Source organism: Aromatoleum toluolicum, assembly GCF_012911005.2.
GTDB classification, from domain to species: domain Bacteria; phylum Pseudomonadota; class Gammaproteobacteria; order Burkholderiales; family Rhodocyclaceae; genus Aromatoleum; species Aromatoleum toluolicum.
Genome location: NZ_WTVS01000040.1, coordinates 1 through 55056 on the forward strand (window position 1 = coordinate 1; position 55056 = coordinate 55056).

53 protein-coding genes are annotated in these 55056 nt (G+C 64.0%); 33 read left to right on the plus strand and 20 right to left on the minus strand.

The genetic code is table 11. The features are described 5' to 3' along the window. Positions 1-203 precede the first annotated feature (203 nt). Positions 204-1115, minus strand: coding sequence for a LysR substrate-binding domain-containing protein (locus tag GPA27_RS17640; protein WP_096447412.1), 912 nt, complete (start codon positions 1113-1115; stop codon positions 204-206). A gap of 97 nt (positions 1116-1212) precedes the next feature. On the opposite strand from GPA27_RS17640, the gene GPA27_RS17645 reads away from it, so the two are divergent. The 4 genes from GPA27_RS17645 to GPA27_RS17660 all read left to right on the plus strand — a co-directional run bounded on the left by GPA27_RS17645 (position 1213) and on the right by GPA27_RS17660 (position 7043). Next, on the plus strand, positions 1213-4770 hold the full coding sequence (locus GPA27_RS17645; protein ID WP_169141808.1) for an indolepyruvate ferredoxin oxidoreductase family protein: 3558 nt from the start codon (positions 1213-1215) through the stop codon (positions 4768-4770). An 86-nt stretch (positions 4771-4856) separates the two neighbouring features. Then, on the plus strand, positions 4857-5618 hold the full coding sequence (locus tag GPA27_RS17650; RefSeq protein ID WP_169141809.1) for an electron transfer flavoprotein subunit beta/FixA family protein: 762 nt from the start codon (positions 4857-4859) through the stop codon (positions 5616-5618). Beyond that, entirely contained in the window at positions 5618-6547 is a 930-nt protein-coding gene (locus tag GPA27_RS17655; RefSeq protein WP_169141810.1) for an electron transfer flavoprotein subunit alpha/FixB family protein, read from the plus strand. The genes GPA27_RS17650 and GPA27_RS17655 overlap by 1 nt, the downstream gene beginning before the upstream one ends. 277 nt (positions 6548-6824) lie before the next feature. Next, entirely contained in the window at positions 6825-7043 is a 219-nt protein-coding gene (locus GPA27_RS17660) for a hypothetical protein (protein ID WP_169141811.1), read from the plus strand. A gap of 74 nt (positions 7044-7117) precedes the next feature. Here GPA27_RS17660 and GPA27_RS17665 read toward each other — a convergent pair whose 3' ends face one another. The 9 genes from GPA27_RS17665 to GPA27_RS17705 form a co-directional block, all read right to left on the minus strand. Then, entirely contained in the window at positions 7118-8704 is a 1587-nt protein-coding gene (locus tag GPA27_RS17665; protein ID WP_169141812.1) for an MFS transporter, read from the minus strand. Between the two features lie 19 nt (positions 8705-8723). Then, the gene (locus tag GPA27_RS17670; RefSeq protein WP_169141813.1) at positions 8724-9776 is read right to left on the minus strand and encodes a universal stress protein; all 1053 of its coding nucleotides are present in this window, start codon (positions 9774-9776) and stop codon (positions 8724-8726) included. 114 nt (positions 9777-9890) lie between these two features. Continuing rightward, entirely contained in the window at positions 9891-10832 is a 942-nt protein-coding gene (locus GPA27_RS17675) for a VOC family protein (protein WP_169141814.1), read from the minus strand. 130 nt (positions 10833-10962) lie between these two features. Continuing rightward, the gene (locus GPA27_RS17680) at positions 10963-11721 is read right to left on the minus strand and encodes an SDR family NAD(P)-dependent oxidoreductase (protein WP_121429182.1); all 759 of its coding nucleotides are present in this window, start codon (positions 11719-11721) and stop codon (positions 10963-10965) included. Positions 11722-11781: 60 nt separating this feature from the next. Next, positions 11782-12006, minus strand: a complete 225-nt coding sequence (locus tag GPA27_RS17685; RefSeq protein WP_169141815.1) for a ferredoxin — start codon at positions 12004-12006, stop codon at positions 11782-11784. 146 nt (positions 12007-12152) lie between these two features. After that, positions 12153-12941, minus strand: coding sequence for an IclR family transcriptional regulator (locus GPA27_RS17690; RefSeq protein ID WP_169141816.1), 789 nt, complete (start codon positions 12939-12941; stop codon positions 12153-12155). A 234-nt stretch (positions 12942-13175) separates the two neighbouring features. After that, the gene (locus tag GPA27_RS17695) at positions 13176-14045 is read right to left on the minus strand and encodes a cache domain-containing protein (protein ID WP_211162012.1); all 870 of its coding nucleotides are present in this window, start codon (positions 14043-14045) and stop codon (positions 13176-13178) included. 74 nt (positions 14046-14119) lie between these two features. Then, entirely contained in the window at positions 14120-15313 is a 1194-nt protein-coding gene (locus tag GPA27_RS17700) for a thiolase family protein (protein WP_210148003.1), read from the minus strand. Continuing rightward, the gene (locus GPA27_RS17705; RefSeq protein WP_211165069.1) at positions 15310-15744 is read right to left on the minus strand and encodes a Zn-ribbon domain-containing OB-fold protein; all 435 of its coding nucleotides are present in this window, start codon (positions 15742-15744) and stop codon (positions 15310-15312) included. The genes GPA27_RS17700 and GPA27_RS17705 overlap by 4 nt, the downstream gene beginning before the upstream one ends. A 114-nt stretch (positions 15745-15858) precedes the next feature. Between GPA27_RS17705 and GPA27_RS17710 the strand changes: the two genes are divergently transcribed. The 7 genes from GPA27_RS17710 (at position 15859) to GPA27_RS17740 (ending at position 22807) form a co-directional block, all read left to right on the plus strand. After that, complete coding sequence (locus tag GPA27_RS17710; RefSeq protein WP_153169519.1) at positions 15859-16560, plus strand: SDR family NAD(P)-dependent oxidoreductase; 702 nt, start codon at positions 15859-15861, stop codon at positions 16558-16560. 96 nt (positions 16561-16656) lie between these two features. Next, complete coding sequence (locus GPA27_RS17715) at positions 16657-17643, plus strand: fumarylacetoacetate hydrolase family protein (RefSeq protein WP_169141818.1); 987 nt, start codon at positions 16657-16659, stop codon at positions 17641-17643. A 172-nt stretch (positions 17644-17815) separates the two neighbouring features. After that, entirely contained in the window at positions 17816-19210 is a 1395-nt protein-coding gene (locus GPA27_RS17720) for an aromatic ring-hydroxylating dioxygenase subunit alpha (protein ID WP_153169517.1), read from the plus strand. Between the two features lie 39 nt (positions 19211-19249). Continuing rightward, entirely contained in the window at positions 19250-19813 is a 564-nt protein-coding gene (locus tag GPA27_RS17725; protein ID WP_018990615.1) for an aromatic-ring-hydroxylating dioxygenase subunit beta, read from the plus strand. A 102-nt stretch (positions 19814-19915) separates the two neighbouring features. Continuing rightward, positions 19916-21187: an MFS transporter gene (locus GPA27_RS17730; RefSeq protein WP_169141819.1), complete on the plus strand. Its 1272-nt coding sequence runs from the start codon at positions 19916-19918 to the stop codon at positions 21185-21187. A gap of 27 nt (positions 21188-21214) precedes the next feature. Further along, a complete protein-coding gene (locus GPA27_RS17735) occupies positions 21215-21535 on the plus strand; it encodes a 2Fe-2S iron-sulfur cluster-binding protein (protein WP_169141820.1) in 321 nt (106 codons plus the stop codon). A gap of 36 nt (positions 21536-21571) precedes the next feature. Then, complete coding sequence (locus GPA27_RS17740; protein WP_169141821.1) at positions 21572-22807, plus strand: NAD(P)/FAD-dependent oxidoreductase; 1236 nt, start codon at positions 21572-21574, stop codon at positions 22805-22807. 76 nt (positions 22808-22883) lie between these two features. On the opposite strand, the gene GPA27_RS17745 is transcribed toward GPA27_RS17740, so the two are convergent. Then, positions 22884-23627 (minus strand): DUF2889 domain-containing protein, encoded by a 744-nt coding sequence (locus GPA27_RS17745; protein WP_169141822.1) that lies wholly within the window; start codon positions 23625-23627, stop codon positions 22884-22886. Between the two features lie 86 nt (positions 23628-23713). Between GPA27_RS17745 and GPA27_RS17750 the strand changes: the two genes are divergently transcribed. From GPA27_RS17750 to GPA27_RS17830, 17 genes are all read left to right on the plus strand, one after another. Next, entirely contained in the window at positions 23714-24514 is an 801-nt protein-coding gene (locus tag GPA27_RS17750) for an SDR family NAD(P)-dependent oxidoreductase (RefSeq protein WP_153169511.1), read from the plus strand. Positions 24515-24575: 61 nt separating this feature from the next. After that, a complete protein-coding gene (locus GPA27_RS17755; RefSeq protein WP_169141823.1) occupies positions 24576-25277 on the plus strand; it encodes a TetR/AcrR family transcriptional regulator in 702 nt (233 codons plus the stop codon). Between the two features lie 184 nt (positions 25278-25461). Beyond that, positions 25462-26553: an amidohydrolase family protein gene (locus tag GPA27_RS17760; protein WP_050416114.1), complete on the plus strand. Its 1092-nt coding sequence runs from the start codon at positions 25462-25464 to the stop codon at positions 26551-26553. Further along, complete coding sequence (locus tag GPA27_RS17765; protein WP_169141824.1) at positions 26550-27422, plus strand: fumarylacetoacetate hydrolase family protein; 873 nt, start codon at positions 26550-26552, stop codon at positions 27420-27422. The genes GPA27_RS17760 and GPA27_RS17765 overlap by 4 nt, the downstream gene beginning before the upstream one ends. A gap of 17 nt (positions 27423-27439) precedes the next feature. Next, on the plus strand, positions 27440-28345 hold the full coding sequence (locus GPA27_RS17770; protein ID WP_169141825.1) for a 3-hydroxyacyl-CoA dehydrogenase: 906 nt from the start codon (positions 27440-27442) through the stop codon (positions 28343-28345). Then, positions 28342-29514, plus strand: coding sequence for a thiolase family protein (locus GPA27_RS17775; protein WP_169141826.1), 1173 nt, complete (start codon positions 28342-28344; stop codon positions 29512-29514). The genes GPA27_RS17770 and GPA27_RS17775 overlap by 4 nt, the downstream gene beginning before the upstream one ends. Positions 29515-29551: 37 nt before the next feature. After that, a complete protein-coding gene (locus tag GPA27_RS17780) occupies positions 29552-30403 on the plus strand; it encodes an SDR family oxidoreductase (protein WP_169141827.1) in 852 nt (283 codons plus the stop codon). A gap of 217 nt (positions 30404-30620) precedes the next feature. Then, entirely contained in the window at positions 30621-32378 is a 1758-nt protein-coding gene (locus GPA27_RS17785; RefSeq protein WP_256223019.1) for a DUF1302 domain-containing protein, read from the plus strand. A 26-nt stretch (positions 32379-32404) separates the two neighbouring features. Continuing rightward, a complete protein-coding gene (locus tag GPA27_RS17790) occupies positions 32405-33760 on the plus strand; it encodes a DUF1329 domain-containing protein (RefSeq protein ID WP_169141829.1) in 1356 nt (451 codons plus the stop codon). A gap of 133 nt (positions 33761-33893) precedes the next feature. After that, positions 33894-35021, plus strand: a complete 1128-nt coding sequence (locus tag GPA27_RS17795; protein WP_169141830.1) for a WD40/YVTN/BNR-like repeat-containing protein — start codon at positions 33894-33896, stop codon at positions 35019-35021. 36 nt (positions 35022-35057) lie between these two features. Beyond that, positions 35058-37505 carry an efflux RND transporter permease subunit gene (locus GPA27_RS17800; RefSeq protein WP_169141831.1) on the plus strand — a complete coding sequence of 816 codons (2448 nt, stop codon included), beginning with the start codon at positions 35058-35060 and terminating at the stop codon, positions 37503-37505. Positions 37506-37585: 80 nt separating this feature from the next. Then, on the plus strand, positions 37586-38551 hold the full coding sequence (locus GPA27_RS17805) for a VOC family protein (protein ID WP_169141832.1): 966 nt from the start codon (positions 37586-37588) through the stop codon (positions 38549-38551). A gap of 1 nt (position 38552) precedes the next feature. Further along, on the plus strand, positions 38553-39389 hold the full coding sequence (locus GPA27_RS17810) for an enoyl-CoA hydratase/isomerase family protein (RefSeq protein ID WP_169141833.1): 837 nt from the start codon (positions 38553-38555) through the stop codon (positions 39387-39389). Positions 39390-39429: 40 nt separating this feature from the next. Next, entirely contained in the window at positions 39430-40260 is an 831-nt protein-coding gene (locus GPA27_RS17815) for an SDR family NAD(P)-dependent oxidoreductase (protein WP_169141834.1), read from the plus strand. Between the two features lie 10 nt (positions 40261-40270). Further along, positions 40271-41197 carry a quinone oxidoreductase family protein gene (locus GPA27_RS17820; protein ID WP_169141835.1) on the plus strand — a complete coding sequence of 309 codons (927 nt, stop codon included), beginning with the start codon at positions 40271-40273 and terminating at the stop codon, positions 41195-41197. A 72-nt stretch (positions 41198-41269) separates the two neighbouring features. Continuing rightward, positions 41270-41599 carry a hypothetical protein gene (locus GPA27_RS17825; RefSeq protein WP_211165070.1) on the plus strand — a complete coding sequence of 110 codons (330 nt, stop codon included), beginning with the start codon at positions 41270-41272 and terminating at the stop codon, positions 41597-41599. Between the two features lie 48 nt (positions 41600-41647). Next, complete coding sequence (locus GPA27_RS17830; protein WP_169141836.1) at positions 41648-42802, plus strand: multidrug effflux MFS transporter; 1155 nt, start codon at positions 41648-41650, stop codon at positions 42800-42802. A gap of 65 nt (positions 42803-42867) precedes the next feature. Here the strand turns inward: GPA27_RS17830 and GPA27_RS17835 are convergent, their stop codons facing one another. From GPA27_RS17835 to GPA27_RS17855, 5 genes are all read right to left on the minus strand, one after another. Continuing rightward, a complete protein-coding gene (locus tag GPA27_RS17835) occupies positions 42868-43089 on the minus strand; it encodes a hypothetical protein (RefSeq protein WP_211165073.1) in 222 nt (73 codons plus the stop codon). Between the two features lie 72 nt (positions 43090-43161). Beyond that, positions 43162-44745, minus strand: coding sequence for a phytoene desaturase family protein (locus GPA27_RS17840; protein WP_169141838.1), 1584 nt, complete (start codon positions 44743-44745; stop codon positions 43162-43164). 114 nt (positions 44746-44859) lie between these two features. Beyond that, positions 44860-46176 carry an amidohydrolase family protein gene (locus GPA27_RS17845; protein ID WP_169141839.1) on the minus strand — a complete coding sequence of 439 codons (1317 nt, stop codon included), beginning with the start codon at positions 46174-46176 and terminating at the stop codon, positions 44860-44862. A gap of 93 nt (positions 46177-46269) precedes the next feature. Further along, positions 46270-46839, minus strand: coding sequence for an aromatic-ring-hydroxylating dioxygenase subunit beta (locus tag GPA27_RS17850; protein ID WP_169141840.1), 570 nt, complete (start codon positions 46837-46839; stop codon positions 46270-46272). A gap of 39 nt (positions 46840-46878) precedes the next feature. Then, positions 46879-48273 (minus strand): aromatic ring-hydroxylating dioxygenase subunit alpha, encoded by a 1395-nt coding sequence (locus tag GPA27_RS17855; protein ID WP_169141841.1) that lies wholly within the window; start codon positions 48271-48273, stop codon positions 46879-46881. A 259-nt stretch (positions 48274-48532) separates the two neighbouring features. On the opposite strand from GPA27_RS17855, the gene GPA27_RS17860 reads away from it, so the two are divergent. Together GPA27_RS17860 and GPA27_RS17865 are read left to right on the plus strand one after the other, a co-directional pair. After that, on the plus strand, positions 48533-49312 hold the full coding sequence (locus tag GPA27_RS17860) for an SDR family oxidoreductase (protein WP_169141842.1): 780 nt from the start codon (positions 48533-48535) through the stop codon (positions 49310-49312). Positions 49313-49393: 81 nt separating this feature from the next. Further along, the gene (locus GPA27_RS17865) at positions 49394-49792 is read left to right on the plus strand and encodes a VOC family protein (RefSeq protein WP_246261208.1); all 399 of its coding nucleotides are present in this window, start codon (positions 49394-49396) and stop codon (positions 49790-49792) included. A gap of 256 nt (positions 49793-50048) precedes the next feature. On the opposite strand, the gene GPA27_RS17870 is transcribed toward GPA27_RS17865, so the two are convergent. Beyond that, positions 50049-51788 (minus strand): alkaline phosphatase D family protein, encoded by a 1740-nt coding sequence (locus GPA27_RS17870; protein ID WP_169141844.1) that lies wholly within the window; start codon positions 51786-51788, stop codon positions 50049-50051. 181 nt (positions 51789-51969) lie between these two features. On the opposite strand from GPA27_RS17870, the gene arsC reads away from it, so the two are divergent. Further along, complete coding sequence (gene arsC, locus GPA27_RS17875; RefSeq protein ID WP_169141845.1) at positions 51970-52329, plus strand: arsenate reductase (glutaredoxin); 360 nt, start codon at positions 51970-51972, stop codon at positions 52327-52329. A 581-nt stretch (positions 52330-52910) separates the two neighbouring features. On the opposite strand, the gene GPA27_RS17880 is transcribed toward arsC, so the two are convergent. After that, positions 52911-53285 (minus strand): thermonuclease family protein, encoded by a 375-nt coding sequence (locus tag GPA27_RS17880; RefSeq protein WP_169141851.1) that lies wholly within the window; start codon positions 53283-53285, stop codon positions 52911-52913. Positions 53286-53341: 56 nt separating this feature from the next. Here GPA27_RS17880 and GPA27_RS17885 point away from each other — a divergent pair, with 56 nt between their 5' ends. Together GPA27_RS17885 and GPA27_RS17890 are read left to right on the plus strand one after the other, a co-directional pair. Further along, complete coding sequence (locus tag GPA27_RS17885) at positions 53342-53716, plus strand: recombinase family protein (protein WP_169141846.1); 375 nt, start codon at positions 53342-53344, stop codon at positions 53714-53716. Continuing rightward, the gene (locus tag GPA27_RS17890; RefSeq protein ID WP_169141847.1) at positions 53713-54012 is read left to right on the plus strand and encodes an ATP-binding cassette domain-containing protein; all 300 of its coding nucleotides are present in this window, start codon (positions 53713-53715) and stop codon (positions 54010-54012) included. The genes GPA27_RS17885 and GPA27_RS17890 overlap by 4 nt, the downstream gene beginning before the upstream one ends. Here GPA27_RS17890 and GPA27_RS17895 read toward each other — a convergent pair. Further along, positions 53997-54185, minus strand: coding sequence for a hypothetical protein (locus tag GPA27_RS17895; RefSeq protein ID WP_246261210.1), 189 nt, complete (start codon positions 54183-54185; stop codon positions 53997-53999). The two genes, GPA27_RS17890 and GPA27_RS17895, sit on opposite strands and share 16 nt — an antisense overlap. Positions 54186-54342: 157 nt before the next feature. Continuing rightward, entirely contained in the window at positions 54343-54786 is a 444-nt protein-coding gene (locus GPA27_RS17900) for an HAD domain-containing protein (RefSeq protein WP_169141848.1), read from the minus strand. Between the last annotated feature and the right edge of the window lie 270 nt (positions 54787-55056).

The window sequence follows — 55056 nt, forward strand, 5'->3', positions numbered from 1 at the left end:
CGTGCTCCTGTCGAAGACGAGGCCGATTGCCTCATCTCCAACTTGGCAGAGCACTGCCTATAAAACCCGGGACGCCATGACCGTACGGAGCGGTTCAGCATGCCCTACCGCGCGAGCGGTTTAGTCCAAGGCCGAGTACTTGTCGTCCGACCGTCGCCGCTAGACCATCCCGTCTGACGTGCCCGTAACGACCGCCGCGCCGCTCAGCTCCCGCAAGCCTGTATCAGGAACTGCCTGAACGCGTCGGCGGATCGTTCCAGCGTGCCGTCGTGCCGCCAGATCAGCCCGACTTCCATGTCGGGTACCACATCGAGAATGGGGCGGGCCTCGATCTTCTTGCCTTCCAGCGACCACGGCCGATACACCATGTCGGACAGGATGGTGACGCCGAAGCCGTGCGCGACGAGCCCGCGCAGCGCTTCGACCGAGCCGGTGCGAAACGCGATGTCGGGCTGAATGCCCTTGGCTGCCCAATAACGCTGCGTCGACAGTTCGCCTTCGTCAACGGTGACCTGGATGTAGGGATAGGCAGCGACGTCGGCGAGGGCCGCGTTGTCTTTTTGCAGGAGCGGGTGGGCGGCCGAAGTCCATAGCTGGCGGCGGGAGCGCAGCAGCACGTGGTGGCCGAAGCGTTCGCGCTCGACGACGTTGGACAGGATCACCACGCCCAACTCGATATCGCCGGCCGCGACGCCGGCTTCGATGGCTTCGCGGTTCATGTCGTGGAGGTCGAGTTCGACGTCCGGATAGTTCGCGCGAAAGCGGGCGAGCAGCGGGGGCAGGAAATAGCCGAGCACGGTGTACGAAGCACCGATGCGGATCGCGCCTTTCAGGTGGTGGGCCTGGAAGCGCGGTTCGCGCAGAGCGTCTTCGAGCGCGTCGAGGATGTCGCGCGTGCGTCGATAGAAGCTGTGCCCCTCGGCGGTGAGGCCCACGCCGTGGGGTTTGCGGTCGAACAGGCGCACCCCCAGCGATTCTTCCAGGAGCAGCACCGCATTGGTGATGGCCGATTGCGAAACGTGGGCGCGCGTGGCGGCCATCGAGAACTGGCCGGTCTCCGCGGCGGCGATGAAGTAGCGCAGCTGGCGCAGGGTGACATTGTTGTCGACCGGCATCCGTTTTCCTAATACCAGAACTCAGTATTGGTGATTTTACGATACATAGACAGATTCGTACTATGTGTCGATATAAATAGAGAGTCTGGAGGGGATGATGAACTCACCGCTGTCTGCCGAGGCGAGGGATGCACTGCTTTCGGTCACGCTGGAGGACAAGTACACCCAGGAGTCCGGACGCATCTACCTGAGCGGTACTCAGGCCTTGGCGCGCCTGCCCATGCTGCAGAAGGAGCGCGACCGGCGCGCGGGGCTGAACACCGGCGGCTACATTTCGGGCTATCGCGGCTCGCCGCTGGGCGGGCTGGACATGGCGCTGTGGAAGGCGAAAAAGCATCTTGCCTCCCACGACGTAGTCTTTCAGCCCGGCCTCAACGAAGACCTCGCTGCGACCGCCGTGTGGGGCACGCAGCAGGTGAATCTTTACCCCAACGCCCAGCGCGACGGGGTATTCGGCATGTGGTATGGCAAGGGGCCGGGCGTGGACCGCTCGGCCGACGTGCTGAAGCACGCGAACGCCGCAGGGACCTCGCCCCATGGCGGCGTGCTGATGCTCGCCGGCGACGACCATGCGGCGAAGTCGTCGTCGGTCGCGCATCAGTCGGAACACCTGCTGATCGCCTGTGGCATTCCGGTGCTGTACCCGGCGAACGTGCAGGAGTATCTCGACTTCGGCCTGCATGGCTGGGCGATGAGCCGCTACTCCGGGTTGTGGGTGTCGATGAAGTGCGTCACCGATGTCGTCGAGTCGTCCGCATCGGTCGAGATCGATCCGGACCGCCTGCAGATCGTCATTCCGGATAGCTTCGCAATGCCTGAAGGCGGGCTCAATATCCGCTGGCCGGATACGCCGCTCGCGCAGGAAGCGCGCATGCTCGATTACAAGTGGTATGCGGCGCTCGAATACGTCCGCGCGAACAAGCTCAACCGTATCGTGATCGATTCGCCCGACGCGCGCTTCGGGATCATGGCGGCAGGCAAAGCCTATCTCGACGTGCGTCAGGCGCTGACGGACCTGGGTTTGGACGACGATGCCTGTCGACGGATCGGCATCCGCCTCTTCAAGGTGGGCTGCGTGTGGCCGCTCGACGCCCACAATGCGCGCGCGTTTGCGACCGGACTGGAAGAAATCCTGGTGGTCGAGGAGAAGCGCCAGATTCTCGAGTACGCCCTCAAGGAGGAACTGTACAACTGGCGCGACGACGTCCGCCCGCGCGTCTACGGCAAATTCGACGAGCGCGACAACTCGGGGGGCGAGTGGTCGGTGCCGCGTGGGCAATGGCTGCTTCCGGCGCGCTACGAGCTGTCGCCGGCGATCATCGCGAAGGCCATCGCCGCGCGACTGGAGCGCGTGGGGCTGCCCGAAGACCTTCGCGCCCGCGTGTTCGCGCGCATCGATGTCATCGAGGCGAAGGAGCGCGAAGCGGCGCGGCCTCGCGTGACCGTCGAGCGCAAGCCCTGGTTCTGTTCGGGCTGTCCGCACAACACGTCCACCCGCGTGCCGGAAGGCTCGCGCGCGCTCGCCGGCATCGGTTGTCACTACATGGCGATGTGGATGGACCGGCGCACCGAGACTTTCACGCAGATGGGCGGGGAGGGCGTGAGCTGGCTCGGCCAGATGCACTTCTCGGGCGACAAGCACGTCTTCGTGAACCTCGGTGACGGCACCTATTTCCATTCGGGCCTGCTCGCCATCCGCGCGGCGATCGCCGCCAAGGCGACCCTCACTTACAAGATCCTCTACAACGACGCGGTCGCGATGACGGGGGGGCAGCCGGTCGACGGGGTGCTGACGGTGCCGCAGATCGCGCAGCAGGTGAGCGCCGAAGGTGCTAGCCGGGTCCTGATCGTGAGCGACGAGCCGGAGAAGTACGCGATGCGCGCCGGTCTGCCGGATGCGGTGACGGTGCACCATCGGGATGAGCTTGACGCGTTGCAGCTCGAGCTGCGCGAGAGTTCGGGGGTGTCGGTCCTGATCTACGATCAGACCTGCGCCACCGAGAAGCGCCGCCGCCGCAAGCGCGGCGATTACCCTGATCCGGCCCGCCGCGCATTCATCAACCCGGCAGTCTGCGAGGGTTGTGGCGACTGCTCCGTGGCCTCCAACTGCCTGTCGGTGGAGCCACTGGAAACGCCGCTAGGCACCAAGCGCAAGATCAATCAGAGCGGCTGCAACAAGGATTTCTCCTGCCTGAAGGGTTTTTGCCCGAGCTTCGTGACCGCCGAGGGCGCGCAATTGCGCAAGCCCGCAGCGCGCGAGTCGGCGCCGGTGACTGCCTCGGAAGCGCTGCCTGAACCCGCACTGCCCGGGCTGGACAAACCCTGCGGTATCGTCGTGACGGGGGTCGGCGGAACGGGGGTAGTGACGATCGGTGCGCTGTTGGGCATGGCGGCTCATCTGGAACAAAAGGGCGTCACCGTGCTCGACATGACCGGGCTCGCGCAGAAGGGCGGGGCGGTGTTGAGCCACGTGCAGATCGCGGCGACCCCGGCGGCCATTCACGCCACCCGGATCGCTACCGGCGAGGCCGACGTGCTGATCGGCTGCGACGAGATCGTCTCGGCTTCGGCCGAAGCGCTCTCCAAGGTTCGTCAGGGACGCACGCGAGCGGTGGTCAATAGCGCGCAGACCCCGGCGGCGGAGTTCCTGTCGAATCCCGACTGGAAGTTTCCGGGGGCGGCGGCCGAGGGCGACATCCGCGCCAGTGTGGGCGATGCCTGTGAATTCATCGACGCGAACGCGCTTGCACTGCGGCTGCTCGGCGACACGATCTACGCCAATCCGCTCGTGCTGGGGTTCGCGTGGCAGAAAGGCTGGATTCCGGTCGGCAAGGCGGCATTGCTGCGCGCGATCGAGCTGAATGGCGTCTCGGTCGAAAAGAACCAGCAGGCGTTCGAGTGGGGACGGCTTGCGGCACACGACGCGGGAAAACTGCCGGTGGCCGACGCTTCGGGGCGGGGTGAGGCGGTGGTGCTGGCTATGCCGGAGTCGCTGGACCGGCTGATCGAACGCCGCGTCAGGCTGCTCAGCGATTATCAGAATGGTGTCTATGGCGAGCGTTACCGAAAGGCCGTGGCGCGGGTGCAAGAGGCCGAGCGAGCGGTGGTTGGACAAGGCCGACTCGCCCTGACCGAGGCTGTCGCGCGCAACCTCGCGAAGCTCATGGCGTACAAGGACGAGTACGAGGTGGCGCGGTTGCACAGCGCGCCCGAATTCCTCGCCCAGTTGCGCGAACAGTTCGAGGGCGAGCCCGGCCGGGATTACCGGCTCAACTTCCACCTCGCGCCACCCCTGTTCGCGAAGCGTGGCGTTGACGGCCTGCCCCAGAAGCGCGCCTACGGTCCGTGGATGATGCGTACCTTCCGCCTGCTCTCCCGCTTCAAGGGCCTGCGTGGCACCGCCCTGGATCCCTTTGGCAGGAGCGCGGAGCGGCGCCAGGAGCGCGAACTGGTGAAGGACTATTTCGTCTTCATCGACCGCATCTGCGACGGCCTGTCGCGAGACCGGCTGGATGTCGCGATCGAGCTTGCGCGCATCCCGGAACAGATTCGTGGCTATGGCCACGTCAAGGAACGCAGCATGGCCGGCGCGACCAAGCGTCGCGAAGAGCTGCAGGCCCGGTTCGAGGCTGGCCGGTCGGAACGGGCAGCCTGAAGTGCGCCGGACAACAACATCGAGGCGCTCGCGCCCTTGATGGTCGTACGGCGCGAATCAACCAGCAATCGACAACAAGGAGACTCATGAAGATCCTGGTACCCGTCAAGCGCGTGCTTGACTACAACGTGAAGGCCCGCGTGAAAGCGGACGGTTCGGGCATGGACCTCGCCAACGTGAAGATGGCCATGAACCCCTTCGACGAGATCGCGGTGGAAGAGGCAGTGCGGCTGAAGGAAGCGGGCATCGCGACCGAAGTGATCGCCGTGAGCTGCGGCGCGGCGGTGTGTTCCGAAACCCTGCGCGCGGCGATGGCGATCGGGGCCGACCGCGGCATCCTCGTCGATTGTGGTGAACTGAGCGACGCGGAGTTGCAGCCGCTCGCCGTCGCCAAACTCCTGAAGGCCGTGTGCGACACGGAAGCCCCGGAGCTGGTGATCTGCGGCAAGCAGGCGATCGACGACGACGCGAACCAGACCGGTCAGATGCTCGCCGCCCTGATGGGCTGGCCGCAGGCCACCTTTGCGTCGAAGCTGTCATTGGACGGGAGACTTGCCACGGTCACGCGCGAGATCGATGGCGGCCTCGAAACCCTCGAGATGACGCTGCCCGCGGTGGTGACCACTGACCTGCGCCTCAACGAGCCGCGTTATGCGACGCTGCCCAACATCATGAAGGCAAAGAAGAAGCCGCTCGATAGCGTGAAGCCCGCGGAGCTAGGCGTTGATGTCGCACCGCGACTGGCGATTCTGAAAGTGGCCGAGCCGTCCAGGCGCAGTGCCGGCGTGCTGGTGCCGGACGTCGCGACGCTGGTCGATAAACTGAAGAACGAAGCAAAGGTGATCTGATGGCCGTCCTCGTCATTGCGGAACACGACAACCAGTCGATCAAGACCGCGACTCTCAACGCCGTGACCGCCGCGCAAGTGGTCGGAGCGGACATCCACGTCCTGGTCGCGGGCAACGGCTGCTACGCCGCCGCTCAAGCCGCGGCCGCCATCGGCGGCGTCGCGAAGGTGCTGGTATGCGACGCGGCCCATTACGCAACGCAGACCGCCGAGAACGTCGCCGAACTCGTGCGCGCGCTCGCCGCCGACTACGGTCACGTCTTCGCCGCGGCAACCAGCGCCGGCAAGAACATGCTGCCGCGCGTCGCCGCACAGCTCGACGTCGCGCAGATCTCCGACATCGTCGCGGTGGAGTCGGCCGACACCTTCGTGCGACCGATCTACGCCGGCAATGCGCTGGCGACCGTCAAGAGCACCGACCGCGTGAAGGTGGTGACCGTGCGCACCGCTGCGTTCGACGCCGCGCCGCTCGGCGGCTCCGCGCCGATCGAAGCTGTGCCCGCCGCGAAGGACCTGGGCCTGACCCGTGTCGTCGGCCGCGAACTCACGAAGAGCGAACGCCCCGAACTCGGTGCCGCCAAGATCATCGTCTCCGGTGGCCGGGGGCTGGGCAACGGCGAGAACTACCGTACCTTGCTCGAGCCCCTCGCGGACAAGCTCGGCGCCGCGCTCGGTGCGAGCCGCGCCGCGGTCGATGCGGGCTTCGTCCCCAACGACTATCAGGTCGGCCAGACCGGCAAGATCGTCGCGCCCCAGGTCTACATCGCGATCGGCATCTCCGGTGCGATCCAGCATCTGGCAGGCATGAAGGATTCCAGGCTGATCGTCGCGATCAACAAGGACCCGGAGGCGCCGATCTTCCACGTCGCGGACTACGGCCTTGTCGCGGATCTGTTCGCCGTGGTTCCTGAACTGACAGCGACCATTTGATCTCCAGGCCATGCCGATTGGCTGGCCGTGATGCCAACCCGTTCCCGCAGGATTCTTCGGTGGCAGCTATTCCTCTCCTGCTGCAATCCCCGCCGAAGATCCCTTCGCCCATCGGTCGCAAACCGATGGGTTTTTTTTGATTCGACCCCGCCGGGGATACGGCAAAAAATCCTTGCGCTCGTTCAGGGTATTGTCTACTCTTGAACAAAAGCGCACATAGTGTGTAAATAAAGAAACATCGCCCGATAGAGGCGCACCTTCGACAGGAGGAGACATCATGGCTCTCAGAACACTCGGCATCAGCGCCGTTGCGGCGGCGTTGCTGACCGCTACCGACGGTTCCTTCGTTTCGCTGCACCCCCCAGGTGTCGCCCAAGCGTGCGCTTCGGCTCCGTCGTGCGACGGAATGCTGGAGACTCACGCGTATGCGGTGTCGCATCTCTATGCGCACAAGACGATGAACGAGTTCGTCGGCATGGTGTTGATGCACCGCTAAGTGTCGAGGGGACGGTAAGGCGTCCCCGGCCGCGCCGGCACGCTGCGGAAGGTTCTCCCGACCGCCTTCAGGTGTCACGCTTCCGCGATAAAGCGGCGTGTGAGCGAGTTCCCGTCCGTGGTGAGTGCCTCCAGGCGGCGTTCGATGTCGCGGTCCTGCCGGGTGACACGGTCGCGTTGGCGCAGGTAGTCGAGCCACGAGTCCACCAGGAAGCGTTCTGCAAGACAATCCGTGTGTTCGAGATCCCTGTAGAGGCGCCAGGCGATCGCCCCGTTTCGTCGACGGGAGATGCCGACTTCGTGGGCAGCGCGCACGAATTCCTCGTGCCGTTCGGCCGGTACGCGGTAAGTGATTTCTACCGCAATGGGCCCCTGCTCATGGTCGGCGGGACTGGCAGCGGGGCCTGTTTCCGGCGCGTCGGCTACACTGAAATCGGACTCCGATCCAAGTTGCATGCGAGCTCTTCCAGCCAGCATCAGCCCGGCCGCAATCGATCCGGCTGCAATCCACAGGCTTGCCCCGACGCCCATGCGTTCGGCGATCGCGCCCCACAATACGCCGCCCGCTGCCATCGCCCCCATGATGACGAGCAGGTATACCGACGCAACGCGAGCACGTACCCAGGCTGCGGCGGAGGTCTGGATCACGGTCCCGGTGGTGGTATTGACAGCCATCCACGCCATTCCGCCGACGAAGAGCAGTGCACTCATGACAAAGAGATTGTGTACCACCGGAATCAGCGCTGTGACGGCCATGAACAACAGGCCGCCGCCGGTCACGATGCGGCGCACGGAGAAACGACGATACAGTCGGGTGACCTGTAATGCCGCGATGACTGCGCCCGCGCCGAGACTGCCGAGGAGCAGGCTGAACCCGCCCGCAGCGAGCCCGAGCTGGTCACGGGCGACGAGTGGCAGCAATGCCCAGATCGCGCTGCCTGCGGTCACGAAAGCGAAGACCAGTCGCAGCGCGAGCCGCAGCTGCGCGGAATGCTGCATGTAACGTACGCCGCTGCGGATGCCGCTCCACAGCCGCTCGGGCGGCAGGCCGGGCCGCAGATCCGTGTCGGGCAGGGCGCGCAGCAGCCCCAGTGAGATCAAGAAACCGACCGCGACCACGACGAACAGCGTCGGGACGCCCGCGAATGCGATCAGTGCCCCCGCGGCGGCCGGTCCCACGACGCGCGCGATGTTGGGTGTGACCGTGGACAGGGCGATCGCTGCCGGTATCTGCCCCTTCGGCGCGCTGTCGATGTTGGCGGCAATCCACGCCGCCATGCCGAACGCGTTGCTGCACCCGAGCGCGAAGGTGAGGCCGAGGAGCAGCCAGGCGCCGATGCCGCCAGCCAGGGCCGTGGCTGCGAGCAGGCAGGCGCATGCGAGGGAACAGGTCTGGGTGATCAGAAGGAGGCGCCTGCGGTTGACCAGATCGGCGATCACGCCGCTCGGGAGTCCGAGCAGAAAGGCCGGCAGCGCCATCGCCGTCTGGACCAAGGACACCATGAGCGGCGAATCGGGCCGCAGTTCGGTCATCATCCAGGCGGCGCCGATGTTCTGCATCCACATCGACAGGTTGACCGCGATCGCCGCGATCCACAGCGCGCGAAACGGCCGATGGAGGAGAGGTGCCCACGCACCCGTGGCATTGCGCTCGACACTCACGGGCGGGGCACCGGCGTCGTCATGACTGGCCGGGCGTGCTCATGCGGGGCAGCGTCTGGTGCAGGTTGGCAATCCGCGAATACAGGCGTCGGTAGGTCTCGCGTTCGCGATGGTTGAAGCGCGCGTCGCCGTTCGGTCCGAAGGCCGCCACGATCTCCTTCCAGTCCTGTTCCGCGAGGTGTTCGCAGGCGCCCGGGATGACCGCCCGCTCCTCGAGTGCGATATGCCTGAGCTGCCCGAGGGCGAAGGCGTCGATGGCGCTCGCGAGCGTTTCTGCGTCTGGGTCGGGAGACGCCTGATAGTGGGCGACCGCCGCGCGCAGGGCAGCAAGTTGTCGGTCGCCATCCAGGTGCTCCTGTTGCAGGTCGTCGATGACTTGGTCGAGCGAAGACGTGCGCCTCCTGAGTGCAGCGAAGAGATAGGCATCTTCCTTTGGATGGTGCAGTTTGGCCGGGAACTCGTCGAGGTAGGTGAGCATGCCGTCGAGCAGGCCGATATCCGCAGGTTTGCCGTCGCGCAGTCCGCCGGCCAGCATCCGCATGCCGTAGGACACGACCGCGATCGAGCGGTGCTCGTCCTTGATAATCGCGCAGACCTTCGTCATCGCCGGGTTCGGGTCGTTCTTTTCGACCGACGACACGAGCACCGGAATGCGGCTGCCAGCGAGCACCTTGAGCGTTTCGGAGGCGAGCATGACGCCGCCGATGCTGCGCGGCCCATGCGATGCCATGAAGATCAGGTCGCAGCCCAATTCCTTTGCCGCGGCGAGAATGGCCTCGTGCGGCCGGTTGCTCCGCCGGGTCACGCACTCGCAGTCGATGTCGCCCGCGCGCGCCGACACCTCGGCCTTCGCGAGGATCTCGCGGGCGCGCCCGCCGAAGTCGTCCTGGTACAGGCCGGGGTCGAGAAGGTGGATCAGCGCACCGTCGTCGGTCAGAGAGGCGCCGGCATCCGGGTCGGCATAGAAGAACGTGATGCGCGCCCCCACGCTGCGGGCGAACTGGACGGCCTGAGAGATCGTCTGGCTGGCGAGATGGGTACCGTCGGTCGGAACGAGGATATGGCTGTACATCGCGTGCTCCGGTGGCTGCATTCAGATGATGTCGATAGGGTGCGCGGTAGCGGCCGGCGCCGCAACCGGCGCGCGCAGTGCGGAACCCGGTCCGGCTGGTGCGCTCGCAGGCACTCAGCCCCTGGCGTGGAGAACCTCGGGGTCGAAGACCTCCGCCGGTGTGCGCACGCTAGGGCCGAGGATGGGGCCGACGATCTCATGACCCCAGGTGGAGAGCTGCTCCGGATTGAGTTCGAAGCCGTCATCGTGCCAGGGTTCGAGTTCGGTGATGCATTCGATCGCGAAGCCGGACGGCGTGAAGTGATAGAAGGACATGTGCGGGTCCTGCGAATGCTGTCCCAGCGTCATCATCATCTGTAGTCCGTTCTTCTTGACCAGATCGTAGGTTTCGCCGACGTCGCGAACCGAGCGCACGAAGAGGCCGATGTGCTGCACGCCGGCCTTGCCCGGGCCGAAACCGTAAGCGATGTCGTGGCTCGTCTTGTCGTTGAGCCTGGAGCGGAAGAACCCCGTCTTGCCCTTGCCGGCGCCCGAGCCGTACCAGTGCATGCCCATGATGCCGGTGAGGAAGTGTTCGAGTTCGGGCGTGTATTCGGGCGTGATCACGACGATGTGGCCGACGCCCCGTTCGCCGCAGACGAATCCGCCGTGCGGACGGCCCGGCACGAAGGAGCGCGGGCTCCATTTCTGGGCATAGAACAGCTCGTGCTGGTATCCGACCGGGTCACGGAAACGGATCAGCTCCTTCACGCCGCGTTTGTCGCACAGTTCTGGATCGCCGAAGCTGATCTCGACACCATGGCTGCGGAAGCGCTCGACGGCGGCGTGAAACTCCAGCTTGCCCTTGGCTTCCCAGCCGATGTAAGCGAGGCGGTCGATCTTGCCCGTATGGAATGCGAGCCGATGACGACGGTCATCGAGCTTGAAGTAGAGGGTGTCCGGATCCGCAGTCGGGGATGTCCCGATCTGAAAGCCCATGACCTTCGGGCCATATTCGCGCCAGGCATCGAGGTTCGCCGATTCGAACCCCAGGTAGCCGATACCGATGATGTCCATGCTGTCTTCCTCCTGTTTTGAGCGACCTGCGCCCGCGATTTACACCGCGCTTTGCGCAGACTTCGGACTGTGCCGCAGGGGCACGACGTCCGTTCGTTCACTGTTGGGTTACGAACTTTCGGGCTCGTGCTCAGATTGCGAGCAGACCCCCGTCGATGACGAGGTCCGAACCGGTCATGAAGGCGGCTTCGTCCGAGGCCACGTACAGGGCCAGCGACACGACTTCCTCGGGTTCCCCCGGCCGATCCTGCAGCACGCCATCGAGTAGCGCCCGGCGGGTGACGGGGTTCTCGACGAAGGCCGCGGTGCCGGGCGTCTTCACGAAGCCCGGACTGATGCTGACCGCGCGTATGCCGACCGGCGCCCCTTCGACCGCCAGCTGGCGGGTGAAGGAGACGACCGCACCCTTGGCGGCGCAGTGGGCGCTGATGCCTGCAACCTTTGAGCCGCCCCAGGCGGCGGTCGAGGCGATGTTGATGATCACGCCACCGCGCACGGCGAGATGCTTCCACGCGTATTTGGTCGTGTAGAAGATGAGGTCGATCTCGTTCCGGATCGTGTAGTGCCAGTCAGCGATCGAGAATTCCGCCACCGGTCCGAAACGCGCGGCCGATGCGTTGTTGTAGAGAACGTCGATGCGCCCGAACTGTTCCGCCGCGGACTCGACCCAGGCGCGGGCCTGTTCGTGGTCGCCGAGGTCCACCGGGGCGGAGCCGTGCAACTCGAATCCTTCGGCCTCGACCAGCCGGCGCGTTTCGGCGTGGGCGGCTGCATCCGTGTCGCAACCTACCACCACGGCGCCCTCGCGCGCGAAGCGCAAGGCTGCGACACGACCCTGACCGCCGCCGGTGCCGGTGATCAGCGCTACTTTTCCTTCAAGACGATTCATTCGGATCTCCGCGAAGTGGGCAGTTCCAGCGCTTTTCGCGCTACCAGTCCGGCGAAGAACTCAGGCGCCCGGTGCTTCGACCCGGATCGCCTCGGCGGGACAGGCGGCAGCCCCCTCGATCGCGGCCTCTTCCTGGCCGGCGGGAACGAACTCGCTGTCCAGATAGACGATGCCGTCGCCGTCCAGCTTGTACACGTCGGGGCACAGGGCCGCGCACAATCCGTAACCGCAGCAGCGGCTGCGATCGATAATTACCTTGTGAAGTTTTTCGTTCTGTTCGCTCATGGCGTGTCTCCTCATCTGCTTGGGGCCATTGAGGCCTGCGAGATGATTATGCACAGAAAAGGAAAAAGTGTCACTATTTTTGCTGGGCGTATCGCAGGGTCGCAAAAGGGTTGCCGAAGGACCGACGGCCGCCCTCGCGACGACACTCAAAACAGCAGGTTCGACAGCTTGTCCGCGAGTTTGCGCACCTCGCCCCCGAGCTTGTCCGCGTCGGCGCCAATGTACTGGCCCCGGAACATCACCGCCGATACGGCAAAGGAAATGGCACCGGCGCGGTCGCGCACGGGGGCCGCAATAGCCATGATGCCGGCCGAGAAGTAGCCGTCATCGATCGCCCACTGGTGTTCCTTGGCGAACTGCACCTGCTGACAGTACTCGTCGAACTCCAGCGGTCGGGCCCAGCGGATCTTGTCGAATGCGGCGCGCATCGCGGTTGGGTCGAGATCCACCTCCGCCGCGAACAGTCTGCCGCTGGCGCCCATGAAGATGGGCAAACGCTGACCGATCGCCATGTCGATGCGCAGATCGGTCGGGCTTGCCTCCGAACTCACCAGCACGATGCGGTCGTATCCCATCTGACGCCACAGGGTGACCGTGACATGGAAGCGGGCGGCGAATTGCTGCAGCAGTGGGCGCGCGATGTCGAGCCGCTGGCCCTGCGTCACGAGGTGGCCTACGAGTTTGGCGAGCCCCAGGCCGGGCGAATAGGTCTTCGACGCGGGATCGAATGCAACCATGTCCTCGGCGGCCAGTGTGCGCAGGATGTTGAAGCAGGTACTGGGGTTGATCGACAACTGCCGGGCGATGTCCGCCGCGCGCTCCGGGGTGTCGGTCTCCGTCAGAAAACGCAGGATCCGCACCGCATTGACGACAGGCTTGACGGTGACCCCGCTTGACGACCGGCCCGCGGTTTCATCCTCTTGTGTGGTGTCCATCCCTTGTCTCCTCCGTCCGTCGTGCAGGCGTCCCGGTCGGCAAACGGGAGACGTCTTCCTCGCGTGTGCCCCAGGCGAGGCGTCCAAGGAATCAGGGTGCCCATCCGTGAGCCGGAGAATCTGCACGTAAAACGGTTTTGTGTTTGCGTATTAGAATTAAATTCTGTCCGCAGAATACTACGGCGACGACGAAAAGGCGACAGCCGGGCCGGCTTACGACAAGGGGAAATGACTTCAGGGTTTGAAGTAGCCCACCGCGACGATGTGGTCGCCGACGACTTCGAACAGCGTGTGCTTTTCCTCTGTTCTTTTCGTGACAGGGTTTTTCCACAGGTAGTCGAGTTCGCCTCGCGGTCGGTTCGCGGTCTGCTCGAGCATCTTGCGAACGATGGGCGTGCCGGCCTGGTCGTACAGGTCCCGACCGTCGGAGCCGACCAGGCGCGGCATCGTGCCGTGGGCGACGAAGCGTCCCGTTTTCCGGTCGATTACGAACACGTAGAGATCGTCCCGCACGAAGCGGCCCTCGATGCGGTTGAATTCGGCAATTGCGCTGGCAGGCGCGGCCTTCATCGCCGCAACGGCCTGTTCCAGGAAGGCCTGCGCCTGGTCCGGGGACGAGCGGCTGATGTAGTAACCGACCGCGACCACTCGTTCGCCAACCTTCTCGAAGAACGCATGCTTGCGCTGAACAGTGTTGTCGGTCCAGTTGACCCAGCGGTACTCGACTTCGCCGCGGCCATCGGCACGCGCCTTGTTCAGCATCTCCGCGAAGAAAGCCTTTCCGCTGGCGTCGCGCATCTCGGAGACCTTGCGGCCGATCAGGGTCGTGGACGAGCCCCCGCTCGTCAGCATGGTGCCGTCCATGTCGAGCACGTACACATAGAGCTCACGGTCGATGAAGTCGCCCTGCCGGCCGAATTCCGCCAGTGCCCGGTCGCCGACGGCACGAAGTCGGGCGGTGGCCTTCTCCAGCAATGCCTGCGCGCGCGTGGCGGAATCCGGTGCTGACACCGGGCTACCCGAAACCGCTTCGGCCGCGCTTGCCGGCGGCAGCCAGGTGCTCGCAAGAATGAGCAGTCCCACCACGAGTGTTCTTATCGCCATGCTCCCCTCCGAATAGTCGAAAATTGGACAGTAAATCTGATTGTGAAGGAATCCGCCTGCGACCGTGGCCGGGCTCAGTCACGGACCAGCAGCACACTGCCGCCCAGCGGTCCACCGCCTGCCGCAACCACTGAAACGTGATGGGGCGCGATCTGTCGTTCGCCCGCGCGTCCCCACAGCTGCGAGCAGGCTTCATGAACGTAGCCCAGACCGTGCGTGCGCCCACCGGAGAGCTGGCCGCCGTTGGTATTGATCGGCAACTGGCCGTCGCGGGCGATGCGGTGGCCACCTTCGACGAAGCGGCCGCTTTCGCCGCGCGGGCATAGCCCGAGTGCTTCGAGCCAGATCATCGTGAGGATCGAGAATCCATCGTAGAGCTGGGCCGAGCCGACGTCCTTGGGCTTGAGATCGGTGCGCGCCCACATCATTTCGCCGACATCGCGCGCGGCGGTCGCGGTGAGGTCGATCTGGTCCCACGACCAGGGTTGGTGCAGTGCGGCGCCGATCGCTTCGAGGCGGATTGGTGGATTTGGCCCGTCCCTGGCGACGTCGGCACGCGAAAGGATGATCGCGGTCGAGGCGTCGCAATGGACGTCGCAGTCGAGCATGCGCAGTGGAGTCGAGATCATGCGCGAGGCAAAGTAGTCATCGAGCGAGAGCGGCGTCCGGTAGATCGCCTTGGGGTTCAGCGCGGCGTTGCTGCGGCAGGTGAGGGCGATCTGGGCGAGTTGTTCGGGCGTCGTGCCGTATTCGTGAAAGTGGCGCTGGGTGTAGAGCGCCATGAGGTTGATCGCGGAGAGCACATTGAATGGCGTGTACCACTGCCAGAAGAAGCTGCTGTCGCGTCCGATCGTCTTGTTCGTCAGGGCGCTGGCATTCTTGTCGACCTTGCGGCGGCTCGCTTCCGTGATGGTGCGGAAGACCAGCACGTGGCGGCACAGGCCGGATGCGATCGCCATCGCGCCGTTGATGATGCCTGCGAGCGGTCCGGGGCCTTCGTAGCCCCCTCCGTACCAGTTGACCTGGAGGCCGAGGGTGCCGATCAGCGCGTTGGGGCCGACGGGCGAGAAGGCATCGCCATTGTTGTTGTCGCCCGGCCAGCACGCCACGCCGTCGATGTCCGCGCGCGTGAGTCCGGCGTCGGCGATGGCTTCGAGGCAAGCGTCCAGCGTGAGTCGCATGCCCGATCGGGCAACCGGGCGTCCTACCGCGGACTGGCCGACACCGGTGATGGCGACGTCTTTTTCAAAGATTCGGTCGAACATCATGCGTCCTTCTCGAAGAGGGGGAGCCACACGTCCTCGTGCTGCTCGAAGCGCACCCTGACGGGCATGTCGATATGCACCGCCTCGGCGGGAAGTCCCACGACATTCGTGACGAAGCGCAGGCCGCTCTGTTCCGCGAGTTCGACGATCGCCACCACATAAGGCTCGGTGAGGTCGGGGCGCCATGCCTGGTGATTGATCGTGTAGCTCAGGACCTTGCCCTTGCCGGAGACCGCCCGCGGTGCCACCTCGAAACTGCCGCAGTGCGGGCAGATCGGGGCGGGCGGATGAAAGAAGCGCGTGCAGTCCGCGCAATGATGTATGAGGAGGCGCCCCTGCGCGCCGCCCTGCCAGAACGGGGAGTTGTCCTCGGTGAGGAGGGGGAGTTTTCGGGTCATGGTCTGCGCGTTCTCGACGATTTGACGATCGGTCAAGCGGGATTCTACATGCACATATAGACAGAAGTGCAAAATCTGTCTAAAGTTTGTCGCAAGGACCTGCCTGCCAGCGTGCAACGACGCGGAGGCCATACAAGGAACTCTGATCCCATGAGTACTCGACTCGAAGCTAGAAGTATCGTCGTAACCGGTGGATTCGGCGCGCTTGGCCGCGCGGTGGCGCAGCGCCTCGTGGAAGACGGTGCGCACGTCACGCTTGTGGACCGTGCGGCGGCGCCCGCTGGCGGCCTGCCTGCAGGCGTCGCGGTTGTGCTCGGCGGGGTCGACCTGAGCGACGAAGCGGCCTGCGCGGCAGCCTATGCGCGCGTGCGTGTGGCTGCTGGTGGCATCGACGGCGTGGTGAATGTGGCAGGTGGCTTCGCGTGGGAGCCGATCGAAGGCGGAGCGCTCGAGACCTGGGATCGCCTGTACACGATGAATGTGCGTACCGCCGTAGCGAGTTGCCGGGCGGCTCTGCCGCATCTGCTGGCGCGCGGGGCGGGGCGCATCGTGAATGTCGGCGCACTGGCCGCGCAGAAGGCCGGAATGGGGATGGCGGCGTATGCCGCATCGAAGTCCGGCGTCGCGCGGTTGACCGAATCACTTGCCGAAGAGCTCAAGGACCGTGGCGTCACCGTGAATGCGGTGTTGCCGAGCATCATCGACACCCCCGCCAACCGCGCCGACATGCCGGACGCCGATGCCAGCCGCTGGGTGGCGCCGGACAAGCTCGCCGCGGTGATCGCTTTCCTGCTCTCGGATGACGCCTCGGCCGTCACCGGAGCCTGCGTGCCGGTGAGCGGCCGGGTGTAGCAACCGCCAGCGCCTCTTCCGTGGGGAGGGGCAGAACTCGAAGAAGAGAGGATTCGCCCGCATCGAGCGGGACGAGTCCCCGACAGGAGACAATAGATGCGACTCGTCACATATCGTGACTCTCACGGCTTTCAGCGTGCCGGCGCGCTGATCGAATCGGATTCGGCGATCGTCGACCTCGCCACGGCTTGCGAAGTCGTAAACGGCCATGGGTCCCCCACCTTCGCGAGCGTGCTCGGTTTGGTCGAGGCCGGTGAAGAGGCTCTTGCAGCGGCACGCGTCCTGGTCCGGAAAGCTCCGTCGGCGGCGGTCATCGCGCGTGAGGGCGTGAAGCTGTGCGCACCCATCCAGCCGCCGCCGCAGATGCGCGACTGCTCCTGTTTCGAGCTGCATCTGCGACAGAGCTTCGCTGCTGCGCGGCGCGCGCGCGTGGCGCACTTGCCCGACCCCGAGGAGGCGCTGCGGCAGATGAACACGCGCGCCGACGAGCGCGTCATCGAGACCTTCAATCGCCAGCCGATCTATTACAAGTGCAATCGCTTCGCGGTGATCGGTCCCGACGACGACGTCGTGTGGCCGGCGTACAGCAAGGCGATGGACTTCGAACTCGAGCTGGCCTGCTACATCGGCCGCAAGGGGAAGGACGTGCCGCGCGACAAGGCGCGCGATTACATCGTTGGCTACACGATCTTCAACGACATGAGCGCCCGCGATGCGCAGGCCCTCGAGATGCCCGGCATGCTCGGCCCGGCGAAGAGCAAGGACTTCGACACCGGTAACGTGATGGGGCCTTGCCTCGTCACTGCGGACGAGGTACCCGATCCTTACGACCTGCAGATGATCGCGCGCGTGAATGGCGAGGAATGGGGGCGTGGCACCACGCGCGACATGCGCTGGACCTTCGAGGACGTGATCGCGCACATCTCCCGCTCGGAAACGCTCTATCCGGGCGAAGTGCTGGGCTCGGGCACGGTCGGCAACGGCTGCGGACTCGAGCAGCTGCGCTATCTCAAACCGGGCGACGTCGTCGAACTCGAGATCGAGGCGATCGGCACGTTGCGCACGCGCGTGACGAAGCCGTGACGGGAAGACGCAGTCCTTCGCAATAAGGACGTTAGACGGTGGGCAACGGCTACCGAAATACAGGGTGCCGAACACCGGTGCCCGAGCAATTGAACAACCCACAAGAAGTGGCCGTCAGGCCCATCGAACGAGGATCGTCCTTACGGACGGCTTCACTCCACAGGAGATGACAATGTTGACCAAGGCAAGCTACACGTTGGCGGACGGTACGCCGCTGTCCGATCTGGTTCGCGTCCCGACGCGGGAAGTCCAGATGCGGGCCCTGTCGGATCCGGAGATCTATCAGCTGGAGATGGATCGCGTCTTCGGCAAGACCTGGCTGCTGCTCGGGCACGAATCCGAAGTGCCCAACTCGGGCGATTTCGTCGTGCGCGACATGGGGTCGGACTCGGTCATCGTCGCGCGTGCGAAGGACGGGAACATCCACGTCTCGCTTAACGTGTGTCCCCACCGCGGCATGCGCATCTCGACGGTCGACGCGGGCAATACCCAGATTCACAAGTGCATCTACCACGGGTGGGCATTCAAGCCGAGCGGCGAGTTCATCGGAGCGCCTGTCGAGAAGGAGTGCATGCACGGCAAGATGATGCCGAAGGAGGAGCTGGGCCTGCCGCAGGCGCGGGTGACGCTCTACGGCGGCATCATTTTCGCGACCTGGGACTTGGAGGGACCGTCGTTCGAAGAATTCCTCGGTGATGCGAAATGGTACTTCGACACCCTGTTCGAGCGCAGCGACAAGGGGCTCGAAGTGCTCGGCCCGCCGCAGCGTTTCATCGTGCGCGCGAACTGGAAAGCCGCGGGCGAACAGTCCGCCGCCGACGGCTATCACACGCTGACCCTGCACCGCTGGCTGGGTGAGGTCGGCAACTACTCCAAGAGTGGCGACGGCGGCAGCGCGGACCTGTCGCCCGAGATGTACGGCGTCGAGGTGAGCTCGCCGCATGGCCATGCGCTGCGCTGCATCGACCTCGGACGCAAAATCAAGAAGCTCTCCGGCCTCGATCCGGCGGAGCTGACGGTGGATCAGAAACTCGAAGCACTGCCGCCGCCGGGGATGACGCGTGAAATGTTGCCTCAGCTCAGGAAGCACCTGAGCGAAGAGCAGCTCGAAGTGATGGTGTCGATGCCGCCGCAGGTGGGCGGGATTTTCCCCAACGTGCTGTTCGCGTTCGTGTACATCCCGCAGGCCGACGGCTCCGTGCTCGGCCTCACGCTGCTGCACGCCTACGTGCCGAAGGGGCCGGATCAACTCGAGTTCGTGAACTGGGTGCTCGCTGAGAAGGATGCCCCGCAGGAGCTCAAGGACAGGATGCTGATGCAGAGCATCCAGTTGTTCGGCACCTCGGGCATGGTCGAGCAGGACGACTCCGATACCTGGCCCCACATGACCCTCGCCGCCAAGGGCGCGCGCGGGCGTCGCTCGACCCTCAAGTACCAGGCGGTGTACGAGACCGGCGCCCCTGCCGGCTGGCCCGGGCCGGGCATTGTGAATGAAGGGTTCACCAAGGACGACACCCAGTGGCACTGGTGGCTGTACTGGAACGAACTGATGAACGCCAAGGCCTGAGCCGTCCGGTCCGACCCAACACCTTCGAAGGAGCGACACATGAGCGCCGCACAACAAGTTGCCGAGAACGCCCCCGTCATCGGAAACCCGATCCCGGTCGGGGCCGAAGTCTATAATCGCATCGTCGGCTTCCTCTACCAGGAAGCGACCCTGCTCGACACGATCCGTCTCAAGGAGTGGGGCGCGACGCTTGCGCCCGACCTGGTCTACACCGTGCCTCTGCGACAGACCCGCCCGATGTCCCAGCAGGCCCAGTCGGTTATCCGCACCGTGCAGCACTACCACGACAACTACCGCTCGATCATGGGGCGCATCATGCGGCTCACCGAGACACGTAGCGCGTGGGCCGAGGATCCCCCGTCACGCACCCGCCGCATGGTCAGCAACGTGCAGGTATTCGCTACCGACAGGCCCGACGAGTTCGCGGTCGTGAGCTATCTGCTGCTGACACGCAGCCGTTTCGACTTTCCGGACATGGATGTCATCAGCGGGGAGCGCAACGATCTGCTGCGCGTCGATGGCGAGGGATTCAAGCTCGTGCGTCGCGAAGTCATTCTCGACCAGGCGGTGCTGGGCACGCCGAACCTCGCGATCTTCCTCTAGGCAACCCGGGCGCCGCCGGTCCGGTTACGGATCGGACGGTGCCCGTTCTGTCCTTCGGCACGAGGCTGGTACGAGAGCCAGGACGGGGAGCGGAGTAGAAAAATGGCATCAAACGGAAATCACGCGGCGATCGATCTGACCGAGTTCAGGCAGGGCTGGCAGGTCGTGGTTCTGTCGGTGATCGGGGTGGCGATCAGCATCAACGCCGCATTGCTGTATGGCTTCGGCGTCCTGGTGATCCCCCTCGAGCAGGCTTTCGGGTGGGACCGTGGTTCGCTGCAAGCAGCAATCACCTTTCTGTTCGGCGGCGCCGTGCTCGGCCTGCAACTCGTCGGCTGGCTCAACCTGCGTTTCGGCATGAAGCGCGTGACAGTGATTTCGCTGCTGCTGATGGCGCTCGGCTATCTGGCGACGACGCAGATTGGCGGCTCGATCTGGTCGCTCTACGCAGCATTTTTCCTGCTCCCGATCATCGGCATGGGTGCGCTGGCGGTCACGTGGACGCAACTCCTCAATCTCTGGTTTCACCGCAACCGCGGACTGGCGCTCGCGATCGGGCTTTCGGGCACCGGCATCACCGCCGCGCTGGTACCGAGACTGTTGGGTTGGGGGGTCGAGAACTGGGACTGGCGGGCCGCCTTCGTCATCCTGGCGCTGCTCAATGTGCTGGTGGGACTGCCGCTGACCCTATGGTGGTTCCGCCTGCCTGGCGAACGTGCGGTGAGCGGCGCGAAGGCAGACGACGGTCCGCCGCTGGTGCGGAGCGGCGTGAGCTTCCAGGAAGGAATGCTCCTGCCGCGATTCTGGATCTGCAATGTGGCGTTGTCGCTGGTCGTGTCGGCGGTGGTGGGCCTCGTTACCAGTACCGTGCCGATGTTGCGAGATAAGGGGCTGTCGGCGGCGGATGCGACCCTGGTCTTCGGTTACTTCGGCATTGCGCTGATTTGCGGTCGCCTGGTGGTCGGCTACCTGCTCGATCGGCTGTGGCCGCCCGGCGTGGCGGCCTTGAGCCTTTCCCTGCCCGGGGTGGGTTGTCTGATTTTCCTGTCGGGAACCACCGATCCGGCTGTCATGAGTCTTGCCGCGGCGCTGGTCGGACTTGGCGCCGGCGCCGAATTCGACATCGCGGCCTTCCTCATCGCGCGCTACTTCGGCCTCAAGGATTACGGCCGGTTGTTCGGCGTGCATCAGGGGCTCATCACGGTAGCGTCGGCAGCCGCGCCGCTGATGTTTGCAGCGATGCTGAGTGTCACCGGTAGCTACTTTGCCATGCTCGTCTATTGCACCGTGGCCACCCTGCTCGGCGCGTCATTGCTGCTGACGCTCGGGCGCAGTCCCCAGTTTGCCCTGCACGCCGAAGCGCAGCGGGCCTGATTTCATCCCATTCATCGGAGCCACCAAATGCCCACGATCACCTTCATCGAACACAACGGCACCCGGCACGAAGTGCACGCCGAAGTCGGCCAGTCGGCCATGCAGGCCGCGACCTTTGCCGGCGTTCCCGGCATTCCCGGTGACTGTGGCGGCGCCTGCGCCTGCGCCAGCTGCCATGCCTACGTCGACGACGCCTGGGCGGGGCGTTTTGCGCCCGCCGAAGGCACCGAATACGACATGCTCGAGAACGTCGTCGAGCGCCAGCCCACCAGTCGGCTCACCTGCCAGCTGGTCGTCGGAGCGGACATGGACGGCCTCACGCTGCGCCTGCCGGCTGCGCAGTTCTGAAGACGGCGATCTGAAAAACGACAAGGAGACGGGAAGATGTCGCTCGATTCAGTGGTGATCGTGGGGGCGGGACACGGGGGCGTGCAAGTGGCGATTTCGCTGCGCCAGGAAGGTTTCGGGGGCCGCATCGTGCTCGTGAACGACGAGCCCGGTCTGCCTTACCAGCGACCGCCCCTGTCGAAGGCCTACCTTCTCGGCAAGATCAACGCCACTGCGATGCTCTTCCGGCCGGAGACCTTCTACGTCGATCAGCGCATCGAGCTCGTCCATGATCGGGTAGCGGCGATCGATCGGCAGAACCGTCGTGTCATGCTCGACTCGGGGAGTGCGCTCGACTTCGGCCATCTGGTGCTCGCGACCGGTGCCCACAATCGGCCGCTCAACGTGCCGGGTTCGACGCTGGGCGGCATCTTCGGCATCAAGACCAAGGCGGATGCCGATTTCTTGTCGCCGCTGGTGAAGCAGGCCAGGAACGTCGTCGTGATCGGTGCCGGCTTCATCGGTCTGGAGTTCGCCGCGGTGGCGGCGGCCGAAGGAGCTGCGGTCGAAGTGCTTGAACTCGGCGACCGCCCGATGGCCCGGGCAGTGTCCCCGCAGATGTCGGAGCTCTTCCGTGCCGCACATCAAGGCTGGGGCGTGAAGTTCAACTTCCGTACCGGGCTGGCGGAGCTGGAAGGCGAGGACGGCAAGGTGAGCGCCGTGACGACATCGGACGGACGACGTCTGCCTGCCGAGCTGGTCGTCTACGGCATCGGCGTGATTCCCAACGTGCAGCTCGCGCTCGAGGCCGGACTCGACATCGATAACGGGATTCGCGTTAATTCCAGTCTCCTCACTTCGGACCCGCACATCTCGGCGCTGGGTGACGTCGCCGCCTTCCCGTGCGTGCAAAACGGCGAAAATCTCACGCGCCTGGAGTCCGTGCAGAACGCGGTCGACCAAGGCAAGCTCATCGCGGCCCGCCTCGTGGGCAAACCCGCACCCTACACAGCGCTGCCCTGGTTCTGGACCGACCAGGGCAATCTCAAGCTGCAGATCGCCGGTCTGTCGATCGGGGCAGACAACTACGTGACGCTGGGTGACGCCGCCGCGCAGCAGCTCTCGGTGCTGTGCTTCCGCGGGGACGAGCTGATCGCGGTCGAGTCCTGCAACCGTCCCGGCGATCACGTGTTCGCACGCAAGATCCTCGCACGCCCCCCAGCGCTCACGCCCGCTGCCGCCGCTGCCCCCGACTTCGATCTGAAAGCCTGGGAAGCGGCCAACCGGCCCTGATCGTCCGGTGTGCTACTCGGCGCGATCGCATGTCGGCGTCCGCCGCATCGCGCTCGCGCCGACACCTGGAGCGTGCTTACTCCGCGAAAGCGTGGAGCCAGGACTGGTCGTCGCGGCAAAGGCGTTCCGGATGCGCGGTGAAGTCCCAGGTCGAGCCCACGATGCGAATCGCCTGGGGCGCGCGTTCGGGTTGCTGCACGAAGCAACGGCCGCTCGGGCGGGCGTGCAAGTCCTTGTCGATGTCCCGCAGACGTCCGAGCGCGATCAGCGCACAGCGGCGCAGCACGAGGGCCGCTTCCGCCTCGTCGGCCGCGAGACTGCTGAGCGCCCAGCGCGCCATGCCCTGGCGCATGTCGACGCCGGCATAGGGCGAGGGGGACACGATCGTACGGTCCTGCACTTCCCAGTCGAGCCGCAAACCGTCGTCACGGACCAGACGGGCGTGCGAACGGCCGTCGACATGACGGGGAATTTCGATGTCGAAGAGGCGATGGGAGATCCCCCTCGCCGCTGCGGCGATCGCGAGGCCGGCGAGGTCGAACATATGCGTGCACTGCAGGCTGGCGTCGGTATGGCGGGTTACTGCGCTGGCGATGGGGTCCAGTTGCATGCCGCGTAGTGCGTTCAGCGGTGCGGCGGCATTCGGACACTCCGTGAACGGATGTCGCGGAGCCTCGGCGGAGATTTCGATCACGCGGCCGAGGCGATGACGCAGCGCGACGCGGAAATGGTGAAAGTCGTCTTCGAGGACGGCACGGACTTCGCCCTCATGGCCGGTCTGGCGGCCTTCAAGCTGGATCCGTCGGCAAAAGGAGGGCATTGCAATGGCTTCCGTTTGGGGAGTGTTTCTTTCTTCTTAATGTGTACAATAACAAAAATAGTGTGCAAAAACGCCAGGAGACGAAAATGGGCTTGCTGAAGGACAAGGTTGCGTTGATTACCGGGGCCGGCGGCGGCATCGGGCGCGGCGTGGCGCACAGCTTCGCGCGCGAGGGGGCTGCCGTGGTGATCGCGGAGATCAACGAAGAGACTGGAGCCCAGGTGGCGCGCGAGATCGAGGAGTTGGGCGGGCGGGCGCTGTTCGTGCGTACCGACGTGATGCAGAAGGCGTCCGTGACGGGAGCGATCGAGGCGGCAGTGGCCCATTTCGGCGGGCTGGACATCCTCGTGAACAACGCCTTCGTGCCGACGCCGAACGTGCGCCTCGAAGACAAGACGGACGAAATGCTCGAGCAGACGCTGACCTCGACGATCAAGGCGTCGTGGTGGGCGATGCAGGCATCGCTGCCGCACATGCGGGCGCGCGGGGGCGGGAAGATCGTCAATTTCTACTCGATCGACGTCGAGATCGGCGCGTGGCTGCATGCCGACTACAACACGGCGAAGGGAGGCATCGTCGGCCTCACGCGCAGTGCGGCGGCGGAATGGGGACGCTTCAACATTACGGTGAATGCCGTCGCCCCGACGGCAATGGGTGCGACCTTCCACAAGCTGGCCGCGGAGAACCCCGGTTTCGCCGAACGCTCTGCCGCGATGCGCCCCCTCGGCCGGTGCGGCGATCCGGAACTCGACATCGGCCCCGTTGTGGTCTTTCTCGCATCGGACATGTCCCGCTATGTCACCGGCGAAATGCTGCATGTCGACGGCGGGCTGCACTTGCCCGGCTACAACTCGCGTCCGGCGGATGTGCCGGTGCGCGAATACTGAATCGAAGTTCTGATGGGCCCTGCGGTTCGCCCCGCGGTCCCTCCATTCCCAAGGCACACGCATGAACGACGAAGCCGAGACAGTCGCTGAAGACGGACCGGTAATGGAGTCCGCTCGGCGCAATCGCCGCTCCGACGCGACCATTGCACGAATTCTGGCATCGACGGAAAGGATCATCCTCCAGGGAGGTGCCGAGCGCATTTCCATCATCGACGTGTGCGACGACGCAGGTGTCTCGCGGGGCACGTTCTACCGCTATTTCTCGTCGCAGGACGATCTGCTCGATGCGTTTTCGCGCCACAAACGCGAGGGTTTTCACAGGGCGATGCAGGAAGTGACCGCCCCTTACGACGACCCCGACGAGAAATTTCGCGCCCTGATCGGTTACCTGGAGCACTACGCGGCGCACGGACAGGCGCGGCGTCTGCTGGTGGTGGCACCCGATTATGCGATGAGTTTTTTTCGCCGCGTCTTCAACGACGCGCGCGTGCGCTTGCAGGACGTCCTCAGGGCCGTGTTCGACGCGTGGGATGGGCGTCTCGGCATCAGCATCGATCGCGAGCTCGTGTGCGAAATGCTGATCCGCTACGTATTGAGCGAACAACTCGTCCCCAATGAGCGCGTAAACGAAGGCACGGCACGCATCGAGCGTCTCGTGCGCTCGCTGATCGGTTTTCCTGCCACCAAGGGCGATGAGGCTGTCGAGGTGGCTGCGCCGGCACGTTCCACGGGCTCGCGCCGCCGCGAGAAAGAAAAAACATAAACAGATTTGCAAAATATGTTTATGTTTGGCATGATGAATCTTATCGTTGCAAAGACACCGGTCGAGTGTCGCAGGCAGGAGACAAATCCCCGATAGCCAGGCGAGGTCCGTCCGGCGCATCGATGCTCCCGTCCGCGATTGCGGCACTCGGCAGGTTCCACCAACCTGCACTGGGAGACACCACATGCTCATCGACCTCCACGCCCACGCCCCCCATCCGGATTACTACGACCAGCACCCCTATTGGGGGCCGGCTTTCGAATCGCAGCCCGACGGCGACATCAAGCTTCGCGTCGGCGACTGGATCCTCACGCTCGGCGCGCCCGAGCGAAAAGCCGCCTTGCGCAAGGCGAAGGCCGAGGGCAATGCCCTGAACGTGCAGGACTACATGAGCCGTTGGCGCGACCCCAAGACGCGCCTTGCGGGGATGGATGCAGCCGGCCAAAACGCCCAGGTCGTCTCGGTGCCTTCGCATTGCTACATGTACTGGACGGAGCTCGACTACGCGATACCGTTCTCGCGCAAGGTCAACGACGTGCTCGCCGAGTACTGCTCGGCGGCGTCCGACCGACTGATGTTCTGGGCGCAGGCGCCCCTGCAGGATCCGAAGGAGGCAGCCAAGGAAATTCGCCGCGCGTGCACCCAACTGGGCGCAAAGGGTCTGGGTGCGGGGGGGTCGAATTTCGGCGGCCTGGAGTTCGATTCGCCTGAGATGGATCCGGTGTGGGAGGCCCTGTGCGACCTCGACCTGCCGATGTTCGTGCATGGCTACAACCAGTCGGTGACGTGGGGCAAGAAGGCCAATACCGACCGCTATGAAACCACGGCCATCGTCGGCATGAACTACGACGAGACCAAGGCCTTCTGGTACCTGGTGAACGGTGGTGTGTTCGACCGCTTCCCCAAGCTCAAGGTCTACATCACGCACGGTGGTGGCTATGTGCCTTATCAGCTCGGCCGCCTCGCGCAGACCAACCCCAACCTCGACACGTACCACAACAAGAAGCCTGTGCTGGAGTACATGCGCAACTTCTGGTTCGACGTGGAGCTGCACGAGCTGCCGATGCGTCAGGCACTGATCGACGTCATCGGGGCCGACCGCATCCTCTACGGTTCGAATTTCGGAGGCAGTGATGCGGTGCGTCACGACCTCACCGAAGGCCTGCGCCTTTCGGAGGAAGATCTGCAGAAGATCCGCTGGAAGAATGCCTGCGAACTGCTCCACCTCGATCCGGCGAAAGTGGGCGCCGTCGCAAAGGCCGAGGTGGCGGCATGAAACTCGCGCGCTGCAGTGATGGCGGCGCGCCATTCTGGGCCGTCGTCAATGCCGAAGCCCGCACGGTCACACCGATCGTCGGCAGCTTCGCGGATTGGGGACCGGCGCTGACCCGCGCGATTGCCGCGGGGCAGGGCGGAGCAGCCCATTCGGTGCTGACGCCCGGCGGCGATGCCCGGCCGCTGGATTCGGTGCGACTGCTGCCGCCGATCGAGCCGGTCAATCGGGTCGTCGTCGCGGGTGCGAATTACGCGAAGCATCTGGCGGACGACTTCGGCCTGAAGTCTCCCCCGCAGCCCATCGCCTTCCTCAAGGCATACGGCGCCCTGATCGGTGCCAATGATCCGATCCGTTATCCGCCGCTGACGAACGAACTCGATCACGAGGTCGAACTCGTCGTCATCGTGGGGGAGGTGCCGGTCGACCCGGAAGACCCGCTCGCCAGCGTTCTCGGCTATGCCGTGGGCAACGATGTATCGGCGCGCGACCTGCAGCGCAGCGGTCCGGCCGGCATCGGCATGGATCTCTTCGCGGCGAAAAGCCAGGACCGCAGCACCGGAGTCGGTCCGTGGATCGTGACGCGCGACGAGTTCCCGGAGGGGAGCCCGAAACTGCGACTGACCCTGAAGGTGAACGGCGAGACGCGCCAGGACGGCAATACCGGCGAGATGACGTGGAACGTCGCGCAACTGGTGAAGTTCGTCGAAGAGCGTTCCAGTTTCGCGCCCGGCGACATCCTGTTTACCGGATCGCCGGCCGGCGTGGGCCAGGGTACAGGCCGATTCCTCAATCCCGGCGACGTCGTCGAAGCCGGAATCGAGGGGATCGGAACGATCACGAACATCGTCGGGCCCAAACCCGGCGTCTGAGCAAGGAGGCAAGACAAATGCTCGACAAGAATCACAAGGTTGTGGTGGTCGGCGCCGGCCTGATGGGCACCGGCATCGCCCATGCGTTCGCGAGCAGCGGCTTCGCGACGCAACTGGTGGATACCAGCGCCGACGCACTCGCCAAGGCGGAGAAGAGCATTCACGGCATCCTGGATGGTGGCGTGAAGCTCGGAAAGCTCGTCGTGGATGTGGCCGACGCCGCCAAGGCGCGGCTTTCCACGAATACCTCATTGAAACAGGCTGCCGAGGGGGCTCACCTCCTGGTCGAGACCGTCTCGGAGAATCTCGCGGTCAAGAAGGCGGTGTTGGGCGAGGCGGTTCCCGTACTGGCCGCGAACGCGGTGATCGCGACCAACACATCGGCGCTCAGCGTCACCGAGATTGCAGCTTCGGTGCCGTGTCCCGAGCGCGTCATCGGCATGCACTTTTTCAACCCGGTGCACAAGATGAAGCTCGTCGAGCTGGTGCTCGGTATCGCAACCGACGAAGCCACCGTCGCGACAAGCCGCGAATGGTGCGACGCGATCGGCAAGATCTCGATCCTGGTGAATGAGTCCCCCGGCCTGACGACCAGCCGCATGTCCGCGATGCTGGGGAACGAAGCGATGTGGATGCTGCAGGAAGGCACTGCCAGCGCCGAGGACATCGACACCGCGCTGCGGATGGGTTTCAACCACCCGATGGGGCCGCTCGAGCTGGGTGACCTGACCGGTTGGGATACGCGCCTGTCGGTGCTGCGCTACCTCCATTCGACGCTCGGCGAGAAGTTCCGTCCCTGCCCGCTGATCATCAAGATGGTGGCGGCCGGCCGCTACGGGCGCAAGACCGGGCACGGAGTATACAAGTATGACGAGACTGGCCAGCGCGTTCCGGGCTCGGGCCTGAAGGCGAGCAACCTATGAGCGACGTCTTCATAGTCGAGGCCGTCCGCACGCCGGTCGGCAAGTACCGGGGGAGTCTGGCCGGCGTACGCGCGGACCACCTCGGCGCCCACGTCCTCAACGCCGTGGTCGAGCGCGCGGGCATCTCGGCGGGCGAGGTGGACGACGTCATCTTCGGCTGCGTCACCCAGGTCGGCGAGCAATCCGCGAACATTGCGCGCACCTCCCTGCTGGGGGCCGGCTGGCCGGATACGATTCCCGGTCTCACGATCGACCGCAAGTGCGGCTCCGGTGAGGCCGCGGTACACGTCGCCGCAGGACTGATCGCCGCCGGATCGGCGCAGGTCGTCGTGGCGGGCGGTGCCGAGAACATGAGCCGCGTGCGCATGGGCGGCAACCGCGAAATCTACGGCGAGCCCTTCGGCTGGCTGGCTTCCGAGCGCTACGAGCTCACCAGCCAGGGTGAGGCGGCCGAGCGGGTCGCGGACAAATGGGAATTGACCCGCGTCCAGCTCGACGCCTTCGCGATGGAGAGTCACCGCCGCGCTGCGGCCGCGGCCGAAGCGGGATATTTCCGCAAGGAGATCGCGCCGGTACCTGTCGCTGCGCTCAAGGATCGGGACTACGTAGAGCCCGCGCCGGAAGTCTTCGCCGCTGACGAAACGATTCGCCCCGGCACCAGTGCCGAGAAGCTTGCCACGTTGAAGACCAGCTTTCGCGACAACGGCAAGATGACCGCCGGCAATTCGTCGCAGATTTCCGACGGTGCAGCGGTGCTGCTGCTGATGTCCGCAGAGGCGGTCGACCGGCTCGGCGTCAAACCCCGTGCGCGCATCCGCGCCTTCACCACGGTCGGCTCCGACCCGACGCTGATGCTGACCGGGCCGATTGCCGCAACCCGGAAGGTGCTCGCCCAAGCCGGGTTGAATGTCGAGGACATTGATCTGTTCGAGGTCAACGAGGCGTTCGCGCCGGTGCCGATGGTATGGATGAAGGAGCTCGGTGTGTCGCATGACCGGCTCAACGTCAATGGCGGCGCGATCGCCCTCGGGCATCCGCTCGGCGGAAGCGGCTCGCGCATCATGACCTCGCTGCTGCACGAACTGGAACGGCGTGACGCGCGCTACGGCCTGCAGGCGATCTGCTGCGCGGGCGGCATGGGCACGGCGACGATCATCGAGCGCATGTAAGCGGGCGCCGCGGCAGGCAAACGACAGGAGACACGACATGAACATCGACCTTAGCGACCGGCGCGTAATCGTAACCGGCGCCTCACGCGGCATCGGGCGTGCGATCGCGCGTGCCTTCGCCGCGGAAGGTGCGCGCGTTGCGATCTGCGCACGCACTCCCGAAGCGGTCGAAGAGACTGGCAGGGAGCTTGCACAGCAGGCCCGGGCGGTCATCGCGCACGCGGTGGATGTGACCGACACGCCGGGTGTGAAGGCCTTCGTGGATGAGGTCGCCGAGAGCTGGGGCGGGGTCGATGTCCTCGTCAACAATGCCGGCCAGGGGCGGGGGGGGAATCTGGACACGCTCACCCCCGAGGCGATCCTCGAGCACGCCAACATTCTGCAGATGGGGCACTTCCGCTTCGTGCAGGCGGTGGTCCCGTACATGCGCCGGCAACGCTGGGGTCGCATCATCGAGATCAACGCGCTGGCCGGTGCGATCCCGACGCCGGACGGCATCCCGTCGGTCATCAATCGTGCGTCCTGCCTCGCGCTCTCCAAGTCCCTCGGGATGTCGCTCGCGAAGGAAAACATCCTCGTCAACTCGCTGAACATGGGTTGGATCGACACCGGCCAGTGGGAGCGCCATTTCAGGGAGGTCGGCCCCGGAGTCTCCCGTGAGGAGTTCAACGAGATGGTCCTCAAGGTGGTGCCGATCGGGCGTTTCGGCAAGCCGGAAGACGTGGCAGGCATGGCGCTGTTCCTCGCCAGCGAATACGCCAGCTTCATCAGCGCGGCCTCGATCGATATCGCCGGTGGGCTGCAGGGCCAGATCGCGTACTACCCGACACTCAAGCGCGATTTCACCGAAGCCGTGAAGCGGCGCAACGAGGGCTCGGCGACGGTCTGATTCGTCGGTGCCGATCTGGATCGGCGCGTGTTTTGACGATGTCAAATCAATTGCTGGGTAGGCGGGTGATGCGGGGTAAAATTCTAATTAGAGAATCGATGTTCGAATGTAGAATTTTAGGAAATTACTCGCTACAATTCAGTTGTGTGAAAACCCGCCGTACCGGGACACGCAGCGATTGATCTGAAAAGAGGCCGGATTCGCCCTTCAATGAGGCGTGAAAAGACAAGGTCAGGGCGTCACGGTCATCGATATAACCAGAGGAGACAAATTCATGAATAATGGGAGCAGGTCTGTCCGTACCCGGTTCGCGCTGCGAGGCGTCACTGCCGCGCTTGCACTTGCATGGGTGGGGGGGGCGTCGGCGTTCGAGGTCGAAACCGGCAACCCGGACGTCAAGATGCGTTGGGATAACACGATCCGATATACGACGGGCGTGCGCGTCGAGGATCAGGACAAGAAGCTGATGCGCAACCCGGTCTATGACGAGGGCGACAGCAAGTTCGATCGAGGCGACGTCGTGACCAACCGTCTCGATCTGCTCTCAGAATTCGATGTTAGCTATCGCGGCAAATTCGGCGCTCGTGTAACCGGTGCGGCGTGGTATGACCATGCCTACGATGATCATTCGGTGACTGCGCCGACCGGCACTGCCACCGCCTACCGCAACGACAAGTACAACGGCACGGTCAAGCGCTATGTGAATGGTCCCTCGGGCGAAATCCTCGACGCCTTCGTCTGGACCAACCTCGATCTCGGCACGGTGCCGCTCAACCTGAAGGTCGGGCGCCAGACCAACGTGTGGGGTGAAGGCCTGCTGATCGGTGCGCATGCAATCTCCTACGGACAGTCCCCGGTCGACGGCGTGAAGGCCGTAACCAACCCCGGCATCGAGACCAAGGAAGTTTTCCTTCCGATCGGGCAGGTGCATGCAAGTGCCCAGCTCACGGACAGTGTGACCGTCGTCGGGCAGTATTTCTACGACTGGGAGCCTACCCGCGTACCGCACGCTGGCACTTACCTGATGGGTGCCGACACCGCGCCGTCGTCCGATAACCTTTCCTTCGGGATCGGCCAGCTCAAGGCCTCGATCATCGACGCGAAGGAACCGAGCAAGCGCGGCAATTGGGGTGTGGGTGCGCGCTGGAATGCCGAGGCGATCGAGTCGACCTTCGGTGCCTACTACCGCAAGTTCGACGACTACGCGCCGGAACTCGGTGTGCAGCTCTCGGACTTCGTTCGCCTCGGTCCCGCCGTATTGCCCAGCAAGGCACGCTTCCTGTATCCCGAGGACATCGAGCAATACAGTGTGAGCTTCTCGCGCGTGATCGGTGGCGTAAGCGTCGGTACCGAGTTGTCGTACCGCAAGAACGGGCCTTTGAATACGCCGGCGTCGCATACGCTCGACTCGGGCGCGCGCGGCGACACCTGGCATGCGGTGGTGAATGGCGTTTATCTGTTACCGCAGACGCCGATGTGGGATACCGGGACATTGATTGCGGAGGTCGCATACAACCGACTCGATCGCGTGACCGAGAACGAGCAGCTGTATCGCAAGGTCGGTGCGGCAAGTTGCGTCAATTCGGCAATCGGACGCCCGAGGACCGGCACCAAGCGCGACGGCTGTTCGACCGTCGATGCCCTGCAACTCGCGGTCAGGTTCTCGCCGCAATATCTCAACATCTTTCCGTCATGGGACCTGGCGGTGCCGGTCAGCATCAACTACGGGCTTTCCGGAAACGCACCCTCTTCAGGTGGCGGCACAGAGGGTGAGCTGCGTTGGTCGATCGGTACCACCTGGACCTATGCGTCCAAGTACGAATTCGCCCTCAACTACTCCGACCGCAGCTTGCCGGTGCGCAAGGGCGTCGTTCGCGGTGAGGAACGGATTACCGGCGGTGCGGCCCACAGCAACTCTTCGGTTGGTGTGATCGACCGTGGCTGGCTGTCCTTCACGTTCAAGACGGCTTTCTGACAGGCCGCAAACAGGAGACGAGAGACATGAAGATGCGCAATTTTGTATGGGCCGCCGCGGCGGTCCTCTCGAGCCAAGCGATGGCGGCGGTTACGGCAGAAGAGGCGAAACAGCTCGGTGCGACGCTGACCAAGTACGGCGCGATCCAGGCGGGCAACAAGGAAGGGACGATCCCGGAATACACCGGAGGGCTGACCAAGGCTCCGGCCGACTTCAAGCCCGACAGCGGTTTCTGGGCGGATCCGTTCAAGGACGAAAAGCCCCTGCTCCGGATCGACGGCAAGAACTATCAGCAGCACGCAGACAAGCTGTCGGAAGGGCAGAAGGAGCTGTTGAAGAAGTATCCGAGCTTCTATATGGATATCTATCCGTCGCACCGTACGGCGTCGTATCCCGCCAAGATCCTGAACAATACGGTGCGCAATGCGACGACGTGCAACACCGCCAAGAACGGCCTCTCCGTCGAGGAAGCATGCCGGGGCGGTCTGCCGTTCCCCATGCCGAAGACCGGCTACGAGGTGATGTGGAACCAGCAGCTTCGCTACAAGGCCGATACGACGACCAAGTCGTCGCGCTCGTGGGTCGTGGACTCCAACGGCAAGGTGGTCATGGCGGCGCAGCAGAAGACGATGGAAGAGACGCCTTACTACCATGACGACCTGGACGGCCGCGACGCAAAGCTCTACTGGCGAACCTACTCGGTAACGCAGGCGCCGATCCGCAAGGCAGGCGAGGCGACCGGCCTCTCGGACTTCCTCGATCCGACCGAGAAGCCACGCCGCGCGTGGAGCTACACGCCGGGACAGCGCCGCATCAAGCTCGCTCCGGAGTTCGCCTACGACACGCCGGTCGCGAGCATGGGCGGCGTCACGCTGTTCGACGAGCTCTTCGTATTCTCGGGACAGATGGACCGTTTCGAATTCAAGCTGGTCGGCAAGAAGGAGATGTACATCCCCTACAACGCCTACAAGCTTTATTTCGGTTGCGGCGTCGAAGAGCAGTTCATGGACAAGCACCCGAATCCGGCCTGCTGGCGTTGGGAGCTTCACCGCGTCTGGGTCGTCGAAGCGACCCTGAAGCCGGGCGTGCGCCATGTGTACGCCAAGCGCATGTACTACTTCGACGAGGATACTTACGGCGCAGGCCTGTACGACGCCTTCGACCAGAGCGGCCAGTTGTATCGCTCGATCTTCAACTCGATGGTTCAGCTCTATGACGTCCAGGCGCCCTACACCGTGAAGAACGTGGTGTATGACTTCAACAAGGGCATGTACGCGCTGGTGAATGACGGCCTGGTCGGCGGTTATGGCGTTCTGAAGGCGCCGATGGGCAACCGCGAACTCAACCCCGAGGCAATCGTCGCGCAGGAAACCGCGCGCTGATCGTCAGCCCTCATGTGGAAGCGGGCATCGCGGCTTGCCGTGTTGCCCCTTCCGGTTCCGGCTCACTCCAGATAGATCCCCCGCCCGGTGCTTGTTGTGGGCGGCGGGGATCGCATCGGCAAGGAGTTGTCTCTTGAATCGCGTTAGCAGTTCGATCTCCCGTTCCATGGTCCCGGGCCGGCGTCTGCGTCTGACCCTTGCGGCAGCGGTTCTCGGCGCGGCAGGCGTGGCGCTCGCCACGGGTTCCGCCGTGCGCGACGTATTGGCCGTCCCCGCGGTGATCTCTCCCCAGTCCTTGCGGAGTGCAATGTCAGGTATCGCCAGCAAGGATGGGCGCGCCCTGGCCGTCGGGCCGCGCGGCATCATTCTGCTGTCACGCGATGCCGGTCGGAACTGGTCCCAGATCGTCGCGCCGGTGAGCGCAGACTTCACGACGGTGCGCTTCGGGGCGGGGAGCACCGCATGGGCACTCGGACACGATGCAGTCGTCCTGCGTTCGGATAACGGCGGGGAAACCTGGTCCCGTGTAATGGACGGTCATGCTCTCTTCGAACTGCTCTCCAAACACTATGGCGCTCTGGCCGATGCGGGCAATGAAGAGGCAGGACGCGTGTTGCGGGACGTCGAGATGGCGGCCGAGCAGTCCGCGACGCCGGGCGTGCTGCCCTATCCGTTTCTCGACATCCACGTAAACGAGCGCGGCGAGGGTTTTCTGGCTGGCGCTTTCGGTCTGCTGCTGCATACGACTGACGGTGGCACCACATGGGAGCCGTGGATCGAGCGCGCGGACAACGGGCTTCGCATGCACCTGTATGCGATCGAGCCGACGCCCGACGGTGGGGTGTTTCTTGCCGGAGAGCAAGGTCTGGTGCGTCGCCTCGATCGAGACGCGGCCCGGTTCCAGACCGTCGAAACGCCCTATAAGGGCACGTATTTCGGTATCACCGCAGGGGACTCGAAGCTGATCGTCTACGGGCTGCGTGGCAATGCCTTTATTAGCCGCGATGGGGCGGCGAGCTGGTCCTCTCTCGCCATGGGCAGCGATGCGAGCCTCGTCGCCGCCCTCGACCGCGGCGCGGGACGCATGGTGTTCGTGACCCAATCCGGTCAGGTTTTGCTGAGTAACGATGATGGGGCGAGCGTGACGGCGCTCGAGGTGCCACGCGGCGGGGAGGCATTCGCCGCTGCGATGGCCGGTCCGGAAGAGCTCCTGCTCGCCCGGGTCAATGGCGTTGATCTGATCCGTTTGCCCCTCCGGTAACGGCCTCTTCCGATACTGAAATTTGCGAGACACAGCATGGCAGGCCACAGCGAACAAAGAGTGATGCCGGTGATTCGGGACCTGAAGGATTTCGATCTCGGTTCCGGCAGCGTGCTCGAGCGCATCATCTTCAACAATCGCATCGTCGTGCTCCTGGCATGCCTTGTGGCGACTCTCGTACTCGGCTTCGCCGCGACGCGCATCCAGGTCAATGCGAATTTCGAGCGGATGATTCCGCTCGGCAGCCCGTACATCAAGAATTACCTGGATAACAAAAGCGAGTTGCCGGGTCTGGGCAATACGATCCGGATCGTCGTCGAGAACAAGTCGGGGGACGTCTTCGATCCCGGGTACCTCGACGTGCTCAAGAAAGTCAATGACGACCTTTACCTGATTCCCGGCGTCGATCGTTCGTGGATGAAGTCGATCTGGATGCCGATCGTCCGCTGGCGGGAGGTGACCGAAGACGGCATCACCGGCGGCGCGGTCATGCCCGCGAGCTTCGACGGCAGCGCGAACGAAGTCGCGAAACTGCGCGAGAACATCGGCAAGGCGGGCATCGTCGGCAGACTCGTTGCAAATGACATGAAGTCGAGCATGATCGTGGCGCCGCTGCTGGATACCCATCCGAAAACCGGTGAAGCGCTGAATTACGGCGAGTTTGCGGACGCCCTCGAAGCGAAGATCCGCACCTACGAGAGTGACACGGTCGGCATCCACATCGTCGGCTTCGCGAAGATCGTCGGTGATCTGATCGCGGGCCTGCGCGAGGTGATGGTGTTCTTCGCGGTGTCAGTCGTCATTGCCGCGTTCTTCGTCTATCTCTACACCCGCTGCGTGCGTAGCACGATGCTTCTCGTGACGGTCGCCGTGATCGGCGTGGTGTGGCTGCTTGGGCTGATGCAGTTGCTCGGGTATGAGCTTGATCCGTATTCGATCCTGGTGCCTTTCCTGATCTTCGCCATCGGGCTGTCGCACGGCGCGCAGAAGATGAACGGGATCATCCAGGACATTGGCCGTGGCACCCACAAGTACGTCGCGTCGCGCTACACCTTCCGGCGCCTGTTCATGGCCGGCCTTACGGCACTGCTGGCGAACATCGTCGGTTTTGCTGTACTGATCATCATCGACATCCCGGTTATCCGCGATCTGGCCCTGACCACCAGCGTCGGCGTTTCGGTCCTGATCTTCACGAAGCTTTTCCTCATCCCGGTCGCACTCTCCTATATCGGCGTCAGCGAATCGGCCATCCGGCATGCCACGGCAGACGACATGAAGGCGGGCGGCCGGCGTTCGTTGCCGGGGAGAATCTGGCATGGTTTGGACGAACTCACCGAGCGGCGATGGGCGATTCCGGTTATCGCCATTGCCGCGATCGTGACAGTCGTCTCCGCAATCGTCATGCAGAACCTGCGGATCGGAGATCTGGATGCCGGGGCGCCCGAACTTCGGCCCGAGTCGCGCTACAACCGCGACAACGCATACATCACGGAACACTACGGGCTCTCCAGCGACCAGTTCGTGGTCATCATGAAGACCGGCGACGAGGGCTGTCGCCTGTATTCGAGCCTGCAGAAGATGGACGGGCTGGCACAACTGCTGCGGCAGGATCCGGCGGTCCAGACGACGACCTCACTGGCCGAAACGGTGCGTTTCGTGACCTCGGCGATGTTCGAGGGCAGTGGCAAGTGGCTCACGATCAGCCGTAACCAGTCGATCACCGACGGCTCCGTGTCGGCAGCCGTGATCGCGACGCCGGACATCACGAACCAGAGTTGCTCCGTGTCGCCCCTGGTCGCTTACCTGAAGGACCACAAGGCGGATACCGTGGGACGCATCCTGCAGACTGCGGAAGCGTACGCGGCTGCCAACAATACCGCGCCCGATGCAAAGGAGCCGGTGCAGTTCCTGCTGGCTGCGGGCAGCGCTGGTATCGAGGCGGCGACCAACATCGAGGTACAGAAGAGCATTGTCACGATGTATCTCGCGGTCTATGGTGCAACGGCGCTGCTGTGCCTGATCACGTTCCGCAGCGTTCGCGCGACGATCGTCGCACTGATCCCGCTCGTCATCACCACGATCCTCTGCAAGGCGCTGATGGTCTGGCTCGGTATCGGACTCAAGGTCGCGACCCTGCCGGTCATCGCGGTCGGCGTCGGTGTCGGTGTCGACTACGCGCTTTATCTGCTGAGCGTGCAGATTGCCGTCCAGCGCCGCGGGGGAACCTTGCGCGATGCCTATCGCAAGTCGCTCGATTTCACCGGCAAGGTGGTCGCGTTGGTGGGACTCACGATGGCTGCCGGCGTGATCACCTGGGCATGGTCGCCGATCAAGTTCCAGGCCGACATGGGGATCCTGCTGACGTTCATGTTCCTGTGGAACATGCTCGGTGCCCTGGTACTGATCCCGGCACTGTCGCATTTCATGCTCAACCCGCGCGAACCGAGCGGCGCACGCGGAGCCCTTTTGCGCGCGGCTGCCTGATCCCTCAATAAATTCAAGAAAGCCGACATCGCCCGGCAGGCGACTGGCGGACAAGACAGACCACAACTGGAGACAAAACGATGTTCGACCTCTTGCTGAGTGCCGACATGATGCTGCCTGATCCCGACGACATGGCTGCGCGGCTGGTGAACAAGCTCGGCGTGCATGGCCATCCGAACTGGCGTCAGGCGTTCGACGACCATCCCTACGTCGCGCACTTCCTGCGCGTGCACAAGTCGCTGGCGGTGTCGCCGACCCGGCTCGAACCGCAATGGCATATGGATCGCGAGAACCCCGGCGACCCGATGTTCCACGAGTTCCTCGAAAGCCTGAAGGACTACCAGGGACGCCATCGTCCGATGCTCACCCACTCGGTCGTGCTCGCGCTGCAAGGGCCGAAATTCGACGCCTTCGTCGACAAGCTGATGCGGCGCGGGTTGCCGTTCCGTATGGCCCAGCGCACGCCGGACATGCCGTTCGACCGGTTGTGGCTCGGCGCGACGCCAGAGCGGCCGCGTTACACCCCGGTGGTGGATGGCGGCCTGTGCATCGAGGTGATGCCGACCGAACCGCTGCAGATGCCGTCCGAGACATTCGCCGCGGAACCCATGCAGCCGCGCGACCCGAAGCCGGGCGACATGGTGCGCGTCAGTGCGCGCGGATTCCTTGTCCGCGATCTGGACGAGACGCTGCGCTGCTGCTCGAAGAATCTCGACTGGGAACCGAGCGGCGAAGTCGAAGCGCTGCATCGCGAGGGATACCGCCGCGCGACGATGCCCTTTACCGTGGCCAACAGCGCCAGCCTTGACGTGATCCAGCCCAGCCGCTGGAACGGCGACGCGGGCCTGTACCTGAACAACTGGGGGCCGGGTCTTTACTACATTCGCGTCGCAGTGAACGGCCTCAAGGCCAAGGCCGAGGACTTGCGCGCGCGCGGGACCCGTTTCCAATGGATCGAGGAGTCCGAAGCCGTCGGCGGCGGCGCGATGATCCGGATCGATCCGAGCGAGATGCGCGGGCAGCTCATCGAGTTCGAGGAGGTCTGACATGGCATCCGACCTTGCGGTCAAGAATGCGGGCGCCGAATCGATGGCGGTTCCGCTCAATGACGCCGTGGCCGTGGAGCGTCAGGGCAGTATCGGCTGGATCGTGCTGACCCGCCCGGCCCAGATCAATGCGATCAACGACGACATTCGCACCGGCGTTCCGCAGGCTCTGCAGGATCTCGAGGCAGACCCGGCGATCCACGTGATCGTCATTCGCGGGGATGGCCCGCGGGGTTTCTGCGCGGGTGCCGACATCAAGGAACAGCGTGGCCCCGAGACCTCGATCGAAGTGCGCCGGCGCATGCAGGGCGCGCGCTGGGTCGAGGCGTTCGATGCCGCGGAGAAACCCACGATTGCGGCCATTCATGGCTATTGCATGGGAGGGGGCATGGAGCTCGCGCTCGCTTGCGACATCCGCTTTGCCACGCCCGATGCGGTTTTCAGTCTGCCTGAGACTGCCCTGGGCCTGATTCCCGGCGGGGGAGGGACCCAGCGGTTGCCGCGCGTGGTCGGTCCGGGCCGGGCGATGGACCTGCTGCTCACCGGTGACCGCCTGAGCGCCGATGAAGCGAAGGCGATCGGCCTGGTCACCCGGGTGGCGAGCGCGCCGGACAAGCTGGTGGAAGAGGTGCGCGCGTTCGCGATGCGCATCGCCTCGCGCGCGCCGGCGGCGACGCTGTGCGTGAAGCGCGCCGCGCGTGCCGCACTGGACGTGGACCTCAAGAAGGGCCTGGACCTCGAGCTGGATCTTTTCGCATTGCTCAAACCCAGCGATGACGCGCGGGAGGCGGCGATCGCCTTTCGCGAAAAGCGCGAACCGCGCTTTACCGGTCGCTAAGCGACGCGCTCCGCGCAGACAAGAATCAGGAGACAGACAGATGAGCGAGCGAAAACTGGATGGCCGTGTCGCGATCGTGACCGGTGCGGCCGGCGGCCTCGGCGCCGAATCGGCCCGCGTGTTGGCGATGCACGGTGCGAGTGTGGCAATCACGGACATTGACCTCGACGGCGCACGCAAGGTGGCCGCCGAGATCGAGTCCGGCGGTGGGCGTGCGTTCGCCGTGCAGGCCGACGTCTCGTCCGAGGTGGATGTCGCGGCGATGGTCGCGGCGGTGGTGGACCGCTTCGGGCGAGTGGACGTCCTGTACAGCAATGCGGCGATCCTGAGTGTCGAGCAACGCCAGCGTGACCGCGACGTTGCCAACATGGACGTCGAGGCGTGGGACCGGGCGATGGCGGTGAATCTGCGCGGTGCAATGCTGTGCGCCAAGTATGCGATCCGCGAGATGCTCAAGCAGAAGAAAGGCTCCCTGATCTTCGCGACCTCGGGACTCGGCGCCCAAGGCGACCTGTCGCTGTCGGCCTACGCCGCTTCGAAGGCGGCGCTGATGATGCTCAGCAAGTCGATCGCGACCCAGTACGGCAAGGAGGGCATCCGCTCCAACGCGCTGCAGATCGGCCTTGCGCCAGCAGAGAACGCCCACGGGAGCATGCCGCCGGCCGTGATTCAGATCCTCCGCGACAATCATCTCACGCCCGATGTCGGCACCCCGCGCCAGATCGCCGACGTGGTGGCCTTCCTCGCGTCCGACGAGTCGTCCTTCGTGACCGGCACGACGCTGGTCGCCGATGGCGGTTTCTCCTGCCACACGCCCTCGCTTGTCGCAATGAAGGCCCTCTTCGCGCAGACCGGCGCGAAGAGCATGTGAGGAGTCATCCATGAAAGCAGCTGTCATCAGCGAGCGGGGTGCCGCTCCGGTCGTGCAGGAGTTTCCGGAACCGGCGCCCCAGGAAGGCGCCGTCCTCATCGACATGGACACGGCGGGGCTCGGGGGCTGGGACGTACTCGGCGCGTACCGGCTGGGCGTGCAATACCCGTGCGTGATCCGCGGCGAAGGCGTGGGCAGGGCGCCGGACGGCCGCCGCGTGTATTTCGGCGAGCGCTCGGTGATGCCCTTCGGGGCGTGGGCAGAGCGTACGCTGGTGCCGGCCGATGAGGTGTGGAACGTGCCCGACGAGGTCGAGGACAAGACCGCGATCACGATGGGCATCGCCGCCACCGGCGCACTGGTGCCGCTCGAGCAGGCCAACATCCAGCGGGGTGAGCAGGTTCTGGTGCTCGGTGCGACCGGCACGCTCGGGCAGGTCGCGCTGCAACTCGCCCGCTATCTCGGCGCGGGCAGGGTCGTCGCGGCCGCGCGCTCCGCCGAGACCCTTCAGCGCCTGAAGACGCGGGGGATTGCCGATGAAGTCGTGGCGCTCGGTAGCGAGAATGATGTCGCGGCGTTGAAGGACGCGGCGGGCGACGGTTTCGACGTCGTGCTCGATCTGGTGTGCGGGCAGCCGATGCTCAACGCCCTCAAGGCGACCCGCTGGGGGGCGCGCATCATGACGATCGGCACAGGTGCCGGGCGTCAAATCAATCTCGACATCGCCGATCTGCTTTTCCGCACGCTGTCGTGCGTGGGCACGGGGCAGCGCCCGCCGGCCGATCGCCGCGCGATCTGGGAGCGTCTGCTGCGCATTGCACGCACAGAAAATATCCACGTCGACTACGCCGACTATACGCTGGATCAGGCTGCCGCAGCCTGGGCGTCACAGATTGCCGGGCCGCACGCGAAGATCACCGCGCGGATCAGGGGCTGAGCGGCAAGGGCAGGGGAGGCTGGGCATGGGACGATGGTGGGCGGTCGCGCTGTCCGAGGCGGTGCAAGGAACGTGCAGCCCTTTGTGCCTGTCGGCAAGCACCGTTCTCGTGTTGACCAGACGAACTACACCGTCCACGCGCCGGCACCGTTTCGCTGGCTGATGCCGCGCATCTCCTACGTGATCCAGCCTCAGGACAACTCGGTGCTGCGCCCTCAGAACGCACGCTATTTCGAGTCCACCGAACGCCGCGACCTGAGCTCGCGGTTCGACGGCCCCGGCAACCGCTACCGATTGCTGATGGTGCGTCTCGCCGAGAGGCAGCAGCGCGGGGATTTCGGCTATGGCGCCGACGCCGACCCGAGTGCCGACATTTCGGCAGTTCTCGGCATGCGGGGCTGATTTCTGCAATCCGGATCCCGTCCCCGCACAGGGCAACTCGGCACGACCGTGATCCTGGCGGGCTTGGCGATGCTTGGCCCGTTTTCGATCAACACCTACCTGCCATCCTTCGGGGAAATGGCGGTAGTGCTCGGCACGGACCGAGTCGCATTGCAGCAGACAGTGGCGATCTACTTCGCCGCCTTTGCCTTCATGGCCTTGTGGCATGGCGCCATCTCGGATTCCTTCGGGCGCCGCCGCGTGGTGCTGGCCGGCCTGGTCGTCTATGCATTAGCGTCGCTGGGATGCGCGCTTGCAACGCAAGTGGAACAGTTGTGGGTTCTGCGGGCGTTCCAGGGCTTCTCGGCGGGAGCCGGGATCGTGATCGGTCGCGCCGTCGTCCGCGATCTGCATGAAGGGCTGCGCGCGCAGCGCATGATGTCGCAGGTGGTATTGATGTTCTCGATCGCGCCCGCCGTCGCGCCTTTGGTGGGCGGCTGGTTGCAGGTCGCGCTGGGCTGGCGCTCGGTATTCGTGTTCCTGTGCCTGCTTGCTACCAGCCTGCTCGCCGCCGTGTTTTTCGGATTGCCGGAGACTCTGCCAGCCGCGCAGCGTCACCCGTTCAATCCAGGGAGTGTGCTTCGCGGTTACGCGTCCGTGCTCGGAAACGCTCGCTTCATGAGCTGGGCACTGGCCTATGCCTGCATGTTCGGCGGCTTTTTCCTTTACGTCCTGTCTGCGCCGGTGTTCTTGATGGAGCACCTTGGCCTGGGCGAAACCGATTTCCTGTGGATGTTCGGACCTGCAACGGTGGGTCTGATGTTGGGCTCCGCGCTTGCGGGTCGCCTTGCGCAGCGCTGGTCCACGGCCGCCACGCTGAAGGCCGGCTTCTCGATCATGGCTGCCGCCACACTCTGGAATCTCGCCGTGTGCCTCGTTGAACCGGGCGGCACGGCGTGGTACGTGGCGTATCTCCTGTTCTTCAATCTGGGCATGTCGGTGATGATTCCAACGATCACGGTGCGCGGCCTGGATTGCGTACCCGAGCGCCGCGGCACCGGCTCATCGGTTCAGCTGTTCATCCAGACGGGATTCAACGCCTGGATTGCCGCGGTGCTGGCGCCACTGATGTGGCATTCGCTGCTGTCCCTCGCTCTGGGAGCCGCTGCTCTTGCCCTGTGCGGGGTCCTGGGGGTGATCGTGGCGGGCCGCCTGTCCAGCTGAAGATCCGAGGTCCATCCATGAGGGGGCGCTCCTTTACGGCTGCGCTATCTGTGAGCGACCGCTAATCAGTTTGATCTTGCGGCCTGGCGGTAGCCCCTGAACAGGATCAGCGGCAGCCGCAGCAGCGTCCGCCACCCGAGCAGCTGGAGCGCCTGCCAGCAGTCTTCGGGGCGAATGAGGATGGTGGTCGCCATCGAGCCCATGACCTTGCCCTTCATGACCAGAGTGTCGTCCTTTCGCTGGATGGACTTCACTTCGACCATCTCCACGCCTTCCTTACTGAACATCTTCACGGCTGCCGCTCTCCATCACGTTGGACGTGACCGCAACCGCGCAACGCGGTCGCGGCGTTCCACGGGTCAGTTTTCGATGAGGTCGTCGAAATCCATGCCCAGGTCTTCCAGCACCACCTGTGCCGCATTGCGTCCGGACGCCGCGGTGACCCCGCCCCCCGGATGGGTGGAGGCGCCCGCCATGTACAGACCCGCCACCGGCGACTTGTACTGCCCGTAGCCCGGGGCAGGGCGGTTGCCCGCGATCTGCCAGTTGTACGAGCCGAAGTGCAGGATGTCCGCGCCGATCATCGCGTTGTTGTGGCGCTCGATATCGAGCGGGGTGAACCACGAGAAACCAATGATGTTGTCGTCACTCATGTTGGTCGTGAGCTTGCGCAGGTCGTCGAGGAATCCGTAGGCGACTTCCTTGCCGATCTCGTCCCAACGCTGCGGGCCGCCCTTCACGTTGTAGGGGCAGAAAGCGTACATGTTGAGTACGCGCTTGCCCTCGGGTGCCCGCGTCTTGTCATAGACGTCCTGCATTACGTAGGCGACGAAGTCGCGGCGCGGGATGCCGTATTCGAGATCGGAGAAGGCGCGTGCGAACTCCTCCCAGTCGGAGTGCGAACGCTCGACCCAGAAGAAATCGTCCACCGCCGGACCGACCTTGTACTGCGGCGCCTCGTGCAGCGCGAGGTGCAGGTTGAAGGGCTGGAAGCTGTTGCGTTTCAGGCCCCGAATCCGCGGCTCGAATCCTTCCGGCAGATTTGCGCCCGGCACCATGTGCGGGAACACCTGTTGCACGTGCATCGTCGAGATGACGCCTTTCTTCGCCACGATCTCCTCGCCCGATTCGAGCACGACGCCCGTCACCTTGCTGCCATCCATGCGCATCTGCTTGACGGGCGCATTGACGCGTACTGCGCCGCCATGCGATTCGAAGCACTCCCGCAGCTTGTCCGCGAAGGCACCCGAGCCGCCGACCGGAATGCCGACGCCGTAACGGTGCATGAAGGGCAGAATGATGTAGAAGCCGAATCCCGTGCCGTTGTTGAACGGGTTCATCATGGCTTCCGAGGCATAGCGGGCCAGCGCGATGCGCACCTTGGGGTGCTCGAACCATTCGCAGATGAAGTCCCATGCGCTCATCGACTGGGTTCGCATCAGCGATTGCCCGACCACGCTCTGCTCCATCATCACGGCTTGGGCCCCCGCGTTCGGGGGCGCGTGGAACATGCCCATCACCATCATGTCGAGGTTCTGGAAAACCTCCTTGTTGAAGCGCCGGTAGGCCTCCGCGTCCTTCTGCGAGAATTTTGCGATCGCCTGGGCAGTCTGTTCGAGATCGGTGTAGAACTCGAGCGTAGTCCCGTCGTCGTAGAAGATCGCAGTCATCTTGTCGGGATTGATGTACTTCAGCCCGAACTTCGATTTCAGCTGCAGTTCGTCGTTGCGCAGCAATGGGTTGGCCTGCAGCAGGGTGTGTGCGACGGAGCAGACGTCATGCTTGAAGCCCGGCACTGTCAGCTCGCGCGTCATGACGCCGCCGCCGACCTTGTCGTTCTTCTCGACGACGCATACCTTCAGTCCCGCCTTCGCCAGGTAGCACGCGGCCACCAGACCGTTGTGGCCGCCACCGGCGACCACGATGTCGTATTGTTCGCTCATGGATTTCTCCCGTTATCGGTTCCGGCGTCGGGCGTGAGGGCGCCCGCCGCGCTATCGCGGATAGCGCGGGATGTCTTCCTCTCATGCTGCGGGCGCCGTGAAGCGTCCCCCGGATCAGAGTGCGGTTTCGGCGTCCGCCTGTTTGAACATCGCGTTGATGTCGCCCGAAGTGACCGGCTTGCCGGCTTCCCGCTTCGGTGCCGCGCCCCCCATGCCTTGCGTGGGCGAGGTGTCGATGCCCTTGGCGCGAGCCTGCGCGCGCAGCGCGCCGACGGTGCAGTTCTCGCGGCCGAGGATCGCGAACGGGTCGTAGCTGTATTCGCGCATCACGTTCCGGTGAGTGACCTTGGCGATGGTCTCGTCGGGGAGGTGCCTGAAGCTCTCCCACACCACTTCCGGAGAATTCGGCCAGGTGCAATCGGAATGCGGGTAGTCGCATTCCCAGCCAACCATGTCTTCACCGATGTGCTTCAGGTTCTGCAGTCCGAAGTCGTCCTCGATGAAACACGTGATGATGTGCTCCTTGAAGATGTCGCTCGGCTTCTTGCCGCCGAAGCTGGCATTCGTCCAGGCCTTGTGATGCCGGTGGGTGAAATCCGCGCGCTCGAGCAGGTAGGGAATCCACCCGATGCCGCCCTCGGAAAGCGCCATCTTCAGCGTCGGGTACTTCCTCCACATCGGCGCCCAGATCCAGTCGGCCGCCGAGTTCGCGATCGAGATCGGCATCGAAGTGATCCACGCGTCGATCGGCGACAGGTCGGAGGCGTGCTCGGCCTTGACGCCGGTGCCGATGTGGCAGTTGATGACCACCGCGTTGTCCGCGCAGGCCTTCCACACCGGGTCCCAGTACGAATCGTGGATCGACGGGAAACCATGCAGGGCGGGGTTGTCGGAGAAGGAGATCGCATGCACCCCGTCTTTCGCCATACGGTTGATTTCGGCGGCGGCCGCCTGTGGATCCCACCAGGGAATCAGCGCCATCGGGATGAAGCGACCCGGGGCGGCGTTGCACCAGTCGTGCAGGTGCCAGTCGTTGTAGGCCTGGATGGCGGCGAGCGATACGTCGCGCGCTTCCTCGTAGTGCTGGAAGCGCTGGCCCGCGAAACCGGGGAAGGTCGGGAAGCACAGCGAGCCGAGCACGCCATTGGCGTTCATGTCGTCGACGCGCGCCTGGACGTCCCAGGTGCCGCGCCTCATGTGTTCGTAACCGAGCGGTTCCATGCCGTACTCTTCCTTGGGACGGCCGACGACCGAGTTGAGGCCCATGTAGCCGGTGGCCCGTCCTTCGAAAACCCACACATCGCGGCCCTTATGCTTCTCGATGTGAGGCTCGCGCCCTTTGAAGCGGGCCGGCATGTGGCGCGCAAAGGCGTTCGGGGGTTCGATGGCGTGGTCGTCGATGCTGACGAGGATGAGATCTTCAAGTTTCATGGCGTGTTGTCTCCTATCCCGCCCTGGCATGCCGCGCACGTGGCCGAGCGGCATGCAGGCGGTGTGTTTGTGGTAGTGGCCGTCGTCACGCGTCTAAAGGATCACGCCCAGATTGGGGGTGCCGATGACGACCTGGTCGAGCAGGATCTCGCGGCGCGCGAGTTTCAGCGCGCCATTCTCGCGGCGCAGAATGTCGTGGCGGACGCAGGGGATCAGGTCGAAGTAGTCGAAATCGAAGCGGCTGCGTGTGAGGAGCAGATAGCTCTCGACCTTCAGGTCATCGCTGTCGTCGATTCGGTAGACGCGTACGTTCGTGACCAGACGCTTGATGCGCGATGGCGGATCCTCGCCCCAGGCGCTTTTGGTGTCGGTAATGCGCTTGACCCGCATGAGCATCGATCCGTAATTCTCGTGCAGGTGCTGGACGTTGCGCGAATAGGTCTGGTCGAACTGGGACGTCGAACGTGTGTGGCGCAGGGGCGCGTTGTATTCGAGGTCCTTGGTGAGCAGTTCTGCCCATTCGCCGAGGCGCAGGTTGTCGAGCATTTCGGCTTCGTCATAGAGGAAGTCGAGCACCTCGTTGTAGGTATCGCTGCCGGAGGGAATACGGTTCGCCTTGATCGAGGGCGGCAGCGGAGTCGGTTCGAGCAGTTGCTGAAGCATGGAGGTCTCCTGAAATAGGGGTAGGTAGTCGTGCTGTGATCAGTTCTCGGCAGTCATCAGTTCGTACCAGTATTCCCACCAGCGCCACTGGGTGTCGTCCTTCGTGAAGCCGTCGCCGACATCGCCGGGGCCCGGCCAGCCTTCGAGCCGGTTGTTCTCGTACATCGATTGATACTTCATCGTGATGTGCTTGCTAACGGCACCCTTCGCAGCGAGCGTCTGGTGCGGCCAGGTGTCCGAATCGTCCTGCTCGACCATGCCCGAGGTGCCCAGGAGTTGGACGCCGAGGCGCAGCATCTTGGCCTTCAGTTCCGGCGGAGTGTCCTTCTCGGCCAGGATCCAGTTCACGAATTCGAGCTTGTCCGGCCCCTTCGGGACATACGCGTGCAGCGCCATGACCCCGATCACGCCATCGGGCGAGGGGATGTAGACGAACTCGAACAGCCCGTTGGGAAAGAAGTTGCCCACCTGGGGCGGACGCCAGGCCATGACGCGTAGCTGGTCATCACTGAAGCGACGGAGCACTTCCGGCAGCATCTCGGGCGTGATGCCCGGCGGGGGCAGCGCCTCGAGTTTCTCCTTGATCGACAACTCGCTCGGGTCCTTCCCCGTCAGGCGTCGGATCTTGCGGTCCAACTCGATGCATCGCATGGTGTGTGCGTGCGCCGTGTAGACCTCGGTGCCGTACATCTCCGGCGTCAGGTCGCCACCACCACCTTCGCTGCCTGGCTTGCGATAGGGGCCCACTTCCGACAACCAGCGGTGCAAGGTCAGCACATGGAATCCGTCCGACGCCGACTGCTCGCAGGCGGTCTTCCAGTTCGCACGGATGGTGAAACGCTGCGGGGGGCCGAGCACTTCCATGCCCTTTTCAGTGCGGCACCAGAGCGTGTCGAAATACCATTTCGCGTCCCCGAGGAAGTCCTCGAAGCTGGGGCCCTCGATGTTCCACGTCGCAAAGACCAAGCCGCCATAGATCGCGACGCGCGCCTTCTTCAAGCCGAGTTCCTGCTTGGTCATCATCTTCCCGTGCATGCATTCCTTCTCGACCGGCGCACCGATGAAGTCGCCGTTCGGCTTGAATGCCCAGCCGTGGTAGATACAGACGTGAGTCATCGTATTACCCACGTCATGGGTCGAGATTTTCATGCCTCGATGGGGGCATACGTTGAGTGAGACGTACACCTCGCCGTCCGACCCGCGTGCCATCAGCACGGAATCCGATCCCATGTCGCGGACGACGAAATCGCCCTTGTTCGGGATTTCGGTTTCGTGCCCCAGGAATACCCAAGTCTTGGCGAAGATGCGCTCCATCTCGAGCTCGAACAGTTCGGGATCGGAAAGCGCCCGCATCTTGACTTCGCGGGTTTCGAGGTTGATCAGGTCGGAAAGCAGGGTGCCGTCCGAGAGTTTGGGGTTTGATTTTCTGTCCATGTGTTCCTCCTCCTTGAAGGTCGTCCGTTCGTCTGCGCTTAAAAACTGAACACAAACACAAAAGATGTATAATTTAAGCGCAGTATCCTACCGTTGATCACGGTTAGATTTGATCTATGTCAACAAAACGGGCGGTGGTGCCTCGACTAAACGCGACATGCGCAGGCTTGCGTGGCTTTGGTGAAAGTGAACACTTTTACCTGAAAGTGGATCAATTCCGTCCCTGCGAGGCAAATTCAAGACGTGGCAGGAGAGCTGAATGGATTTCGGAATCAATGGACGTCGGGCGATCGTGTGCGCCTCCTCGCGAGGACTTGGAAAAGCCTGTGCCTTGGAGTTGGCGCGGGAAGGCTGTGCGGTCTTCCTCAACGGACGTGACGAAGAGCGCCTGACCTTGGCGGCGGACGAGATCGCGCGGGAGACCGGAGTGAGGCCCGCAACCGTCGTTGCCGATCTCGATACCGAGCGAGGGCGGCAGCTTCTGCTCGCCGCATGCGATGAACCGGACATCCTGGTCACCAATAACGGCGGGCCCGCGCCCGGCAGAATCGAGGATTGGGATCACGCAGCGTGGCTGGGCGCCATCGAGGCCAACATGCTGTCCGGGATACTCCTCATCCAGGCCGTCGTGGGGGGAATGCGGAAGCGCAAGTTCGGGCGCATCGTCAATATCACCTCCGCGATGGTGAAATCACCGCAGCTCCCGCTCGGGCTTTCGACTGCCGCGCGCGCCGGATTGACGGCCTTCTCCAAGGCGCTATCGCGAGCCGTCGCGCGCGACAATGTCACGATCAACAACCTGCTGCCGGAGCGGATCGAAACCGACCGACTGCGCTACATGATCGAACAGCAGGCGACTAGAGCCGGGTGCAGCTTCGAGGAGGCCCGGAATGACATGCTCAAGCCTGTCGCCGCAGGCAGATTCGGCCGCCCCGAGGAGTTCGCCGCCGCATGTGCGTTTCTTTGTTCAATGCAGGCTTCCTACATAACAGGACAGAACTTGCAGGTGGACGGCGGAAGCTACAGCGGGCTCATATAAGCGCGCTCACCCGTTGCAACTCGCGGCGTCCGGCCGCCTTACAGAATTCAACCTCCGTCGGAGCAATTCATGATCACGCGAATGGACCACTTCACGATCGTTACCGATCGCCTCGATGTGACGCGTCGCTTCTACATGGAACTGCTCGAGATGGAGGAAGGGCCGCGTCCGCCTTTTCCCGTCCCAGGCTGCTGGCTCTACATATCGCAGCAAGCCGTGCTGCACGTCATCAGTGTCAAGGAGATGCCCGAGCCGCGTCGGGGCGTTCTCGACCACATGGCATTTCGTGCCGAGGGACTGGTGCGCACGCTGGATCGCCTGGATGCGGCCGGCGTCAGCTACCGCATCATTCGCGCGCCGGGCGAACTGCGCACGTGGCAGGTCTTTTTCACGGATCCGAATGGGGTTGAAGTCGAACTCGACTTCGACCCCTCCGAGAGCGGTCCCGATGATTTGGCTCTCCGGAGAAGGGCGCTCTGAATTGTGAGGTGCTCCCCTAGAACAGGGCCACAAAGTGCGAAGCGCACCTCTCGCAGACAGGCGAACAAAGTTCTGTACCCGCCCGCAACCTCTCGAACAAGGAGGCCGCGCAGACCATTGGCGTCGGCGAAGAGAGCGTAAATTGGCGCCTAAAAAATCGGTTCGCCAAGCTTGACGCCGCGCACGGGAAGCATGTCGTGCGGCGGGCGGAGTTGCTGGGCTTGCTCGACGGGGCCGAATAGCCCGATCGAATCGCTCACGCTTCAGCGAGCGATTCGATTGCGGCCTCCGCGGGTTCCACCGCACGCAGCACCCGGTTCCCCGCACCGGGCAGGACGCGCAGCCGCGGCCCGGCAATCGTCCGGTAGGCCCGACTCTTCACCGTGCTGATGAAATGCCACTCCGCCAGACACTGGAAGCGAGTAGCGGTGACGACCATGAAGCCACGGTGCCCGGTCTCAGCGAACTTCAGCGAGTCGATCATGCGGACCAGGCCGCTCGCCAGCTGCTCGCCGGGGCGGTAATATTCCAGACCCGGTGACGACACCGACGCGGTCGCGAACTCCACGCCGACGGGTGTTCCATTTGTGTCCGCGAGATTGCTTGCCCATGCATTGTGCGTGTCCCCGGCGAACACCACGAGGTTCTTATCGAGATCGCGTGCCATGCCGAGCACGGTCTCGCGGGCCGCGGGGTAACCGTCCCACGCATCGAGGTTGTTGGGCAGACGGGATCGGGCCAGTTGTTCGCGCTCAACGCTGTTCAATGCGGTCGGCGTGATCGCTGCCTTGTCCTGCAGTGCCAGGTATTCGCTGACGCCCAACTGGTCAAGCGCGACCGGCGCGGGCACGTCCATCCGCCCCATCAGCACCTGCTGGCCGAGCACCTGCCATTGTGCGCGGGAGCGAGCCAAGGCTTGCCCCAACCATTCGGTCTGGGCCTCGCCGATGAGTTGTCGCGTCGGGTCCTCGAGGTCCCGGGAAAAGCCCGCCTCATCGAAGCTGCCGTCACCCGCGAGGTAGTCGCCGAAGATCAGCTGCCTGTCACGCGCGACGTGCCGCGTATCGAGCATGTGCAGGCTCACGAGATCGCCGAAATCGAAGGAACGCGAAATCTTGGCGCGATCATCCGGATCGGGCGCTCGGATGGGAAGCCACTCGTGGTACGCCCGCATGGCCGCCGCGCGACGGGCGAAGAAATTGCCTTCCGTGTCGGGATCGTGGTTGTCCGCGCCTCCGTGCCAGGCGTCGTTGCATAACTCATGATCGTCCCACACGTTAATGAAGGGCAGGGCGGCATGCACCGCCTGCAGGTCCGGATCGCTGCGGTACTGCGCGTGGCGCTGGCGATAGTCTTCCAGTACGAGCAGCTCGTGCGCAGGCTCCACCTCCCGGCCGAGTGCCGCCGCGTCCTCCGAGGCGTAGCCGTCCCGCTGGTACTCGTACAGATAGTCGCCGAGGTGCACGGCGGCATGCACCCCTTCCAGCTTCGCCGCTTCGCGGTAGGCGTGGAAATACCCCGCCGGGTAGTTGGAGCAGGAGAACACGACCAGCTTCACCTGATCCACCGGTCCGACGGGCAGCGTCCGCGTGCGTCCGCTCCGGGACAATCCCGCAGCCGTTCGGAAGCGGTAGAAGTAGACCGTGTCCGGCGTCAGCTCCGCCGCATCCACCTTGACCGTGTAGTCCCGTTCCGGCCCGGTGACGAACACGCCGGCGCGGAGGATGTGGCGGAAATCTGCGTCCGCCGCCATCTCCCACGAGACCACCTGCGGCCCCGGCTGTTCGGGCGTGACGCGCGTCCAGAGAATCACCCGATCCGACAGCGGATCGCCGCTTGCCACCCCATGGCGGAACGGGGAGAACTCCCGGGCCAGCGCGGAAGGATCCGGCTGATTCGCCAGCGACTGGAAGCTCGATAGCGACAGGACGCCGGTCGCTGCCGCCGCCCCCAGTGTGAAATCCCGGATGAATTGGCGACGGCTGGGGCGAAGCATGGCGGACTCCTGGCTGCGATGCGGCCAGTGTCGCCGGCGTTCATGACGGAAAGATCACATCGGGGTTGCGGTTTGGTTGCGACGCTGGATTGCAGGTAGCCGCGACCCGACACCTTCGCGGCCAGGGGTTCGTGCATACTGCCCGCCACAAGAACTGACCTTTCCAACCCCGAGAGCGCACATGAGCAAGATCAGGATCTACCACAACCCCCGATGCGGAACCTCCCGCAATACCCTGGCACTGATCCGCGACCGCGGCATGGAACCCGAAGTGATCGAATACCTCAAGACGCCTCCGACCCAGGCGGAACTCGTCGCCCTGATCGCCAACAGCGGCCTGACAGTGCGGGAAGTGATCCGCAGCAAGGAGCCGATTTTTGTGGAACTGGGCCTTGCGGACGCGGCCAAGACCGACGATCAACTGATCGACGCGATGATCGCGCATCCGATCTTGATGAATCGGCCGATCGTCGTCACGCTGATCGGGACGCGGTTGTGCCGACCGGCGGAAATTGTGCTCGACATCCTGCCGCAGCAATAGTGGGGTCGGCGGCGACAGCGCTATCGAGGCCGCCGGCGAGTCACACCGCCAAGCATTCGCTTTAGTGCCATTCGTCGAACCAACCGCTTCACGAAAGTCTCCTTTCGTTGAACCTTCTTCTAACATGGGGTGGAGCGGGTTGAAGGTAAGCGTCGTACGCCAATGCGACGAGCCTTCCTCCGGACGTCGTCGGCTGAACCCGGACCGAAGTGCGGCGTTTCCTGTCAAAAAGCTCGCGTGAGATTTGCGTGACTTCACGAACCACCAACCTGCTGAAACCATGCATCTGCAATGGGTGCGTGGTGTAGACAATCAATAAAAACAGTAACGTAGATGTGACGGCTGGTTGTAGCTCCAGTTGTCACCAGTTCGATACCGGTAGGTCGCCCCATAAAGTCAAGGAATTACGGCACCCGCGGGGTGCCGTCTTTTCAAAAGAAGGGGAATAATGTCCGCACGGACACGGTTCGATCGCCTCCTGCCGCGCGTCCCGGAAGCGCTTGGCGGGAGAAGCGGCAACGGACGGCGGTCCAACCCGAGCGATGCTGGATTTCACCAGGGCCCAACGACGCGCAAACGCCCTATTTGCCCGAAACCCACGGGCCCGCTTGATTTCGCCGCGCTTGTCGAAACGCCCGCGGCGGCGGCTGCGCGTCGTGCCACAGGCCGCGCAGGGCCTTGCGGGCGTCCGCCGCGGCCTGTGCATACGGACCTCGGTCTGCGACGGGCTGTTCATGCGCGTAGCGCTTGTAACGCTTGGCGAACCCCGCGCGCAGTTGCACAAGGTTCGCATCGACCTGGTCGACGATGACCTTTCCGACTTGGTGACCGTAGCGGTCCGTCCTGGCGGTGACGATCGTCACTGTCTTGCCAAACAGCATGCGGGCCAAGTGTCGGCGGGAGGCATGGCCGTACGACTGTGACCTTTCGGGCGCGTCGATGCCGGAGAGGCGAATCTTGTGCTGAACCTGGCTACGCGCTCAAGCGCGAATATGACGCGGAGGGCAAGCACTTGGGGTCGCTCTGGGTCATCGACGAACCGGCGGCAGCGGTTGTCCGTGACATCTTTGCGGGCCGCGACCACGGGCAGTCGATGCACCAGATTGCGCGGGACTTGAATGCCGCGGCCGTCCCGACCTGCCACCGCGACCGCAAGAACGAAGCCGATTACTGGCGTCCTTCGCGTATCCGGGTAATCCTGTCCAACCCGGTTTACAAGGGGGAGTTCATTTGGAATGGGTCGTCTACCATCCGGGCGCAGGCGAAGAAGGAGGGGCGGTCGCTCGAGCCGATTACTTACGTTCGTCCAGAATTGCGGCTGGTGGGTGACGAGGTGTGGGCCCGTTGTAATGCCAAGATGGTGAGCCGATCCGGTCCGGCGGCATGATGCGCAGCCAGATCCCGAAATTCCGCCTGCCCGACAGCGTCATCGACGAGGAGTGTGGCTACGTCGAGCACCTGGGCTCGCTGGGCCTCGCGCCTGCCGTCATCAAGGAGATCTACGTTGCGATGGCCGAGATCGCATGCAACGGGCTCACCGCGATCATCGTCGAGCAGGACGTTTATACCGCTCAACGCGTGTCGCAGCGACTGTATTGCTTCCAGGAAGGTCGGGTGTCGCTGAAGGGTAATTCCTCTGACCTGACCCACGAGCAGATTTCCCATGCCTATTTCGGTGTTTGAACAGGGCGCGGGAAGGCAAAGCGCGCGAGCCACGCCTGAATGGCCTGGAGGTCGTTGGCGGCCGCAATCTGGGCAACCTTGCCGACGGCCCGATTGTGGCCGTGACTGCCATCCAGATCCGACGGAAGCCGAAGGCCCTCGAACGGGCTGGGAACCAAGAGGGAATCAGCCATTTTGCGCATCCTCGGAATGATCCCAGAACTCATTGTTTTCTATCCACGAACATGCCGCAAGGCTTCGACACTAGAGTCATAATGTCTGCAGCATACGAGCCGACGCAAGAGTCCTTCGTTGAGTCCCAGCGAGGCGCGAGCGGATGTATTCGATGTGTCAGCGAATACTCAGGAGAGTTTCTCGCAGCCGCACCGCTTCCTTCTCGCCGAAACCATCACGACAGAGAATCAGGTTCGGGCAATCGGTCGGAAAAAGCCGCGCATCATCGTCGAGCGCGATCCATGGGCGGTCCGGTTGGCCGCTTTCAGCCAAGTAACGCAAGACTTCTGCGTGCCGCAGCGGCGGCAACTTCGCGACCGACATTCCGTGTTCGCGCCGTCGAATCTCAGGCGTGTGACCGATGATGCGAGCGCGCAGGGCTTCAGGGACCTGGCGCCAGGCTGTCGTGTGCATGAGGAGTCGCCACGAGGACGACACGACGACATCGACGCCGGGAAAATCCTTGAGAACAGCGAGCAGCCGCGGTGTCGCGGAGAACGTTGCATCCGGTTGGCACGGCCAAGGGTGCAGCACACCGTCGAAATCCAAGAACAGGATCACCGCACCTCCGGCGAGCTAGCATCCACAAGCCGGATGAGGGCTTCCACCTTAATGGATTCGTCACTGCAGATCATCGGAATATGGGATACGAATATATCGTTACTTGCCGCACTACTTTGCTGTGACTTTGTGGCCCTTACGGGGTAAGCGGTAACTGACCGGCGTTATTCCAGGGCACGTGATCGACGTGGACAATTGCCTCCAGGGTCAACAATGGAGGGATCGTTCATGGCAGGGGTGCTCAAGCGCAAATGGCGCCGGCGCAGCCGA

What these genes read in the sequence shown, in the direction of transcription:
- GPA27_RS17640 (WP_096447412.1), bottom strand. Translation starts at nt 1,115, where the DNA reads ATGCCGGTCGACAACAATGTCACCCTGCGCCAGCTGCGCTACTTCATC.
- GPA27_RS17645 (WP_169141808.1), top strand. Translation starts at nt 1,213, where the DNA reads ATGAACTCACCGCTGTCTGCCGAGGCGAGGGATGCACTGCTTTCGGTC.
- GPA27_RS17650 (WP_169141809.1), top strand. Translation starts at nt 4,857, where the DNA reads ATGAAGATCCTGGTACCCGTCAAGCGCGTGCTTGACTACAACGTGAAG.
- GPA27_RS17655 (WP_169141810.1), top strand. Translation starts at nt 5,618, where the DNA reads ATGGCCGTCCTCGTCATTGCGGAACACGACAACCAGTCGATCAAGACC.
- GPA27_RS17660 (WP_169141811.1), top strand. Translation starts at nt 6,825, where the DNA reads ATGGCTCTCAGAACACTCGGCATCAGCGCCGTTGCGGCGGCGTTGCTG.
- GPA27_RS17670 (WP_169141813.1), bottom strand. Translation starts at nt 9,776, where the DNA reads ATGTACAGCCATATCCTCGTTCCGACCGACGGTACCCATCTCGCCAGC.
- GPA27_RS17675 (WP_169141814.1), bottom strand. Translation starts at nt 10,832, where the DNA reads ATGGACATCATCGGTATCGGCTACCTGGGGTTCGAATCGGCGAACCTC.
- GPA27_RS17680 (WP_121429182.1), bottom strand. Translation starts at nt 11,721, where the DNA reads ATGAATCGTCTTGAAGGAAAAGTAGCGCTGATCACCGGCACCGGCGGC.
- GPA27_RS17685 (WP_169141815.1), bottom strand. Translation starts at nt 12,006, where the DNA reads ATGAGCGAACAGAACGAAAAACTTCACAAGGTAATTATCGATCGCAGC.
- GPA27_RS17690 (WP_169141816.1), bottom strand. Translation starts at nt 12,941, where the DNA reads ATGGACACCACACAAGAGGATGAAACCGCGGGCCGGTCGTCAAGCGGG.
- GPA27_RS17695 (WP_211162012.1), bottom strand. Translation starts at nt 14,045, where the DNA reads ATGGCGATAAGAACACTCGTGGTGGGACTGCTCATTCTTGCGAGCACC.
- GPA27_RS17700 (WP_210148003.1), bottom strand. Translation starts at nt 15,313, where the DNA reads ATGATGTTCGACCGAATCTTTGAAAAAGACGTCGCCATCACCGGTGTC.
- GPA27_RS17710 (WP_153169519.1), top strand. Translation starts at nt 15,859, where the DNA reads ATGAGTACTCGACTCGAAGCTAGAAGTATCGTCGTAACCGGTGGATTC.
- GPA27_RS17715 (WP_169141818.1), top strand. Translation starts at nt 16,657, where the DNA reads ATGCGACTCGTCACATATCGTGACTCTCACGGCTTTCAGCGTGCCGGC.
- GPA27_RS17720 (WP_153169517.1), top strand. Translation starts at nt 17,816, where the DNA reads ATGTTGACCAAGGCAAGCTACACGTTGGCGGACGGTACGCCGCTGTCC.
- GPA27_RS17725 (WP_018990615.1), top strand. Translation starts at nt 19,250, where the DNA reads ATGAGCGCCGCACAACAAGTTGCCGAGAACGCCCCCGTCATCGGAAAC.
- GPA27_RS17730 (WP_169141819.1), top strand. Translation starts at nt 19,916, where the DNA reads ATGGCATCAAACGGAAATCACGCGGCGATCGATCTGACCGAGTTCAGG.
- GPA27_RS17735 (WP_169141820.1), top strand. Translation starts at nt 21,215, where the DNA reads ATGCCCACGATCACCTTCATCGAACACAACGGCACCCGGCACGAAGTG.
- GPA27_RS17740 (WP_169141821.1), top strand. Translation starts at nt 21,572, where the DNA reads ATGTCGCTCGATTCAGTGGTGATCGTGGGGGCGGGACACGGGGGCGTG.
- GPA27_RS17745 (WP_169141822.1), bottom strand. Translation starts at nt 23,627, where the DNA reads ATGCCCTCCTTTTGCCGACGGATCCAGCTTGAAGGCCGCCAGACCGGC.
- GPA27_RS17750 (WP_153169511.1), top strand. Translation starts at nt 23,714, where the DNA reads ATGGGCTTGCTGAAGGACAAGGTTGCGTTGATTACCGGGGCCGGCGGC.
- GPA27_RS17755 (WP_169141823.1), top strand. Translation starts at nt 24,576, where the DNA reads ATGAACGACGAAGCCGAGACAGTCGCTGAAGACGGACCGGTAATGGAG.
- GPA27_RS17760 (WP_050416114.1), top strand. Translation starts at nt 25,462, where the DNA reads ATGCTCATCGACCTCCACGCCCACGCCCCCCATCCGGATTACTACGAC.
- GPA27_RS17765 (WP_169141824.1), top strand. Translation starts at nt 26,550, where the DNA reads ATGAAACTCGCGCGCTGCAGTGATGGCGGCGCGCCATTCTGGGCCGTC.
- GPA27_RS17770 (WP_169141825.1), top strand. Translation starts at nt 27,440, where the DNA reads ATGCTCGACAAGAATCACAAGGTTGTGGTGGTCGGCGCCGGCCTGATG.
- GPA27_RS17775 (WP_169141826.1), top strand. Translation starts at nt 28,342, where the DNA reads ATGAGCGACGTCTTCATAGTCGAGGCCGTCCGCACGCCGGTCGGCAAG.
- GPA27_RS17780 (WP_169141827.1), top strand. Translation starts at nt 29,552, where the DNA reads ATGAACATCGACCTTAGCGACCGGCGCGTAATCGTAACCGGCGCCTCA.
- GPA27_RS17790 (WP_169141829.1), top strand. Translation starts at nt 32,405, where the DNA reads ATGAAGATGCGCAATTTTGTATGGGCCGCCGCGGCGGTCCTCTCGAGC.
- GPA27_RS17800 (WP_169141831.1), top strand. Translation starts at nt 35,058, where the DNA reads ATGGCAGGCCACAGCGAACAAAGAGTGATGCCGGTGATTCGGGACCTG.
- GPA27_RS17805 (WP_169141832.1), top strand. Translation starts at nt 37,586, where the DNA reads ATGTTCGACCTCTTGCTGAGTGCCGACATGATGCTGCCTGATCCCGAC.
- GPA27_RS17810 (WP_169141833.1), top strand. Translation starts at nt 38,553, where the DNA reads ATGGCATCCGACCTTGCGGTCAAGAATGCGGGCGCCGAATCGATGGCG.
- GPA27_RS17815 (WP_169141834.1), top strand. Translation starts at nt 39,430, where the DNA reads ATGAGCGAGCGAAAACTGGATGGCCGTGTCGCGATCGTGACCGGTGCG.
- GPA27_RS17820 (WP_169141835.1), top strand. Translation starts at nt 40,271, where the DNA reads ATGAAAGCAGCTGTCATCAGCGAGCGGGGTGCCGCTCCGGTCGTGCAG.
- GPA27_RS17835 (WP_211165073.1), bottom strand. Translation starts at nt 43,089, where the DNA reads ATGTTCAGTAAGGAAGGCGTGGAGATGGTCGAAGTGAAGTCCATCCAG.
- GPA27_RS17840 (WP_169141838.1), bottom strand. Translation starts at nt 44,745, where the DNA reads ATGAGCGAACAATACGACATCGTGGTCGCCGGTGGCGGCCACAACGGT.
- GPA27_RS17845 (WP_169141839.1), bottom strand. Translation starts at nt 46,176, where the DNA reads ATGAAACTTGAAGATCTCATCCTCGTCAGCATCGACGACCACGCCATC.
- GPA27_RS17850 (WP_169141840.1), bottom strand. Translation starts at nt 46,839, where the DNA reads ATGCTTCAGCAACTGCTCGAACCGACTCCGCTGCCGCCCTCGATCAAG.
- GPA27_RS17855 (WP_169141841.1), bottom strand. Translation starts at nt 48,273, where the DNA reads ATGGACAGAAAATCAAACCCCAAACTCTCGGACGGCACCCTGCTTTCC.
- GPA27_RS17860 (WP_169141842.1), top strand. Translation starts at nt 48,533, where the DNA reads ATGGATTTCGGAATCAATGGACGTCGGGCGATCGTGTGCGCCTCCTCG.
- GPA27_RS17865 (WP_246261208.1), top strand. Translation starts at nt 49,394, where the DNA reads ATGGACCACTTCACGATCGTTACCGATCGCCTCGATGTGACGCGTCGC.
- GPA27_RS17870 (WP_169141844.1), bottom strand. Translation starts at nt 51,788, where the DNA reads ATGCTTCGCCCCAGCCGTCGCCAATTCATCCGGGATTTCACACTGGGG.
- arsC (WP_169141845.1), top strand. Translation starts at nt 51,970, where the DNA reads ATGAGCAAGATCAGGATCTACCACAACCCCCGATGCGGAACCTCCCGC.
- GPA27_RS17890 (WP_169141847.1), top strand. Translation starts at nt 53,713, where the DNA reads ATGATGCGCAGCCAGATCCCGAAATTCCGCCTGCCCGACAGCGTCATC.
- GPA27_RS17895 (WP_246261210.1), bottom strand. Translation starts at nt 54,185, where the DNA reads ATGGCTGATTCCCTCTTGGTTCCCAGCCCGTTCGAGGGCCTTCGGCTT.